A 48,609-nucleotide genomic window follows, 5' to 3' on the forward strand; every position below is an offset into this window, starting at 1 on the left:
ATCGAGGCCCTCGCATCGGTCGAACTTCCCGAGGAGGTCTTCGACTCACTAGCACAACGATCCGCAGCCAACTAGATCAAGCGCGGAATAAGCAACGCTTCCAGCTGTCCGGCTCGAGCAGATGCTCACCGCTGCTTCGAGTCTGACAGACCCAACACGGTTGGGACTGGGGCGCAGAGCATCCCAGTGCCAGGTGTTCCAGTACGTCTGAAGTGGTGGTCTCTAAGGTACCCAACATGAACCTCATGCGACGGCTGGATCGCCTTGATTCCGCGTGGATCCAGGGATCTTCAGCCACCGTGACGTCGCCGCCGCTCGTCTTCGACGTGGGATTCGACGTCGTCAAGAACCCTAGTAGACGTACTAGAACCGACCTCACGGAGAAGGAAGTAGAAGCTATTAGAACCGCTCGGGCGAGCGGCGAGAGCGTGATGTCGATAGCCAAGCGGTTCGGCATCCACCGAGCGACGGTGTGGGAGCACACGCGGCGTCTGCGGTGATAGTCCGCAGTCGATCTCGGATCGTCATGCGTCCTCGGGTGTGGCCTCTGACCGGTCGATGGTGTCGGCGATCATAGCGGCGATCTCCTCGAGCGAGTTCTCCTCGGTCGATAGCCCCGCGCGGGACGCAAGGAGCGGACTCTCATCATTCAGTTCATCAAATGAAAGACCGTGAAGGACCGGAATGACCCGGTTTGTGCGGAGTAGCGCGGCGAGTTCCTTGTCAGCGATTCCTTCGTTCCGCAGCGACTGGATCATGTTGGGCGTGACCAGCACCACCCCCAGTTTCGAGTCTCGTAGACCTTGGTCGATCCGGCGTGTGAGTGGTTCTCCAAGCCGGACATCCTTCTCGCTGAACCAGACAGAAGCGCCGAAACTCTCGAGGTGATCGTGAAGCTCCCTGGCAGAATCGTTCCGATCCGGCCATGCGTGGCAGAGGAACACGTCCCGCAGGTCGGGCTTTCGCTCATGAAGCTGGCGGAGGGCGTCGCTCGTAGGTTCGAGATGGCGAACCTGGTCAGGCGTGTAGTGGACGACCGGCCGCGACCGGGTTGCGTTGGACCGGAGCCGCGACTGCAATTGTCGAAGCTCGCGGTCGGAGCGCTTGGCCTGGCGATCGAGATCGTTCGCCGCGCTCTTGAGCTTGCGGCCGGCCTGCTCGAGCTTTCGCAGGTCGCTGCGCAACTTCGCCTGCGAAGGCATCCGGGGGACTCTCGGCACGACGCTTCCTTCCTACCGTGGCTGTCGCATCCAGTATCCCATCGACGCCCGACGACGATCCCTCCAGACAGCGCGAGTTCGTCGGTAGCGCGACGCGGCTTCTCGCCTATTGCGCAACCATGTGCCAAGACCAGTCATGCGAGCGCAGCGACATCAATCCCGGCGCCCGCGCACATGCGCTCAAAGTGCTCGCTGTCAACTGCGCGCAGGAGCTCCATGCATCGGCGGATCTGCCCGTGGACGGCCCGGGCGTCGAGCACGTCAATGCTCTCGTTTCCCTCGCCGTGTGAGAAGCGATTGCAGAAGTCGTACACGTCACGGTAGGGCTCGCCTTCCTGAGACTCCACCAAAGCTTCGAGTTGTTGAAGGAAGTCGGTGCGGTGAGGCGCCTTGTAGCTGGCGAAGACCTCCAGGACGCGGCGAGCGGCGTTCGGTAGCAGGAAGAGGCGTTCGTGGTCCTCGGAGTCAGCGATCCCGACCATCACCATCGAGAAGAGGTAGGCGTACTCCGATGTGTTGTTGAGCAGGACGCGTGGGAGTCTACCGACGCGAGAGCGACGCTCGCCGTCGATCGAGGCCGCGTACATCTCTAGGAACGAGACCTTCGGGAAGCGAATCTCGTCGACATCGTTCTTCTTGATCTGACTCATCGACTTGCCCCAGACGCTCTTGTGGGACTTGATGAATAGCCGCAGCAAGCTGAAATCATGGGTCAAGATGATGTACTGGCCGAAGCCCTTGAGCGTATCGATCAGCCACTGATGGGTCGCGAAGAGAGCTTCCCGGTCGAGCGAGCTGGACGGATCGTCGATTACTACGATTCGCTGCGACCGGTCACCGCCAGGAGTCTGCTCGTCTTCCAACTTCCGCAGGAAGTACAGCAACGACAGGGTCGTCCGCTCACCATCGCTGAGATCCGTACCCGGCTCGTTCCCGCGACGGCAGGCATACGACTTGCCATCCGACGTGACTGCAACACTGAGGTGATCCTTGCCGTAAACGCGGGCCAGGTCACGGGTCAGAGTGTCAGCCATGTCCTTCGTCGTGAACTGTGCCTGACGCACCTCATCCAGACGCCGTTCGGCCAGGTCTGCAGCATCCTTGGCGGTCTGACTCTTGGCTGCCAGCTCCTTTGCCTGCTTTTCAAGCGCTCGGAAGGCTTCGCTCTGGGATCCGACCAGATGATCCAGAACCGTCTGCTTGCGTTCCGCGGTGACCTCCGCGTGACGTCGGGCCCGGTCGTTGTGCTCCATGACAGCCTGGGCAAGCACTGTGGTGGATGGAGTCGTGTTGAGCGATGACCACTCTGGGACACTGGGGGTACCGCTGGGGTCCGCGATCTTGTCGTTGAGCGCCTCTTCAACGGCCACGAGCGCGACAACGCGATCATCCACATCGGCCTTGGCTCGCTCCACGGCGCCCTCGTAGACCGGCCGGAGTTCACTCGCCAAGCTCGCCACCGCCGGCAGAGCAGCATGCCAGGCGACGAGTTCTTTCTTCTCGCCCACGACGGCATCCAGCAGCCTCTTCGCCTGGCTGCGGATCTGGAGCCAGCTCTCATCGAAATGACGAGCCAACTGATCACGCCGATCGCCGCTGATCTCCCCGGCGCAGAACAGACAGTGGTTCAGGCCTTCGTGCAGTATGAGACCTTGCTCAACCCATGTCTGAGCCGCCGGGTTGCCTTCTAGCGCTTTGATGGCAACTCGGGTGGGCGTCTCGGCCAATGTCTCGGGAAGACTGACCAGCAGGCCGGCGATGCCAGTGGGCGGAGCGACGATCTCCGGCACGGGCGACGGCGCAGCCTCTCCAAGCCGTTTGAGTGCCTCAGCGTGCGCGTTGCTGTCTGGGAACTGGCCCTTGTACTTGCGCAGGTCGTCCTGGACCTTCGGCACGGAATAGCGGTTCTTCGTGAAGTGGCTGTAGTCAAACTCCTTGAGCTCAGACACGATGCGATCCTGGAGGCCGCGGGCCAGCTTTTCGACCTTGTCGTCGGCGGCCTTCTGCTGCTTGGTGGCCTCCGCGGCTTCGTCTCGAAGCTCGCCGATCTCCTCGACGAGTCGGTGTTCCTCCTCCTTCGCATCGATAGCCTCTTTGCCAAGGGTCACGATCGCCGTGGCACCGGCACCGTCGAGGAAAGCAGACAGGTTGGCCTCGACCCACTTGCGGGTGAACACCGCCATGGACGCCGAGGGACTTGCACCACCGACGCGGATGTTGTTGCGGTGCTTTTGTTCGTCCTCCCAGACCACGCCCGTGGCGCAGCCCCCCTCGGCGAGACTGAGGAGAAGCTCGGACAGTGTCGACTTGCCGCTTCCGTTGTGGCCGTACACAACTGTGCGGCCACCCAACGGAAGATCGTCCGGCCAGAAGCCCCGGGCGAGAGAGCGCCAGGAATCCTTCAAATCAAGTCGACGAAGCATACTCACACTGCCTCGGCTCACGCGAACACAACGTCACGAACCGCCTGCCGTCGATCGAGGTAACCGAGCTGGTCTATCAACGCTCGAACGACGGCTTTGCCGAGTTCTAGCGGGACAGCATTGCCGAGCTGACGTTGGACGTCGGAACGGGTGCCGTCGATCTTGAAGTCATCGGGGAAGGACATGAGTCGGAGCATCTCGTTGACGCGAAGCCTACGTGCTCTTTCTTCGCCAGAGGCGGTGAGGACGTTCTCCCAGTGGAACGGGCCGACCCACGGGCCGGGCTGGGCCTGGAGGGTCGTTGAGGGTCGGTTGGGATCCAGGCGGAGCAGGAAGGTCCAGTAGCGGCTGCGCCATTCGAAGTGGTTGCGGCCGTCGTAGCGTTCGGTGTGCCAGAGATAGTTCTGCCCGGGTGGAACCTCAGCGGCGAGTTCGCCGTACTGACCGTCGACGATCTCGTCGAGCGAGGCGGGCACGAGCCGGGGCAGGTTGGCGAAGGCCTGTGCCGCGGTGACGTGCGGGATCTTGGTCGTGTCGATCTTACGGTCGCGTTCACTCCACCCGGAGTGAGTCGGTTCGGGGAACTCGAACTTCTCGCCATCGCGTCGTCCGACGACGAACACGCGGCGCCGCAACTGAGGAACCCCGTAGTCAGCGGCGAGAAGCACCTTCCACTGCGGGTTGTAGCCCAGCTCGCCAAGCCCTTTGAGCAGGCGCTCGAACTGTGCTTTGTGGGTCTTGTAGGTCAGGCCCTGGACGTTCTCCAAGATGAACGCCTCTGGGCGGGACTCGCGCACGACCCGGACGTACTCGTCGAGCAGTGAGGCGTTGGGATCGCGGCTCTCGCGCTTCTGCTCCAGCCAGAACCCAGACTTGGAGAACGGAGTGCACGGCGGGCCGCCGACCACGAGGACCGGCTCCTTGGCGCGCAGGCCGGCCGTGTCGAGGATCTGCGCGGTGGGGACTTGTCGGATATCGCCGGTGAGGGTGGCAGCGTCGTGGAAGTTCGCCTTGAGAGTCTGCAGCGCCGGCTCGTTGTAGTCCGTCGCGACCGAGACTCGCAGCAGGCCGGTGCCCGGGTCGCTCGAGTCCAGGGGCTCGGCATCGGCGCGCTCGACAGCGAGGTCAAGCCCTCCTGCGCCGGAGAACAAGCTCACCACCGGGAGCTGCTCGCCCATATGCCACCTCGTTCCTATACGTGCACGCACGGCCCGGCGTCTGCGGGCGGTGCGTGCATCACCAGTATCGTCGAGAGGAGTCTGCCGGGAGCCACCGACATGCCCAGCTCGACCGGCGAACTCTGTGGACAAGTCGGGATGAGAGGATACCCGTGGAGGAGCAGACACTTGCCGGCCGCGCCTTCGGCGAGGTCTACCGGGTGCAGGGCCGCGCTGACTTGCACGCGTTCCTCATCGAGGCGGTCAAGGCCTCCGGTGGTCGGGTCCTGTACGCGAGCGACCCGCACCGGGCCCCGGTCTACCTGGGCGTACAGCTCGACTCCGACGAACGGATCGGGATGCTCGTCTATCCCTTCCGGATCACGCGAAACACGATCAAGAACCGCCCCGCCGATGAGATTCGCGGTCAGCTTCGCTACGGCTCGGAGGAGTCGTGGAAGCGAGAGCACCCAGTCGGACGCGACTTCGCGGGTGTGGACGTGAGCATGATCCTGGGGATCGACCTGGTCGATGGCGTGCTCCTTGGGCTGGACGCGAATCTGTGGGATCCACTGCCGATGGGCATCTCCTTCTACGCCAAGGACGCTGAGATCGAGCAGGCGAAAGCCTCCGGCTGGCACGTGTGGGAGAAGGTCAATCGGGCTGGCACAAAACGATCCGAGCCACGTTCCCCCACCAGCCTGGAAACCGTCGTCGCGTTCACCCCCGATCGTCTGATCGACTACGCCCGCCTGGAACGCCGCGCGACGTCGTTACGTCTGGACCCACCTCTGCGGTACGCCGCCGCCGTCACTCTTGCCGAAAAGTCCATCGTCGACGACCTGCCGCGCCGACACGTGCTGGAGGAGCAGTTCGCACTCACCAGCGAGCAGATCCTGGACATCATCGGTGGCCGCAACCGGCTCTCGGTCGCCGTCCGCGGCGGGGTGGCCGAGTATCACCTGGAGCAGCTGCTCGAGGACGCGCCGGGCGTCGCCACAGTAGAACGGCTTGACGTGGACGCGATGCACGACTTCAACGTCACTCTGACCGACGGCCGCCATCTCCGGGTGGAGTGCAAGAACGCGAGCCCAAAGACCTCCGCCAGTGGCGCGTTCAAGGTCGAGGTGCAGAAGACTCGCGCCTCCAAGGGCGACCCTGCCTCACGGTTCTACCCGGCCGACGGGTTCGATGTCGTCGCGGCGTGCTTGTTCTCTCCCACTGGTCGTTGGGAGTTCCGTTATGGACTGACATCACGCATGACCACGCACAAGGACTTCCCTGACCGTCTCGCTCCGATCCAGACCATCACCGACGACTGGACCAGCGCACTGGCCGACCTCAGCCAGTGACGTCTCGGCGCGATCGGATCGTCTCGGCGATGCTGTCCGCGACCGAGGCTGGTGCCTCGTGCTCCCAGAACCGCAAGACCGTCCAGCCGCGTTCTTCCAGCAACGCAGTCGTCTCGAGGTCACGGCGCCGGTTCCGACCGATCTTGCTTCCCAGTAGTCCAGATTCGTCGCCGGCATGGAGAAGTGATCCGGGCAGCCGTGCCAGTAGCAGCCGTCGATGAACACGGCGACCCGCACCCGCGTGAACAGCAGATCGGCAGTCCGACGCAGATCTTGCTCGGGTCGTGCGTTGACCCGGTAGCGCAGGCCACGCGCATGCACGAGGCGACGTACAGCCAGCTCGGCCTTGGTATCTCGGCCGCGGTTGCCCTGCATCGTCTTGCGCGCTGCCGCGCTCGACGCCCACGGGGTGTACATGGTTCAAGGCTATGGCGTTGATCCGCCAGCACGATCACAGCTGACCGCCCACGCCCCGAGAACGTTTGGGGTATGACTGCAACCGTCACCGAGAGCTCGTTGTCTCCGCTTCGGGCCGTGTCCTATGTCCGTGTCTCCACCCTCGATCAAGCCCGGCGCGGTTCTGAGCCGGAGGGATTGTCGATCCCAGCGCAGCGAGAGGCGAACCGGCGGCGGGCGCTGGAGATGGGCGCCCTCGTCGTGGCGGAGTTCGTCGAGCGTGGCCGCTCCGGCAGATCGCTGGAGCGGCCCGAGTTGCAGCGGATGCTGGAGTACATCCAGGACCGGCCGGTGGACTTCGTCATCGTGCACAAGATCGACCGCCTCGCCCGCAACCGCGCCGACGACGCGGCCATCACGAAGACGATCCAGGGCACGGGCGCGTACCTGGTCTCTACAACAGAGGCGATCAGCACGACACCGAGCGGGAGGCTGCTGCACGGGATCATGGCGTCCATCGCGGAGTTCTACTCCCAGAACCTCGCCACCGAGGTGATGAAGGGAATGCGACAGAAGGCCATCCACGGAGGAACACCCGGACGGGCACCGCTCGGTTACCTCAACCAGCGGCGCTTCGACGATGGCCGTGAGGTCCGCACCATCACGATCGACCCGGAACGGGCCGAGCACGTCATCTGGGCCTTCCACGCCTACGCCACCGGCGAATGGAGCGTCACCCGCCTGGCCACCGAGATGGAATCACGGGGCATGACGACCAGACCCGGACCGAACACCCCAGCGGGACCGTTGACTGTGAACGGGCTGCACCGCCTGCTCCGCCGCCCGTATTACAAGGGCGTCGTCGTCCACAACGGCATCGAACATCCCGGGCGGCACGATCCCCTGATCGACGCGGTGACCTGGGCGACCGTCCAGGACATCCTCACCAGTCGTCGTAACGGGGAACGTTCACGTCAGCACGACCACTACCTCAAAGGCACCGTTTTCTGCATCGAGTGCGGCAGGCGGCTGATCGTGCAGCACACGCGGACCAGGACCGGCCGGGTCTACGAGTACTTCGTCTGCCACCGACGCCGCGACACCATCTGCCAGCAACGCAAGGCCCTGCCGATCGCCCAGGTCGAGCAGCGGGTCGAGGACCTCTACCGCACGATCGAGCTGGACTCCGGCCAGCGTGAACGCATCGAACAGATTGTGCTCGCCAAGCTCCACCGGCAGCAGGCAGTCAACGACGAACGACTCACGCAGATCACGGTCGACGCCCGGACGGTCGAGACGAATCAGGCCAAGCTGCTCGAGGCATACTACGCCGACGCCATCCCTCGCGAGCTGTTCCGCACCCACCAGCGACGGCTCAACACTGAACAGGCGAGCCTCGTGCGCGAGAAGGCGAAGCTGGAGTCAGAGAACACCGAGATCCGGCAACGCGTCCGCGACGCCCTCGACCTGCTGCAAGACGTCCACGCCACCTACACCGATGCGCCGGCCACGGTGCGCAAGCAACTCAACCGCGCCATCTTCGCCGGGATCTTCCTCGGCCCCGAACCCGGCCAGATCCGCGCCGAGCTCAACGAGCCCTTCGCCAGCATCACCCAACCCAGATGAGACCCCGGCAAACCCAAGTCGCCGTAGTAGAACCCCTCCGGCGAGGAAGCAAGGAGAACCTACTCAAACCACATGCTGCCGCCAGCAGAACTCCCGACCAGCCCAGGGTTGACCGCGCGCCCGGAGACGACTAAGGCCGCCCTCGCGGACGGCCTCGCAAGCGTCGATCTGCACTTTTGATAAGAGCAACTGGGTGGAGCTAAGGGGATTCGAACCCCTGACCTTCTCATTGCGAACGAGACGCGCTACCAACTGCGCCATAGCCCCAGGTGCTCAACGAGCACGGACGACTCTAGCACTGAGTCGCCGTTGGTTCATCTTGGGGAGGGTCACTCCCCGACGGCGCGCCGCTCGTCGCCCTCGTCCGCGACTCGGTCGGGCAGCGGGTCGGCGGTCACCGGGACGGTGCTGGCCGGCCGGATCGGAGCGGAGAGGTCGATGGTGCGCACCGTCCGCGGCGCCAGCGGCTTCGACACGTAGGTGGGTGCGGTGATCGGGATCGGGTCCCACAGCGAACCGGGGCGGGACACCGGGGCGGTGAGCTCGATGGACGCCTCGGCGCCGCCGTCGTCCTCGGCCAGCACCGCGATCGCCACCGTCTGCTCGTCGCTGGCCGCACGGATCCGCCGGGCGCGGGCGTCCAGGTCGCGGCGCATGGCACGGACGCTGAACCGGGCGACCACGACGAACACCAGCAGCAGGCCGGCCGGGATGATCGGCGCCCACCAGGCCAGCCAGCCGAGGGCGGCCGGAACGCTCGCACCCAGCAGGGCCAGGGTGAGCACCAGCAGCACCCGGCGCCGGCGTGCGGCCGCCTGCTGATCGATCTGGTAAAGCTCGTACAACGCGGCGCGCCGGGTCAGCGGCGTCGACACCACCGCCGCGCCCTCCTCTGCGGTGGCCAGCGACACGCCCCGCCGAACGATGGTGACGGACGCCGAGAACGGCGCCGCGGGATCCACCTCGTCGGCATGCGGATCGGCATGATGCCGCAGAAAATAGGGCACGAGATAGACCAGCCACGCCGCGGCGATCACGCCGAAGATCACTCCCGTCAAACCCACACCCGCACGTTACGGGGTGCCCCCGGCGCGTCGCCGGAGAACCCGCGGAGTGTCGTCCGATCGTCCCCAACCCGCTGTGATCAGGGCAGATTCTCCAGCCGGGCGAGCAGCCCAGGCCCCACCTCGTCGGCGTGCAGGGCGAACATCTCGTGATCGCGCCAGTCCCCCGCGACATGCATGTAGCGAGGCCGGAAGCCCTCGTGCCGGAAGCCGAGCTTCTCCACCACCCGCAGGCTGCGGACGTTCTCCGGGCGAATGGCCACCTCCAACCGGTGCAGCCGCAGGGTGAAGAAGCAGTAGTCCGCGGCCAGCGCGAGCGCGGTCGGGATGATCCCGCGTCCGGCCCAGCGCTGGTCCACCCAGTACCCGGCCTGTGCCCAGCTGGCGGAGCCGTAGGTGATGCCCGAGATGGTCAGCTGCCCGGCGAGAGCGGGGCGCCGCTGCTCCGGCGGCAGGTAGTCCACCGCGAACGGCAGCATGCTGCCCTGCCGGGCTCGCTTGTTGAACTGCCGCACCATGCCGGCGAAAGTCAGCGGTGGCTCGATCGACTCCGGCGGCCTGGTCGAGTCCCAGGGGCCGGTCCAGCCGGCGTTGCGGCGCCGGACCTCGTCCCAGGCCCGGCGATCGGTCAATCGCCACGGACGCAGGGTGACCGGTCCGTGGCGCAATTCGACGGGCCAGCCGGGCACCGTACTCACGTCCGCGGTGGTGTCAGCACCCACACCTCGACGTCGGAGTTGGCCGGCACCAGGCGGGTGCGCGGCGGCAGCACGATCAGCGCATCGGCCCGGGCCACGTCGTAGGCCAGATCCGCACCCGCGACACCGCACGGCTCCACCCCGCGCTCGGTGATGATGGCCGGGATCAGCTCGGTGGCGTCGGCGTGTCCATGCAGCGCCACCCGGGCCGGCAGGGTCTCGCTGCGCGGCAGCTCGTTCGGCTCGCCCTGCAGCCGGTTCAGCGCCGGTCGGACGAACGCCTGGTAGCCGACGAAGGCCGAGGACGCCCCGCCCGGCAACGCGATCACCGGCGTCCGGTCGTCACCGATCAGCGCGAACGCCTGGGCGTTGCCCGGATGCAGGGCGACCTGGCGGACGGTGGTCTCGCCCAGCCCGGCCAGCACCTCGGGCAGGGTGCCGTCCAGGCCGCCGACCACCACGATCAGGTCGGCCCGGATGAGTTGCTCGGTGAGCGCCTCGCGGAGCACCGCCGGATCGTCGCCGAAGGTGCCCGCGGGGAAGACCCGGGCGCCATCCGCCCTTGCCGCAGCTGAGATCAGGGTGGTGGTGGCGTCGTAGCGGTGGGCTCGCGAGGCCAACGGAAGGCCCGGCGGCACCAGGTCGGAGCCGACGGTCAGCACGGCCACGCGGGGCGGCTGCCGCACCAGCACCTTGTCCAGCCCCACCTCGGCCAGCAGCCCGATGGCGCCGGCGTCCAGAATGCGGCCGCGCTCCAGCAGCAGGGTGCCGTCGGAGATGTCCGAGCCGGCCAGCCGCAGATGTTGCCCGGCGGCGATCGCAACCCGGACCTCCACCTCGAGCTCGCCGCCGCCGGTCTGCTCCAGCGGAACCACCGCGTCCGCCCCCTCGGGGATCGGTGCCCCCACCGCCACCCGGACGGCGGTGCGCTCCAACAGCGGCGCGCCGCGGTAGGCCGGCGAGTCCAGGGTGTCCAGGACGGGCAGCCGGACCGGGGCGTACGCCGAGGCGGCCGCCACGTCGGCGGCCCGGACCGCGTACCCGGCCACGGACGCGCTGGTGAAGGTGGGTAGGTCGATGTCGGCGACGATGTCCTCGCACAGCCGGCGGCCGAAAGCGTCCAGGACGCCCAGACCGATCGGCGACTGCGGCTCGATCACCGCGAGCAGCGCGGCGCGGTAGGCCTCCACGCTGACCGGACCGGACGGGGTCGCCGCCACCTCGTCGGGCACCGGCTCGTCGAGGTGCTCCACCGGGGGCTCAACCCGCTTCTTCCGTCCGAAAAGCGCCATGACTCTTACCATAGGACAATGCCTCCGGCCGACCCTGCGAACCCTCCGGGGAGCCCCCACACCGACCTTTCGCAACGCCTCGCCAAGGCCGAGTGGCGGGCCAGGATCGGCGCCGGCCGGCGGGTTCCCGAGAACGCCGCGGCCGGCCTCGCCCGCACCGAACGAGCCCTGCAGGCCTGCGCCGGGCACACCACGATCGCGGTCTACGCCTCCGCGGGCGGCGAGCCGGACACCTGGGCGCTGATCGAGGCCCTGTACGCCGACCGGCGCACGCTGCTGCTGCCGCTGCTGGGGCGGCGTCCGGACGGCTCGGTGCGGCGGGAGCCCGACTGGGCGCTCTACACCGGCCCCGAGCAGGTGCGTCCCGGCTTCGCCGGCATCCTGGAACCGGTGGGCCCCGCCCTCGGCCCGACCGGCCTCGCCCGGGCCTCGCTGATCTGGTGCGCCGGGCTGGCCGCCACCCCCGGGGGCGACCGGCTGGGCACCGGCGGCGGCTGGTACGACCGGGCGCTCGGCTTCGCCCACGCGGACGCCGTGGTCGGCGTGCTGCTGCGGGACGCCGAGGTGCTCCCCCAACTGCCGGTCGAGTCGTTCGACCGACGGGTGGATCTGATCGTCACCGAGAGCAGGATCCTGCGCGCCGGGCGGAATAGCCCGGCCGGTCGGGATCGTTGCTAACACTGCCGGGGTACAATCCTCCGGTTCACTCACCGTCGTCCCTGGAAGCCGCCGATGCCCACCTATCAGTACCGCTGCCTGGACTGCTCGTCGCAGCACGAGGTCGTGCAGAAGTTCACCGACGATCCGCTCACCGAATGCCCTGACTGCGAGGGTTCGCTGCGCAAGGTGTACAGCGCCGTCGGTGTGGTGTTCAAAGGCTCGGGCTTCTACGCCACCGACAACCGCGCGAAGAAGAAGGCCGGCGCCTCGGCCGGCGGCACCAGTTCGTCGAACGGGAGTTCCACGGCGTCCAGTTCCGGCTCCGGCGACAGCAAGCCCAGCGGCGGCGCCGACAAGCCGGCCGCGGCGAGCCCGGCCAGCAGCGGAGCCCCGGCGGCCTGATCCGGCGATTCTGAACACTTTTCGCCGGGCGGGCGTCTACTGAGGGCGTGAAAGCCCTCCAGTCCCGCGTCCGGCGCCTGCTGCGCCGCCATCGCCGGTTGTTCGCGGCCGTCCTGGCCGCCCTCGCGGTGTGGACGGCGTTGGGCGTACTGCGGCCGCCCGATCCTCCGTCGGTGAGCGTCCTGGTGGCCGAGCGCGCCCTGGTCGGCGGACGCACCGTCGCCGCCGGCGACGTGGCGGTCCGCCGGCTCCCGGCCTCGGCGCTGCCCACCGACTATCTGAACGACCCGGACCAGGCCCTGGGCCGCCCGCTGACCGTCTCGATTCCGGCAGGCACGGTGCTGCTGCCGACCTCGGTGGTCACCAAGAACGCCCTCGCCGCTCCCGGCCTGGCCATTCTTCCGGTCACCCTGACCCCGACCGCGGCCGCCCTGGTCGAGGTCGGCGACCGGATCGACCTGCTCGCCTCGGACGCCGGCGGCGACCCGGCACTGGTGGCCTCGGCCGCCCGGGTGGTCGCCGTCCTGGCCAGCGGATCGGACAGTTCACCGTTGTCGCCGAGGCAGAGCGCCGGACCGGTGGTGCTGGTGGAGCTGCGGCCCGATGCGCTGGCGAAAGTCTCCGGGGCAGCCGCCCGGGGACCGCTCGGGTTCGGGCTGCGGTGACGATCCACGGCCCGCCCGATCGGCCCCGCCCGCGGCCGCCGGCGTCCCGCAGGGCGACCCCTCACCGTCCACAGTGAGGGCGTCCGGCGACATCGCGCCAGGGCTTCGGTAGCTTTCAAGAAGGGCACGGCCACCCCGCCCCCGGCCCGTGGGGGCGCCCGTGCCCGGAGGGAAACGGACCAATGATCAAAGGCTTCAAAGACTTCCTCATGCGCGGCAACCTGATCGACATCGCGGTTGCCTTCGTCATCGGCGGCGCGTTCGCCACGGTGACCACCGCCTTCACCCAGATCGTCGTCGAACTCCTGGCCAAGCTCGGCGGCGCCCCCAACTTCGATGGCTGGAAGCCGTTCGGCATGGATTCGATCGGGCCCTTCCTGACCGCCCTGGTGGCGTTCCTCATCATGGCCTTCGTCGTCTACTTCGGCATCGTGGTGCCCTACGAGCGGCTGAAGAAGCTCACCGAGAAGCCGACCGAGACCGAGCCCGGCGCGCCCACCACCGAGGAACTGCTGACCGAGATCCGCGATCTGCTCAAGAAGAACTGAGAGCGCTCACACCGACCGCGAAGCACAGCGATCCCCCGCCACCCTCGGGTGGCGGGGGATCGCTGCGTGTCGAACGTCGCACGCTCGCCGCTCGACGAATCGGCTCAGACGCCGTGGTGCGGCGGCACCTCGTTCAGCAGTCGTCGTTCGTCGGCGGTCAGCGGACGGGGCGGGGCCGGCCGGGACGCGCGTCCGAACCGGCCGAGATCGAGCTGGATCCGCTGCAGCACGGCCAGCAACCGGGCGCTGCCCACCCGGGCGCGCAACTCCTCCGGCACCGGGTGGGGCCAGACACCCCCGGCGGCGAGCACCTCCGCGGCATGGGCCGCGATCCGGTCCTGGTCCCAGCCGGCGGCGGCCAGCGCGGCCAGCGGATCGGCGACCTCGCCGGCCGGGTCGAGCCGCTGCCCGGTGAGCGCGACGCCCACCGCTTCAGCCAGGTCGGCGTCGCTCACCGCGGCTCGTCGACACCGGCCACGGCCGGCCGTCCGAGGTCGGGGAACACCGCGGTGCCGCTGACCTCCAGCGGCGCGTTGAAGCTCCAGTCGCCCTCGACCACGAAGGATCGTGCGTTCTTCAACGACGGCGGAACCCGCACCCGCGACTCGAAGTCGTCGATCAACTGGTAGAACCGGCTGTCGAGCGCCACCCGCGGCAGATCGCTCACCGTCTGGGTGAGCCGTCCGTCGTCGCCGAGGTCGAACACGTCCGAACGCAGCAACAGCAACTCGTTGGTGGTCTTCACCGGCTGGAAGCGGGAGCGCGGCACAGCCACCGCGGTCGCTCCCGGGAACACCTCGATGGCGGCCCCCATCGCGGTCTCCAGCTGGATCACCTTCGGTGAGCTCGGATCGGCCGGGTCGACGGTCTTGACGTTGCGGATCAGGGGCAGGCCCAGCACCGCGCCGCGCTCCTGCAGCGCCGACTTGAGCTGTTCCAGGTCGACCCACAGGTTGTTGGTGTGGAAGTAGGGGTGCCGGTGCTCGTCGGTGAAGTAGTCCATATCCTCGGCCGGCGTCTGCGCGGTGTCGCGCAGGATCAGCTGGCCGTCGGACTTCCGGATCGCCAGATGCCCGCCCTTGCGGTCGTTGATGGTCCGCGGGCAGATCTCGGCGGCATAGGGTGCGCCGGTGCCGGCGAACCAGCCGGCCAGTTGGGCGTCCGGTGCGGCGCCCAGGTTGTCGCCGTTGGAGATGCTGGCGTACTTCATTCCCTGCGCCAGCAGGGCGTCCAGCACCCCGGAGCCGGCCAGCGCGGTGTAGACGTCGCCGTGACCGGGCGGGCACCATTCCAGGCTGGGATCGGCCGGCCATTCGACCGGTTCGAGGGTGTCTGCGAGGATCTTGGGCTCGGCGTTCTGCAGGAAGTCGACCGGCAGGCCGGCCACCGGCAGGTCCGGGTACCGCTCCAGGTGCTCCAAGGTGTCCTTCCTAGTCCGGAAGGAATTCATGAACAGAAGCGGGAGCGGGGCGCCGTAGGTCTCGCGGGCCGCGGTCACCTGGCGCACCAGCAGGTCGAGGAAGCTGAGCCCCTCCCGGACCGGCAGCAGGGTCTTGGCCTGGTCGAGCCCCATCGAGGTGCCCAGTCCCCCGTTGAGCTTGATGATCACGGTGCGTCCGATGGCGTCCCGGGCGGCCTGCTCGTCCACGGTGACGGCGCTGAGCTGCTGCGGGTCGGTCAGCGGGGCGATGGTGTCCTCGGGGATCAGCCCGGTGGCGCCGGAACTCGCCTGGCGGTAGTAGTGGGAGAAGACATCGATGGCCGGTTCGTTGGCGCCGGCGGAACGCATCTTTGCCACCGCAGCGGCGAGTCCTTGGTCACTCATGAGAACAAACCTAGTGGACCGGACCCCGTCCGCGACGACCTGCGGACATGACGAGAGCGACGCCTATCGAAGGGCCAAAAGCCGTCTACCCACCCCCAGGAGACATCAACGAGCTGGCGTCGCTCTCTGCTAGAGATCATAGACGATGCATCGCCGCAATGCACGTCTGATTGATCATCTTTTTCAGGATCGACAACTTTTCAACCATCTCAGCGCCCGGACGCCCACCCGGACGGGTGACCACGGGGGCCGAGCGGGCGAGGCCCGACCACGCTCCGAGCCCCTATGCTGGGATCCACCGCGGAGTCCGGGCCCCATAGCTCAGGGGATAGAGCAGAGGTTTCCTAAACCTTGTGTCGCAAGTTCGAATCTTGCTGGGGCCGCCCGATCGAGCCGCCGAACCACCCCGGAACGTAAGGGATCCCTGCCCGGGGGGATGGGACAGGGATCTCTCTGAGTATAGATCGCACTTCGCGATCTTGTCACCCGCGGGGGTGACAACGACGCGGCGTGTCAGCTCTCCGCGGAGTCGGTGGCGGAAGCTGCTTGCTCCTTCAACTTCTCGATGTCGAGATCCTTGACGGCCTGCACCAGCTGCTCGAACTGCGGAGCGCCCATCGCGCCGGCCTCGCGGTAGACCAGGTAGCCGCCGCGGAACGCCATCAGCGTCGGGATCGACTGAATGCCCAGCCCGCCGGCCAGGGCCCGCTGGTCCTCGGTGTCGACCTTGCCGAACACCACGTCCGGGTGCTTCTCGGAGACCTGGTCGAAGACGGGAGCGAATCGCTTGCAGGGGCCGCACCAGTCGGCCCAGAAGTCCACGATCACGGTGTCGTTGGACTGGATCGCCTCGGCGAAGGTCTGCTGATCAAGAGCTTGGGTAGCCATGCATAGTTCCTCTCTGGGTTCACCGGCTCCAACACCGGCGCCGAGGGCCCTATTCCATCGACCGGGTTCAGCTGTCGCTGGCCACGAACAAGTGGTCGGCGACCTGGCCCTCGAACCGACCCGGCTCGCAGCCGTCCGCCTTGAGCACCAGGGTGTGGCCCTCCATGCTGGCGGTGAGCACCGCCCTGGGCAGCACGCCGGCCGCCGCGAACATGGTCAGCAACTGCTGATCGGTCTGCAGGAACTCGCTCAGCCGGCGCACCGTGACGGTTGCCGGGTTGCGATGGACCAGCACCTCCGAGAGCGGCACGGCGCCGTCCAGGAACGCCTCCGGAGCCGGCGGCGCACCCAGTTCCGCCAGGGCGGGGATCGGGTTGCCGTAGGGCGACTCCACCGGCTCGTGCAGCAGATGCACCAGGCGGCGCTCCACGTCGGTGGAGATCACGTGCTCCCAGCGGCAGGCCTCGTCGTGGGTGTGCACCCAGTCCAGCCCGATCACGTCGACCAACAGCCGCTCCGCCAGCCGGTGCCGGCGCATCACCCGGGTGGCCAGCTTCAGTCCCGCCGGGCTGAGCCGCAGCTGCCGGTCGGTGTCCACGGTCAGCAGGCCGTCGCGCTCCATCCGGGCCACCGTCTGGGAGACCGTCGGGCCGCTTTGCTTGAGCCGCTCCGCGATCCGTGCCCGCAACGGCGGGACACCCTCTTCGCCGAGTTCGTAGATCGTGCGGAGGTACATCTCCGTCGTGTCAATGAGGTCGCTCACCGGACACCTCCGTTTCCGCTGCCAGACTAGGCCATTTCCTGCCGGTAGATGAGGGTACCGGCAACACTAGCGATCCTTGGCCACTACCCTGACCACCATGCCGGAGCTCGACCGCGTCCAGGTGCCCCCGGAGCGACTTGAGCGCTGGCTCAGCGGCTTCGCCACCCGTCATCCCGACCCTCGGGTCACGGTGACCGACGGGGTTGTGCTGCTGAGCAGTCCGGACGGCGCACAGGCCCGGATCGAGCCGCCGTGGGGCGAGGTCGGCGGCGCTGACCCGCTCGCCGACCTGGTCGGCCAGGTCACCCGTCGGCGCCGGCTGGGCGTGCTGCTGGTGCGGCGCAACGCGCACGCCGTCGGTGTTTTCGACGGGCCGGAACTGATCCGGCACCGGGTCGGACGGCACTACGTCCAGGGCAAGACCAAGGCCGGCGGCTGGTCGCAGCAGCGCTATGCCCGGCGCCGCGGCCACCAGGCGGAGCGAGCCTTCGCCAAGGCGACCCACGACGCCGCCGAACTGCTGCTGCCGGTGGCGTCCGAACTGGAGGCGATCCTGCTCGGCGGTGACGCGCAGGCCGTCCGGACGGTGCTCGGCGACCCGGCACTGGCCGCCCTGACGCCACTGACCCAACGCCATCGGACCCGGCTGCTCGGTGTCGCCGACCCCAACCTGCAGGTGTTGCGCGACTCGCTGCCGCGCTTCCTGGCGGTGTCGATCGGATTGAACGCCGAAGCCCGCGGGCTACCGGCGGCGCAGCGCGACGACCAGCCCGGCCAGCACTGACACCGCGGCCGCGCCGCCCACCGCCATCCAGGTTCCGCTCTGGTCTGGGGCCGGGGACGCGCTGTCGTCGTCGGCCGGATCGTCACCGGGGTCCACGTCCGCCTCGGAGGGGCTGGACGACGGCTTGGGCGACGAACTCGGCGTCGCCGTGGTGGCCTGTGGCAGCGGCACCGCCGCGTGCACCGTGGCCGGTGTGCCGAACCCGATGACCAGTACCAGCAACACGCCCGCGGCGGTCAACGCACGGCCGATCAAACCTCGCCCCGACATCTGACTCCTTCCGCGGACGCGACGCACAGCCTAGCCTCCCGGCCACCACTGCCCGGCCACGGCCCCGATCAGGGCGATCAGCACCAGGGCCACGAGTGTTCCGCTGACGATCAGTCGACGCGTCCGTGGGTTCACCAGGCCAATCTATGTCGCCGCGGCAGGGTGACGGGTACGTTGTGGCTATGGGCGAGTTGCGGCTCTACGCGATCGGGGTGGACGAGGTTCGCGACGTGTTCTGCGCCTCCCCCGAGTTGGCCACCGAGTTCCGCCGGATCGTGGCCGAGCAGTTCCCGCCGGCCGTGACCCCGAAGCCGCCCGGCATGCTGGGCAAGCTCGGCCCGCTGTTCCGCAAACCGCCCGAGGCGGTGGTGGTGCGTCCCGACACCCCGGTGGACGCCGACGTCGCCGACCTGCTGACCGGACGCTTCATCGCACCCGACCGGCAACCGGTCGCCTGGCGCCTGCTGGAGGCCTATCTGGCCGTCACGGCGTGGAACCGGCACCGCATCGAGTTGGATGTGTCCCGATTCAACGACCTCGAATTCGACCTGGCCCGAGCCGGCGTCGATCCGCGTTTCGGGCTGGCCAAACTGGTCAACCGCGAGCTGGGCATCCCACTGCCCAGCTATCCGGGGCTGTCCACCGGCTACACGCCGCACGGCATCGCCCTGGAGGCTGCCGCGGCCTGGCGCAACGCGCTGCCCCACCTGTCGCCGCAGAACCGCGCCATCGCCGAGCCGTACGCGGCCTGGCTGGCGCAGTTCCATCATTACGCCCAGGCGGCGCCGGCCAGCCAGCGTCCGGTGCCCGACGTGATCGTGGTGTACCGGGCGGTGGTCAGCCCAGCAGGCCCATGATCGCGCCCTGCGCGAAGTAGACCACGAACAGCGCCGAGACCAGGTACATCAGCGGGTGCACCTCACGCGCCTTGCCGTTGGCCAGCTTGATCAGCGTGAAGCTGATGAAGCCGGCGCCGATGCCCGCGGTGATCGAGTAGGTGAACGGCATCAGCGCCATGGTCAGGAACGCCGGAATGCCCTCCTCGGCGTCGTCCCAGTCGACGTGCACGACCTGCGACATCATCAGGAATCCGACGAAGAACAGCGCCGGGGCGGCCGCCTCGGACGGCACCATGTTGACCAGCGGCGCCAGGAACAGGGCGAGCAGGAAGGCCGCGCCGGTGACCACCGAGGCCAGACCGGTCCGGGCGCCCTCGCCGACGCCGGCCGCCGACTCGATGTAGGAGGTGTTCGACGACACCGAGCCGACACCGCCGGCCATCGCGGCGATCGAGTCGACCAGCAGGATCTCCTGGGTGCGCGGCGGATTGCCGGTGTCGTCCAGCAGGTCGCCCTCGGCGCCGACCGCGACCACGGTGCCCATGGTGTCGAAGAAGTCGGCCAGCAGCAGCGAGAACACCAGCAGCACCAGGCCGAGCGCCGCGCCGGCGCCACCGGCGGCCGCGAAGCCGCCGAACAGGTCGACCCGGCCGATCAGGCCCAGGTTGGGGGCGCTGAACTCGGTGAACTGCGGGACGTTCAGCATCCAGCCGGTGGGGTTCTCGCCCTGATTGTTGGAGCCGATGTGCAGCACCGCCTCGACGATCACCGCCAGCACCGTGCCGGACAGGATCGCGATCAGCATCGCGCCCTTCACCCGGCGGACGAAGAGCAGCACCAGGATGCCGAGCGTGATCAGGAAGATGGAGATCGGCCAGCCCTGCAGCGAGCCGCCGATCCCCAGCTCGACCGGGGTGCCGGACGCCTTGCGCACCACGCCGGCGTCGACCAGGCCGATGAAGGCGATGAACAGGCCGATGCCGACCGAGATGCCGGTGCGCAACGACCGCGGCACCGCCTTGAACACCGCCTGCCGGAAGCCGGTCAGCACCAGGATGGTGATGATCACGCCCTCCCAGACCACCAGGCCCATCGCCTGCGCCCAGGTCATCTGCGGAGCCAGCACGTAGGCCAGCACCGCGTTCAGACCGAGGCCGGCCGCCAGGCCCATCGGGAACCGTCCGTAGACGCCCATCAGGATCGTCATCAGACCCGCGACCAGCGCGGTCGCGGCGGCCACCATGGCGATCGAGGTGGCCACGTTGGCGCCGATCACCTGGCCGGCGGCGTCCAGCTTCGGCAGGCCGGACAGCAGCAGGCCCTGGGAGTCGGTCGCGGTGCCGATGATCAGCGGGTTGAGGGCGAGGATGTAGGCCATCGTGAAGAAGGTGACCAGTCCGCCGCGGACCTCGCGGCCGACGGTGGAGCCCCGCTTGGTGATCTCGAAGAAGGCGTCCAGACCGGACGGCGTCGGGGCCGTTGCCGGGGAAGTGTTGACCATGGCACGAACATATGGGCGCCGCGCAGGCCACCCGTGCGTGTCTCAGAACGTTGTCGGCGAGGTCGTAGGGTGGACGCCGTGAGTCACGACCACGAGCACCAGCTCCCCACCCTGCAGGCTCCGGTCAAGGCGCTGGATCCGCACGGCGTCCAGGTGGTCGGTCTGGGCACCGCGCTGTTCGTGATCGGCACCCTGATCTGCTGGTGGCAGCTGCCCGCGCTGGAAGGCATCGGACGCGGCTGGTGGCTGTCCAGCGCCGCGGTGGGCACCGGAATCGGCCTGCTCGCGCTGGTGGTGCTGCTGATCCTGCGCCGCCGCCGGTTGCGTTGAAGGTCAGCGCAACCGAGCGGGTCTCGACAAGCTCGACCAGCGGCAATCAGCGGTCGGTGCGCGGGTGCCAGTCGACGTCCTTGGGGCCCACGTAGATCTGCCGCGGACGGTAGATCCGGCCCTTCGGGTCGTCGTGGAGTTCCTTCCAGTTGGCGATCCAGCCCGGCATCCGGCCGATCGCGAACATCACCGTGAACATCTCCAGCGGAATGCCGATGGCCCGCAGCAGGATGCCGGAGTAGAAGTCGACGTTCGGGTACAGCTTGCGCTCGATGAAGTACTCGTCCTCCAACGCGGCCGATTCCAGCTCGCGGGCGATATCCAGCAGCGGATCGGTCTTCTCCAGCTGGCCCAGGACGTCGTCGACGGCCTTCTTCAGGATCTTGCTGCGCGGATCGAAATTCTTGTACACCCGGTGCCCGAAGCCCATCAGCTTCACCCCGGCGTCCTTGTTCTTCACCCGGGTGACGAACTCCGACACCGGCATCCCGGAATCGCGGATCTGCTCCAGCATCTGCACCGCGGCGACGTTGGCGCCACCGTGCAGCGGTCCCCACAGGGCGCACACCCCGGCGGCGCAGCTGGCGAACAGGTTCGCCTTCGAGGACGCCACCATCCGCACCGTCGAGGTGGAGCAGTTCTGCTCGTGATCGGCGTGCAGCATCAGGAACAGGTTGAGCGCGGCGGCCACCTCCGGCGTCGGCTCGTAGTTGCGGTAGGGCACCGAGAACATCATGTGCAGGAAGTTCTCGGCGTACTTCAGGTCGTAGCGCGGGTAGACCAGCGGCTCGCCCACCGACGCCTTGTAGGACGCCGCCGCGATGGTGCGCACCTTCGACATCAGCACGGCCGCGGCGCGCTCCATGTCGGCGTCGTCGTGGATGTCCATCACGCCGTGGTCGTGGGCGCTGAGGGTGTTGATCATCGCCGACAGGATGGCCATCGGCGGGGCGCTCTGCGGGAAGGCGTGGAAGTGCTTGCGCATCACCTCGTCGATCATCGCCGACTCGCCGAGCAGTGCCGCGAACCGGTCCCGCTGCTCCACGTTGGGCAGTTCGCCGAAGATCACCAGCCAGGCGGTCTCGACGAAGGACGAGCGTCCGGCCAGCTCCTCGATCGGGATGCCTCGGTAGCGCAGGATGCCGGCGTCGCCGTCGATGTAGGTGATCGCCGAGCGGCACGAGCCGGTGTTGCCGTAGCCGTCGTCCAGGGTGATGTACCCCGTGGTGTCACGCAGCTTCGAGATGTCGATGGCGCGTTCACCCTCGGAACCGACCACGGTGTCGAGTTCGTACACTGTGCCGTCGATGTCGAGCCGAACAGTTCCGGTCATGTGATCTCCTTCGCAGAGGGTCGCCGCTGCCACACGATAACGGGTACCGACCCCTCGGCGTCGAGCGCCGCGGACGCAAACGGCTCAGAAGATGCCCGGGTCGCCGCCCACGGTGTCCCAGGCCGGACGCGCCGGCTGCTCGCCGCGGCTCGGCTCGGTGATGTCGGAGTGCCCTCCGCAGCCGTGATCGCGGCTGACCACGTGCCCGTCGCTCGGCGAGTACTCGTTGGCGCAGGCGCCGAACACCCGGCCCAGCGACCCGGACAGCGCGACGAAATAGGCGCAGGTCTCGCAGACCGCCGGGGCCTGCGCGGTCATCGGGTTGTCCGGCCCGCCGTCACCGGCCAGCCACCGCTCGGCGGCCTCGTCCCGGCCCTCCGGCGACAGCACCCGCTCGCGGCCCAGCCCCAGTTCGGCGACCACCGCACGCATCGCCGACCACTCGGCCGGATCGGTGTCCGGCGGCAGGTCGGCGGCGGTGTAGCCGGGCTCCAGCCGGGGGTCGTTGTCGGCGGTCGGCATGATCACCCCGGGCGACAGGTCGCCGGCACCGATCCGCTCCGCCCAAGGCACCCAGGCCGGCGCGAGCAGCGCACCGTCGCCGGGCATCAGGGTCACCTCGCTGACCGTCACCACCTTGGCCCGGGACGCGCGCGCCACCGTCACCTGCCAGTTCCACCCGGGGTAGGCCGGGTGCGGGCAGGCGAACAGGTGGGTGGCCACCCGGACGTCCTCGGCGAACACCCCGAGGTGCTCGCCGACGCCCATCACGCCGGCCCGGTAGACCGCGGCCTCGCGGGCCAGCTCGACCGCCTCGGCGCAGGCGCGGTCGAGGGTATCGACGGGCATCTCTTACAGCTCCAACTCGTCGGCCACCGCGCGCAGCACGGTCGCCACCTTGCCGGCCACCTTGGGATCGGGGTGCCGACCCCGGCGGTAGCCGTTGCCGACGCCGTCCAGCATCTTGATCAGGTCCTCGACGATCACCGCCATCGCGTCCGGCGACTTCCGGGACGCCTTGGACAGCGACGGCGGCGCCTCCAGCAGGTGGACGCTGAGCGCCTGCTCGCCGCGCTTGCCCTCGATCACGCCGAATTCGACCTTCTGGCCGCGCTTCAGGCTGGTCACGCCGGCCGGCAGCGCGGACGCGCGGACGTACACGTCGTCACCGCCGCCGTCCTTGGCGAGGAAGCCGAAACCCTTCTCCGCGTCGTAGTACCGAACCTTGCCTGTTGGCATGACCTTCTCCTGTTCCCAACCTGACAGCGGACACACCGAAGACACGGTGTGCTGGACCGCCGTGACCAGCCTATCGAACCGCTTCGTCGAGGGTGGCATCGCACGGCGGCCGGGGACGCGCCGGTGACTATCATGAGCCCATGGCGAACTGGACGGACGGGCCCGAGTACGCCCCGCTGGACCGCCCGGCCGCCTTCCAGAGCCCGGCGGCCGCACCCTTGGAGGTGCCTGTCGCGGTGCCCAACCCGGCCGCGGGCGCGCCGTCCGAACATCCCGGCTGGCAGCCGCCGCAGGCCGCCGGAGTGCCCCTGGAGGCGCTGGTGCCGGCCGCCGGCGTCCCGCCCCGCGATCCGCGCACGGAGTTCACCACCGTCAGCTCGGTGATGTCCGCCGGCTCGGTCTGGGGCACGGCGTCCACCCCGTCCGGGCAGCCGGCCTGGACCCCCGACCAGCCGTTGACCGTGTCCACCCCGGTGGCCGCGACCCCGCCGGCGCCGATGGCCCCGATGCCGCCGGCGCTCGACTTCCCGCCGCCGCAGCAGCCGGCGCCGCCGTTCCCCCAGCCCGGGACGCCGGACTGGTTCGCTCCGCCCCCGCAGACCCATTGGAACCCGCCCAGCCAGACCGTGTCGGTGGCACAGATGTGGAACGCCGCCACCCCCGGCACGATCATCCCGCTGCTGATCGGGATGCTGATCAACCCGCTGTCGCTGGCCATGGTGATCGTCTCGGCGGTGCTCGCCGGACGGGTCCGCTACCGCCGCGACCAGGTCCGCCGAAGCTACCTGTGGGCCGGCGCCATGCTCGCCGTGATCGCGGCATTGAGCCTGATCAACTCCGATTTCGACCTGGAGACCGCCTGGGGCGTCGTGTCGGGCTGGGCCCAGCTCGCCTGCTGGATCCTGCCGGTGGTGGTGCTGCTCCAGGTGGGGGCCGGCATCCGCGCCAACGAACCGCCGCAGCGGCCCTACTGAGCAGGGAGCCCGATGAACTCCTCCTCCGGATTGGGCCGGCCGGGTCCCGGACAGCCGGACTTCGACGGACCCTCCGACGGACCCTGGCAGGCGAATGTGCCGCCGCCCCAGTTCGGCTCGCCGGGCCATCCGCAGCAGCCGGCAGCACCGTCCCCCGGCCCCTGGGGTCCACCGTCGCTGGCCCCGTCCGGGCCTCCGCCCGGCGGCCCGGCACAGCGTCGCCGCGGGGCGCGCGGGATGGTGCTGGGCGGCAGTCTGGTGGTGGCGGTGGCACTCGGCCTGCTCGCCTGGCAGTTGCTGCCCGCCACCCCGTCCGCCTCCCCCACCCCGAATGCCGAGCCTCCGCAGGCGACCCCGACCGCGGCGGCCACCGCCGAGCCGACGGTGCTGCGCACCCCGGAGACGCCGCGTCCCACCAGCAGCGCCGCGGTCACCGGCGGCGGCATCGGCAGCCCGGTCCGGTACCGCTCCGGCGACGGCGAGGCGCAGGTCACCGTCACCCGGGCCACCTGGACCGACAACGGACTGCTGGAGCCCGGCCCGGGGATGTCGTACCTGGTGCTCGACGTCACCTTCGAGGGCATCTCCGGGGACGTCGCCACCGGCCCGTTCTTCACCGCCGTCCGGGAGCCGGCCGGCGCCCGCCGGATGCTCACCGTCGGCGCCCAGCTGGACCGGCAGCTGGCGATGCGGACCCTCGGCCAGGGCCAGGACAACACCGGCCAGATCGCCTTCGAGGTGGCCCGCGGCCCGGTCGCCTTCGAAGTGCTCAGCGAGCTGCTGGAACCCGTCGCCAGCGTGGACGTGCCGGGCTGATGACCGAACCGTTCCGCTCCCGCCGTTTCGTCGCCGTCCCGCCCGGGGACCGCCCGGTGCGCAGCCGGCGCGCCGTCCGGGTGGTGGTCACCGACGGCGAACGCGTCCTGCTGCTGCGCGACAGCGACCCCGGCGTCCCCGGCCTGCACTGGTGGATCACCCCGGGCGGCGGGATGGATCCCGGTGAGCAGCCGCTGCAGACCGCGGTGCGGGAGCTGGCCGAGGAGACCGGGCTGCGGATCTCCCCGGACGCCCTGCGCGGGCCGCTGATCCGCCGCTTCGTGATCCACGGCTACAGCGACCAGGTGCTGGGCCAGGCCGAGTTGTTCTACCTGCTGCGGGTTCCGGAGCCGTTCGCGCTGGACACGTCCGGATTCACCGAGGACGAGAAGCTCACCATCGCGGCCTGGGACTGGTTGCCGATCGACGCTCTGGGCACCGCGTCCGAGGCGGTCTGGCCGGTCGATCTGGCCGAGCTGATCGCCCTGGACGAGCACCCGGACCGCTGGCCGCTGGACCACGGGGTGGTCGAGGAGTCCACGGTGGGAGCCGAGGAACTGGGACGCCGGGTCACCCTAGACTGGGCGGGTTCGCCGGACGACTGGGCCGGCCTGCCCGACCCGGAAAGATGATGTCCACCACTCCTGCCGCCGCGGCCGAACCGGCCGATCACCGCTTCCTGGAACGGTTCCTCTGGCTCTCCCTGGCCACCGCCGTCGCCACCGTGGTGCTGAAGGCGATCGCCGCAGTGGTGACCAACTCGGTCGGGCTGTGGTCGGACGCCCTGGAGTCGACGGTCAACCTGCTGGCCGCCGGGGTGGCGCTGTGGGCCATGCGGGTCTCCGCCAAACCCGCCGACCACAACCACGATTTCGGGCATGGCAAGGCCGAATACCTGTCCGCCGCGGTCGAGGGCACCCTCATCGTGGTGGCTGCGGTGGCGATCATCGCGGGGGCGGTCAACCGTTTCATCCATCCGGTGCCGTTGGAGAGCATCGGCATCGGCGCCGTGCTGGCCGCGGTCGCCTCGGTGGGCAACCTGGTCACCGGGCTGGTGCTGATCCGGGCCGGACGCCGGCACCGGTCGATCACCCTGGAGGCCGACGGCAAGCACCTGATGGCCGACGTGTGGACCTCGGTGGGCGTGCTCGCCGGGATCGCGGTGGTCAGCTTCACCCACCTGATCTGGCTCGATCCGCTGATCGCGCTGGCGGTGGGCGTGAACATCGTCTTCACCGGGGTCGGCCTGATCCGGCGGTCGGTGGTGGGGCTGCTGGACGCCACCCTGCCGCCGGAGGAGGTGGCGATCATTCAGCAGGCGCTGGTGCCGCTGACCGACGATCCGCGGGTGCATCTGACCGATCTGCGCACCCGGGAGTCGGGCCGGCAGCGCTTCGTCCAGGCCACCCTCACCGTGCCCGGGGAGTGGACGGTGAGCCGCAGCCACGCGCTGGCCGACCGGGTCGAGGAGGAGGTCGGCCGGGCGCTGCCCGGCACCGTCACCTTCGTCCACGTCGAACCCACCGACTGAGCTGACCGCGATCCCGGGTCAGCCAGACGCGTGCCGCACCTCGGTGTCGATCAGCCGGCGCCAGGATCGCACCAGGTCGACGTCCACGTAGGCCTTGTAGGAGCCCTGCGGACGGGCCGGCTTGCCGATGTGGAAGGCGCGCACCCCGGCCCGGGCCAGCCAGGGCACGTGGTCGGGATGCAGCCCGCCGCCGGCCATGATCACCCGTGCCCGCCAGGGATCGGACGCGGCCCGCTGCAGCACGTCGTCCAGACCGTGGGCCAGGTCACGCGCCGAGCCGGCGGTGAGCACCTGATCGAGCCGCGGCAGTTGCCGCAGCAGCGCCCAGCCACGGTCCGGGTACAGGGTGGAGTCGATGGCCCGGTGGAAGGTCCACGGCCAGTCGCCGTCGGCCACCAGTTCGCCGACCACCTGGACGTCCACCTCGCCCATCTGGTTGAGGAAACCGAGCACCATGCCGTCGGCGCCCGCGTCGGCGTAGCTGGCCATCAGGCCCTTGAGCCGGACGGCCTCGCCGCCGTCGGTGCCGTACCCGGCCCGCAACCGGACCATCACCCGCAACTGGACGCTGGTCGCCGCCCGCACCTTCTCGACCAGGGCCGGTTCGGGCGAGAGCCCGCCGTCGTCCAGGGTGCCGCACAGCTCGATTCGATCGGCGCCGCCCGCTTCCGCGCGCTCGGCGTCCGCCGCATGCAGCGTGATCACTTCGAGCAGCCCGCTCATAAGGCCAATCATGGCTGCCGGCGGCCGTCCGAGGGAACACCGCAACCCGGAAATGAGCGCATCGCGCGTCCCGATCGTGCGATCAGGACGCCGAATAGGCCGGCGCGTCCACCCCGCCGCGGGGCAGTCCGAGCCCGCTCAGCAGGGTGGCCACGGCGGTGACCGCGACCGCGACGAACACCCAGCTGGAGGCCGACACGATGGTGGCGTAGTCGTGCTCACCGCGTCCTGCCGCGATCACGTTGGTGGCGATCGCGCCGAACACGGCCACCCCCACCGCACTGCCGGCGGACCGGGCGAAGACGTTGATGCCGGTCACCACGCCGCGTTCGCTCCAGTCCACGGACGCCTGCGCGGCGATCAGCGAGGGCGCCGCGACCCAGCCCAGCCCGAACCCGGTGACGAAGCAGACCCCGGCCACCGTCCAGGGGTTCGGCCACGGGCCGCTGACCGCCAGGCCGATGGAGCCGGCCAGGGCGATCAGGCTGCCGCGCAGCACCGTCGTCCGGTAGCCGTGGGCCAGGTAGAGCCGTCCGGCCATCGAAGCCGCCAGCGGCCAGCCCAGGGTGAGCGCGGCGACCGCCGCCCCGGAGACCAGCGGCGCGACACCGAGCGCGTTCTCCAGGTAGGTCGGCACGAAGCTGGTGACGCCGATCAGCAGCGCGCCGACCCCCAACGACAGGCCGGTCGTGGTCAGGATCAGCGGACGCCGCAGGATCGCCAGATCGAGCACCGGCTCGGCCGCCCGGCGCTCCACGAGGCCGAAACCGACCAGTGCGGCCACCGCGATGCCGAAGCTGGCCAGGCTGGGCGGCGACAGCCACGCCCAGGCGTTGCCACCCTCCAGCAGAGCCAGGATGAACGCGGTCAGCCCGACGGTGAGCAGGATGGCGCCGGCGTAGTCGATCCGGTGCCGGCGGGGCTCCACCCGCTCCCGATAGAAGCGGATCAGCGCCCAGCCGGCCAGCAGGCAGAGCGGAATGTTGACCCCGAAGATCCAGCGCCAGGAGACGAACTGGGAGAAGATGCCGCCCAGCGCCGGCCCGACCACCGAGGCGATCGCCCAGACGCTGGCGATGTAGCCCTGCACGACGGCCCGTTCGGCGACGCTGTAGAGGTCGCCGACGATGGTCATCGCCATCGGCGCGGTGGCCCCGGCGCCCAGTCCCTGGACCACCCGGAAGGCGATCAGCGCGGTCATGTTCCAGGCCACCGCTGCCAGCACCGAACCGAGCAGGAACAGCCCGACGCCGACCAGGATGATCGGCTTGCGGCCGATGGTGTCGGCCAGCTTGGAATAGATCGGCACCGACACCGCCTGGGCCAGCAGATAGACCGAGAACAGCCACGGGAACTGCTCGAACTCGCCCAGCTCCTTCACCACCGACGGCACCGCGGTGGCCAGGATGGTCGAGTCGATGGCGATCAGGCCGGTGGTCAGCATCAACGCCAGCAGCACCCGGCCACGGTCGGACCGGAACCCGACGGTGCTCCGGCTGGCCGCGCCGTTCCCCGTTTCACTCACCCCTGTTCCAGCCCGATCCGCCCCGCCGATATTCCCCACCGAGCGCTCGCCTAACTATTTGGGGCTCGCTGAGTTCAGCGAGCCCCAAATAGTTAGGCGAGCGGTCGGTGGGGGTAGGGGCCCGGGGACGCCGAAGGGGCCGGACGCCGAAGCGTCCGACCCCTTCGTTGCTCGGGTGAGCGAGCGGGTGGAACTCAGAAGTCCATGCCGCCCATGCCGCCGTCGCCGCCGGCCGGCATGGCCGGAGCCTTCTCCGGCTTGTCGGCGATGACCGCTTCGGTGGTCAGGAACAGCGCCGCGATGGACGCCGCGTTCTGCAGCGCCGAGCGGGTCACCTTGGCCGGGTCGATGATGCCCGCAGCGAGCATGTCGACGTAGTCGCCGGTGGCCGCGTTCAGGCCCTGGCCGGCCGGCAGGTTGCCGACCTTCTCGACCACGACGCCGCCCTCGAGGCCGGCGTTGCTGGCGATCTGCCGCAGCGGAGCGGAGCAGGCGCCGAGCACGATCTGCGCACCGACCGCCTCGTCACCGACGAGATCGCTCAGCGCGACCTGCTTGGCGGCCTGCAGCAGGGCCACGCCGCCACCGGCGACGATGCCCTCCTCGACGGCCGCCTTGGCGTTGCGGACGGCGTCCTCGATGCGGTGCTTGCGCTCCTTCAACTCGACCTCGGTGGCCGCGCCGACCTTGATCACGGCGACGCCGCCGGCCAGCTTGGCCAGCCGCTCCTGCAGCTTCTCGCGGTCGTAGTCGGAGTCGGAGTTCTCGATCTCCTTGCGGATCTGGTTGACCCGGCCGGCGATCTGCTCGGAGTCGCCGGCGCCCTCGATGATCGTCGTCTCGTCCTTGGTGACCAGCACGGAACGAGCCCGGCCCAGCAGCTCCAGGGTGACGGCGTCCAGCTTGAGGCCGACCTCCTCGGAGATGACCTGGCCGCCGGTCAGGATGGCGATGTCGGTCAGCATGGCCTTGCGGCGGTCGCCGAAGCCGGGGGCCTTGACGGCGACCGACTTGAAGGTGCCGCGGATCTTGTTGACGATCAGGCCGGCCAGGGCCTCGCCGTCGGTGTCCTCGGCGATGACCAGCAGCGGCTTGCCCGACTGCATGACCTTCTCCAGCACCGGCAGCAGGTCCTTCAGCGAGGACACCTTGCTGTTCGCGATCAGCACGTAGGGGTCGTCCAGGACGGCCTCCATGCGCTCGGGATCGGTGACGAAGTACGGCGAGATGTAGCCCTTGTCGAAGCGCATGCCCTCGGTCAGCTCGAGGTCCAGCCCGAAGGTGTTGGACTCCTCGACCGTGATCACGCCCTCCTTGCCGACCTTGTCCATCGCCTCGGCGATGATCTCGCCGACGGTCGGGTCGGCGGCCGAGATGGACGCGGTGGCAGCGATCTGCTCCTTGGTCTCGATCTCGGTGGCCTGCGCGGCCAGCTGCTCGACGATCGCGGCAACCGCCTTCTCGATGCCCTTCTTCAGGCCCATCGGGTTGGCGCCGGCGGTCACGTTGCGCAGGCCCTCACGGACCATGGCCTGAGCCAGCACGGTCGCGGTGGTGGTGCCGTCACCGGCGACGTCGTCGGTCTTCTTGGCGACCTCCTTGACCAGCTCGGCGCCGATCTTCTCGTAGGGATCCTCCAGCTCGATCTCCTTGGCGATGGAGACGCCGTCATTGGTGATCGTGGGGGCGCCCCACTTCTTCTCCAGGACGACGTTGCGGCCCTTGGGGCCGAGCGTCACCTTCACCGCGTCGGCGAGGGTGTTCATGCCCCGCTCGAGGCCGCGGCGCGCCTCAACGTTGAATTCGATCAGTTTTGCCATGGGTGCAGGCAATCCTTCTGCATCGGTGGGGAGCTTCGACCCCACGGTTAGTCAGGGTGGTCGGTCAGTGTCGATGCCCGCGACGGACGGCCCTGGTGGCCTCACCGATCTGACCTGGTGGCACTCTCATGGTGAGAGTGCTAACACCATGTTTAGCACTCGGGGGTGCCGAGTGCAAAGAACTCGGCGGGATCTCGTCGCCTCCGCCGGGTCTACAGCGCGATCACGGCGCCTGGTCGCCTCCGCCGTCGGCGCGGGGGTCCGACCGCGGGGCAGCCCAGAGCCGGATGCATCCGATCAACGCCACGAACCCGGCCACCACAGCCAGGCAGACCGACAGGCCGAACCAGATGGCGGCGGTGTCGGAGCCGGGGACGCCCTCGTCCACCACGCCTCCGCCGTGGGTGAACGCGTAACCGCCGGCGACGGCCGCGACGACCACCGACGCACCCGTCACCACCCACCAGGTCGTCGTGATCCGCGCCTGCCGATCCGCCCATTGCTGCTCGGTGTAGTGCGACTTCTGCTCCTTGAACAGCAGTGCGCGCGCCTCGATCGGAGTTGACGTCGGATCGTAATCCGTACGGCCGGCGGTCAGCCGTCACCGGGCGGCAGTGGCGGCGGCTGGCGAGCCGGGGCACACTGCCCTCATGCCGACGCAGCCGCTCAGCCCTGCCCAGCAGATCCGGCGAGCGGGCAACCTGGTCAACCTGTCCACCCCGCTCGGCCTGCTGGTCGCGGCCGCCGGACGGGCGCGCCGGCGTCCGGGACCGAACGGGTTGACGCTGGCCGAGGGCTACCGGCTCCGCTTCCCGCCGGCCGGCGCGTTCACCGTCGGCAACGTGGTGATCTGCCCGCGCGACTTCGCCACGCTCACCGCGCGGCAGCCCGAGGTGATGGACCACGAGGAGGTCCACGCCTGGCAGTACTTCTGCTGCGGGGGGCTGCCGTTCCTGCCGCTGTATCTGCTGGCCAGCGCGTGGTCGTGGCTGCGGACCGGCGACGTGGCGTCCGGGAACGTCTTCGAGCGCGCTGCCGGGCTGCGGCGCGGCGGCTACATCGAGGCGCCGGCCAGCAATGCCGGGTTGCGGGCGGTGGCGCGGTGGGCTCAGACCTTGACCGTGAAACCGAGCCGCTTGGCCGAGCGCTCCCGCTGACGAGCGGCGCGCTGCCGGCGCAGCCGCTTGACCAGCAGCGGGTCGTGGGCCAACGCCTCTTCGGTGTCGATCAGGTCGTTGAGCAACTGGTAGTACCGCGGGGCGGACAGGTCGAACCGCTCGCGGATCTCGGCCTCTTTGGTGCCGGAGAACGACCACCACTGCTTCTCGAAGTCGAGGATGGCGGCCGAGCGCTCACTGAGCTGGGCTACCGGTCGGGCGACGGGGTCGGACATGTCGCCGATTCTAGGTCGTAATCACACCCGTGTCATTCCCTTGCCGCCGAGGTTCGGGGGCGACGGCCCGGGGCCGGCCCGAGCGGGTCGGCTAGAGTTGCTACTCGGTCTCCATGACGGCGACCGCAGGACGCCCCCACCCTAGAGGACTACAGATGCAGCCACTCAGCGGAACCGTGCAGCGGTACGCCTGGGGCACCCATGACGCCATTCCCGCCATTCTCGGACGCCCGGCCGACGACGCGCCGATCGCCGAGTACTGGCTGGGCGCGCACACCTCCTCCCCCTCGCTGGTCGAGGGCGGCACCCTGGTCGAGCACATCGCGTCCGGCCCCCGGGTGCTCGGCAAACGCACCCGCGAGGCCTTCGGCGGGCAGCTGCCCTACCTGATGAAGCTGCTCTCGGCGCGGCACGCGCTGTCCATCCAGGCGCACCCGTCGCGCGAGCAGGCGATCGACGGATTCTCCCGGGAGACCCGGGCCGGCATCCCGCTGGACTCCCCCGAACGCACCTACAAGGACAGCTGGCCCAAGCCCGAGATCCTGATCGCGCTGGACGAGTTCCACAGCCTGGCCGGCTTCCGCGATCCGCACGAGACCGCCGCCCTGTTCGCCGCGCTCGGCGTGGCCGAACAGCTGGAGTCGGTGATCGGGCCGCTCACCGAACGCAAGGGCGCGCCGGCCATGGCCGAGGTGTTCCTGGACGTGCTGAGCCTGGGCGAGGACCGCCTGCACCTGGTGAACGAGACCGTGGCGGCAGCCATGCATCACCGTGACGACGACGGCGAGGTCGGCGAGTTCGCCCGCACCGCGCTGGAGCTGGACGCCGTCTTCCCCGCCGATCCGGGGATCCTGGCCGCGCTGCTGATGAACCGGTTGCTGCTGCAGCCCGGCGAGGCGTTGTTCGTGCCGGCCGGCATGATGCACGCCCACCTGCGCGGCACCGGCGTGGAGATCATGGCCAACTCCGACAACGTGATCCGCGGCGGGCTGACCAATAAGCACATCGACGTCTCCGAGCTGGTCGCCGTGGTCGACTTCAACCCGTGGCTGCCCGAGGTGCTGCTGCCCCGGCGGACCCGTCCGGGCGTCTTCAAGTACGAGACGCCGTGCAGCGAGTTCGAAGCCTGGCGGATGTCGATCGACGACACCACCGGCCCGGTCCGGGTGCCCGGCCGCGGCTCGGCCCGGATCCTGCTGACCACCGAGGGCAACTGCCAGTTGGACGACGGGCACACCCGGCTGGCGCTGCCGCAGGGCCGGGCGGCGTTCCTGTCCGCCGAGGAGCGGGATGTGTACGTCAGCGGCAGCGCCGAGGTCTACGGCACCTCCTCCGGCATCCGCTGAGCCTGTCCGAGCGGTCGAGACCGCAGGCGCGGTACGGCAGAATGGTTCCCGGCCGGCGCCGGTGCGGCGTCCGGTCGAATGCCTCCGTAGCTCAGTTGGTAGAGCTCCCGCCTTGTAAGCGGATGGTCGCGGGTTCGAATCCTGTCGGAGGCTCGTGTTTCCCCGCAGCCAGTGGGTCGAGATCATCGCCCGCGACCCCGGCCATTCCCAGCGCTACATCAACCGGTTCGCGATGCTCGCGGCCCAGGGCCACGATCTGGTCGGCGAGGCCCGGCTGATCGACGCCATGGTCGGACGGGGCGCCGCCGTCCTGGACGCCGGTTGCGGGCCCGGCCGGCACTGCGGCTATCTGCATCGCGCCGGCCACCGGGTGGTCGGCGTCGACCTCGACCCCGCCCTGATCGCCGAGGCGGAGCGGGCCGAGCCCGGACCCGTCTACCTCGTGGGCGATCTGGCCTCCTACGAGCTGCCGGCGGACGCCCCGCAGCGCTTCGACGCCATCCTGTGCGCCGGCAACGTGCTCGGCTTCCTGCATCCCGAGACCCGGCGTCCGGTGCTGGCCGGTTTCGCCGGACGGCTCGCCGACTCCGGACGCGCGGTGGTCGGCTTCGGCGCCGGCCGCGGCTACGACTTCGCCGACTTCTTCGCCGACGTCGAGGCGTCCGGACTGGTGCGCGAGCAGACCTTCTCGACCTGGGATCTGCGTCCGTTCGCCCCGGAGTCGGGATTCGTCGTGGCGGTGCTCGGCCGGGCCTGACGTCCGCGGACCGGCCCGGCGTGTCGCGACCTGAAACCCCTTCTGGTCAGCGGATTCCGGGACACACCGGCGGCGCTCCCCCGGGAGCTGGCACCCGGGTCACGTAGGGTCGCTGGCAACCCCGACCAGGAGTTTCACGTCATGACCAGCACATCCGATCAGTCCTCGACTCCGGCCACCGCAGGCCCCACCTCCGCCCCGCAGGCACCCGCTCCGGCGGCCCCGCCGGCGCCTTTCTTCGTCCCGCAACCACCCCGCGAGCGGCCCTTCCGTCGTGGCTTCGGCCTCGGCGCCGGTGCCGGCCTGGGCGCCGGGATGGTGGTCCTGGTGCTCGCCGTTGTCGGCTCGCTGATCACCGCCCTGATCTACGGGGCCGCGGTGGCGGCAGCGTCCGGTGCGGCGTCCGGACCCCGGGTGACCAGCCTGGAGACGGTCTGGGGCGCCGACACCGCCGCCCCGGCGCAGACCGTGTTGGCGATCCCGATCGAGGGCGCGATCCAGGCCGAGGGCAGCGACGGGTTCGGGCTCTCCGCGTCCACCTACGGCTATGAGATCGCCCGCACCCTGGATGCGCTCACCGCGCAGGACGCCGCCGGCGTGGTGCTGCTGATGAACACCCCGGGCGGCACCATCAACGGCTCCCGCGCCATCGCGGACGCCATCGAGCGCTACCAGAGCCGCACCGGCAAGAAGGTGGTGGCCTACGTCCAGGGCATGTCGGCCTCGGGCGGCATGTACGCGATGGCCGGCGCCGACAAGATCATCGCCGATCACGGCACGCTGATCGGCAGCATCGGCGTCATCTTCGGCCCGTTCGTCCGGTACCGGGACGTGACGGGAACCTCGGGCAGCATCCTGGAATCCGGCGTGACCACCCGGGGTGGCATCACCCAGGAGTACCTCACCCAGGGCAAGGGCAAGGATTTCGGCAACCCGTTCCGGGACATGACCTCCCAGGAGCGCAAGGTGATCAGCGACGGCATGGCCATCGAGTACGCGGCGTTCGTCAATTGGGTGGCGAAACACCGCAGCATTCCGGCCAAGGACATCATCGACAACCTGGGCGCCTACATCTACGACCCGCAGACGGCGATCGCCAATAAGCTGATCGACGCCCAACTGGGCCGGGACGAGGCGTTCCGCGACACCGTGCAGTCGATGGGCCTGGACGCCGGCACCGCCCGGATCGCCAAGCGCAAGGCAGCCAGCACGCTGGAGCAACTGCTCGGCGCGTCCGCCCGGATCTACGGCTACCAGCAGACCGCCCCGACCGGCACCAAGGCGTCCAGCATCATCTGCACCGGCGCCCCGCAACCCCTGGTCTGGCACGGTCCGGTCACCGCCTTCTGCGGCTGAGCCGGCTGTACTGCCCTGCCCTGCCCGACCCGACCCGAGCCGACCGATCTCGCGATCGGTGACTGGTTTCACCTTCGGCGGCTGCTTTCGTGAAATAACCCGAAAGTGGTCACACAAGCTGAAAGCAGTTGTCGATGCCGAGATCGGTTCGCGCTTATCGGGTAGGCGCGAGGTGAGAGAGAGCACGCTTCCACAACCGGACGATCGTGAGCGCGCCCGCGCCAGGAGCCATCTCCGCCCGGGAGTCGGGCAGACACTTGTGCCACCAGTGAGCGTGACGATTCGCCACGACGGGGTCCTTGTTCCCGTACAGCAGCAGCGTCTTGGCCATGACCTCCGTCGGCTCGAAGCCCCAGGGCCGGAGGTGGAAACCCGCCACCTCGGCGGCGAAGCCACCCGCACCCTGCCTCAATGCGGCGCGCGACATGGCCGCGATTCGACCGTCCGGCCTCAGGTCTGCGGCAACCGCTTCCTGATCGATGGCCACGCCCCCGAAGAAGTCGAGAGGGGCGAACTGGTTCACCACGTCGGTATAGGGCTCCAATGGCCGAGTCAGTGCACGAGCAGCTTCAAGCGGATCGGCGGCTTCAAGCCCGCCGAGCGCGGCGCGTACCGAGTCGGGGAGGTGAGACAAGTCCGTCCCGCCCATCGGTGCGCCGAAGATACACAACCGCTCGACGAGCTCCGGTCGGCGAGCGGCGAGTGCACATGCGACCCAGCCGCCCAGGCCCCACCCCGCAACGCCAACCCGGCTGAGGTTGTGATGGTCGAGAAGGTGCGCGAGGTCGTCCGCAGCGGTGTCAACGCGTGCCCAGGAGTTCTCGGGACGTGGCTCGGAGAATCCGTAGCCTGCGCGGTCCGGCGAAATCAAGGTGACACCCCGCTCGGCCGTGAGCCTCGGGGATGGATCGAAGCCCCCTGCGCACGGAGTCGGATGACAGAGCAGGATGACACGCCCTGTGCCTGAGCTCGCCGTATGCACCGCCATGCGCCTGCCGTCTGGCAGCAGGTGTTGGTTCGGGTTCCTCATGGACTCTCCTTTGTGACTGCTCCAGTTGCGCGGCGGCAGGTGGGAGGTCGTCTCGGTGGAGCTGCCCGATACGTTGACCGCGACCGCGCGGCATCCGCGCCGTCAACCAGCCAGGCTGTGTCACACGCCTCGATACATCCGGCCATGGTCAGGCCAAATCCTTCCGCATGACGACTCTTCTCTCCGACGGGCGGCTCACGATTCGGAACCCGCACTGATCGAAGAGGCTCTGGCTGCCAACCATCGCATCGGGTCCTGCGGATTTCGCCTTTGAATCGGCGAATGGGAAGCCTTCTATCGCGACGGCTCCATGCGCTGTGGCGCAGTCGATGGCCACCGAGAGCAACGCTGCAGCAACACCGCATTTACGGAACTCGTGACGGATATAGAAGCACGGCACGAGCCACACCTCATCGTCGCTCCCTTCGCGCTGCGCGAGGGTCGGCACCCTGACAGCTCGAACGAACCTCGATCGCTCACCGATGGCGCACCAGCCAACCGGTTCGGAGGCGATGAATGCGATCAGGCCGATCGGATTCGAATGTTGCTGCATCGTGTCGATGAACAACTCGCGGTTTCCATCCCGGCCGACGACGTGGAACTCTTTGACGGGGCGGCAGAACCAGGCGCACCAGCATCGGTCGGCAACAGCGTCGGTCGCGAACAAGCGATCAAGGTCCGCGAGGTGATCATTGCGTACGATCTCGACGCGAACATCTGCAAGGTTCTGGCTTGCGGTCGTCACGGCAAGCGCTCGCGCTCGACGTTTGCGCCGACCAGGAGCGCCCGACATTCTCCCGTTGATGACCAGACGCCCATAGCCGCACCGAGCAGTAGACCGAAGCCGTGTTCGTCGAGCAGGGCGGTCATCGCGACACCGCATGCCAGGATGCCGACGGCGACGATGCGAGGTCGCCCGCTTCGGTGCACTGCGTAAGCGGCCACCGCGCCGAGGTTGCCGATCAGCGGGGCGACAGTCGCGAACGGGGTGGCGGCGGCCAAGAGGTATGTCGCGAAGAACCCCGAGTAGGTCGATGCGAAGCGGGCGCGCAGGTCGCGGGTCGCGTTGCGAGTCAGGCAGCAGGCCCACGCCCCGACGAGCGCGGCAACCGCGCCCGAAGAGCCGCCGCCGGTCTGAGCTGGGAAGAGCCAGCTCGATATTGCGAGCGCACCCACGGCGCCAACGACCATCGCCGCGGCCGCAGTCCGGTTGCCGGTCTGGCGGGCGACGACGGGGATGAGCACGACGAAGCCGATCAGGAGGAACGCGAGGGCGAGGGCGCCACTGGGTTGCACAAGGGTCGGCGTCACGATGCGCCACCATTCGCCACGCTGAACCGCCATGGTGTCGCGCGTCATCGCGGCCATGACGCCTGTCTGCACGAACGCGACGACGCTGGTCGTGAGCACCACCGCCGACGCGACCACTGTCAAGGCTGATGACGGGCTCGGCCTGCGTGCCGGGCGGTTCATCGCACCAGGCCGTTGACGAGGATGTCGGCCATCGATCGCGCGTGCGCCAGCGGGTCAAGCTCTGGGTCCGCGACAACCGCCATTGCGAGGCCTTCTATGCAACGCATCATCATGAATGCCACATGGGCAGGATCGACGGGCCCGATGTCTCCGACGTCGATCGCGAGTTGCACCAGCGACGCCACGGCGGACTGGGTCTGCTGCGAGGCCGGGCCGGCCGCCGCACCGCCGCCGGCCATGAACGCCGACACAAGTGCGACGACGTGGCCGCGATTCGCCGCCATGAAGCTCGCATTGGCCTCGAAGAAGGCACGCAACTGCGCGACACCAGGCCGGGTCGAGCCAAGCCGACCGCCGACCCACGCACCCATGTCGCGCAGTACCCGTTCGGTGACCGCGTTCAACAGCCCGGCCCGGTCGGTGAAGTGGTAGGTGATCAGCCGTGAGCTGCTCAGGTTCGCCGCTGCGCAGACGCGTGCGAAGGTCAGACCGTTGGCGCCCTGGTCGGCGAGCACATCAAGTGCAGCCGAGACGATCAGCTCGCGACGCCGAGTGGCGCTCGCGGCACGCTTTATCTGCATGGATAACAATGGTACCGTGTTATCTATGCAGATAACACTCCTTCGGCCACAGGGGCTCATCCACAGCCCGGCCTTCAGTCACGTGGCCGTCGTTCCGGCGGGGGCGATCACGATCTATGTGGGCGGGCAGAACGCTGTTGATGCCGACGGTGTGCTCGTCGGCGAAGCGGATGCTGTGGCCCAAGCTGAGTACGCGATGCAGAACGTCAAGACCGCGTTGGCGGCAGCGGGCGCCGGCGTCGCAGATGTGGTGCAGTGGACGGTGCTGCTCGTCGAAGGCACCGATGTCGGGGCCGTCTACGGTGCGATCGCCGCCGATGTGGCGTCCGAGGAGCCGGGGCTCGTCACCGCCGCACTGGTCTCGGCGCTCGGTCTCCCCGGAGCGCTTGTCGAGATCGCCGCGATCGCCGCCCTCGTCCAGGAAGAAGGCTCTGACCGATGAAACCGCTGCGCTACTCGATCAACCTGACCCTCGACGGCTGCTGCCATCACGAGGCCGGCATCGCACCGGACGACGACTCGATGCAGTTCTGGGCCGCCGAGATGCGCAGTGCAGACGCCCTGCTCTTCGGACGCGTCACGTACGAGATGATGCAATCGGCATGGCGTAAACCTGCCGACGGGGTATGGCCGGAGTGGATGGAACCGTGGCAAATGCCGTTCGCCGAAGCCATCGACGAGCGCCGGAAGTACGTCGTGTCGAGCACGCTTGGCGCGGTGGACTGGAACACAGAGCTACTGCAGGGCGACCTGGAGGAGAGCGTGCGGGCACTGAAGCAACAGTCGGGATCGGGCCTCTGGGTCGGCGGCGTCACGCTTCCGCTCGCGCTCGCCGATCTCGGACTCATCGATGAGTACGTGTTTGTCGTCCAGCCCGTCATCGCCGGGCACGGGCCGCGGCTGCTCGACGGCCTTCGCCAGCGCATCGAGCTCGAACTCGTCACGCGCGAGGAGTTCACCTCCGGCGTCATCGTGCTGCACTACCGCCCCAAGCGCTGAACGTACCCGCGGCTCCTTGGACGTCACAGCGCTGTCAGCTCCGATCCGCCCACCAGGACGTCAGCCGCGGCAGCGGGTGACTTCGTAGAGCGCGATGCTCGCCGCCACCGAGGCGTTCAGGGATTCGATCTCGGAGCTGATCGGGATGGAGACCAGCACGTCGCAGTTCTCCCGGACCAGTCGGGCCAGTCCCTCGCCCTCGGAGCCGACCACCAGCAGCACCGGGCCGTCCACGCCGGGGATGCCGGCGACGTCCAGATCGGCCTCGCCGGCGAGCCCGGCCACCACGAAGCCGGCGTCGGCGTACTGCCGCAGAGTCCGGTTCAGGTTGGTCGCCCGAGCGACCGGGACGCGGGCCGCGGCGCCGGCGGACGTCTTCCAGGCGGCGGCGGTGAGCTGCGCGGAGCGCCGCTCGGGGATGATCACGCCGTTGGCGCCGAAGGCTGCGGCCGAGCGGATGATGGCGCCCAGGTTGCGGGGGTCGGTGATCGAGTCGCAGGCGATCACCAGGGCCGGATCGGGGGCGTTCAGCGCCTCGGCGAGCAGGTCGTCGGGGTGCAGGTACTCGTACGGCGGCAGCTGCAGCGCCACACCCTGGTGCGCGGCACCGTTGGTCAGCCGGTCCAGTTCGGAGCGGGTGGCCTGCAGCAGCGCGATGCCGTGGTCGGCGGCGTAGCGCAGGATGTCCCGCAGCCGGTCGTCGCGCTCCACGCCGTCGGCGACGTAGGCGCGCCGCACCGGCAGTCCGGCCTGCAGGGCCTCCAGCACCGGGTTGCGTCCGATCACCCAGTCGTCGCCGGAGCGCTTCACCTCGGTGCGCGGACGTCCGCCGCGGCCGGAACCGGCGCCGCCCTGGGTCTTGCCCGGGTCGTTCGGCCCGCGCTTGCGATAGGCCTTGTGGTAGGGCCGATCCTCGGCTTTCGGGGTCGGACCCTTGCCTTCCAGGCCACGGCGGACGCGGCCGCCGGAGCCGGCGGTGTTGCCGCTGCCGATGCCCTTGCCGCGTTTGCGGACGGCACCCTTGCGGGACGAATTTCCGGGCATCAGTTCTCCAAGCTCCAGCGCGGGCCGGCGGGGGTGTCCTCCACCTTGAGACCCAGGTTCTTCAGGGTGTCGCGGACGGCGTCGGCAGCCGGCCAGTCCTTGCGGGCCCGGGCCTGCGCGCGCTGCTCCAGCAGGGCACCGACCAGGCCGTCCACCACCGGCTTCAGGTCGTCGCCGGCGGAGGCGTCCGCCCATTCGGAAGCCCGGGGATCGAGCCCGAACACCCGCAGCATCTGCCAGACCGCGATCTGCGCGGCCCGGATGGCCTCCAGGTCGCCCGATTCGAGGGCGAGATTGCCCTCCTTGACGGTGCGGAACAGCACCGCCAGCGCGGTGGGGGTGCCGAGGTCGTCGTTCATCGCGACGGAGAACTCCTCCGGCACCCGTACCGCATAGGCGAACCACTGCTCCGGCCCGGCCGCCGCGGCCCGTTCCAGGAAGCTGTCGATCCGGGCCAACTGAGCGGCCGCCTCGGCCAGCGAAGCGTCGCTCAGCTCGATCGCGGACCGGTAGTGCGGGCCGGCCAGCCAGAGCCGGACGGCGCGTCCGCCGTATTTCGCGACGGCCGCCGCGACGTCGGCGGTGTTGCCCAGCGATTTGGACATCTTCTCGCCGGCCATGGTGACCCAGGCGTTGTGCATCCAGTACCGGGCGAAGCCGCGTCCGGCGGCCCGGGACTGGGCCAGCTCGTTCTCGTGGTGCGGGAAGCGCAGGTCGAGCCCGCCGCCGTGGATGTCGAAGGTCTCGCCCAGGTACTTGCCGGCCATCGCCGAGCATTCGATGTGCCAGCCCGGACGCCCCCGCCCCCACGGGCTGGGCCAGGACGCCGTCACCGGCTCGCCCGGCTTGTGCCCCTTCCACAGCGCGAAGTCGCGCGGATCGCGCTTGCCGCGCGGATCGGCGTCCTCGGCGGGTGCCATGTCGGCCACCCGCTGACCGGTCAGCGCACCGTATTCCGGCCAGGACTGCACGTCGAAGTAGACGTCGCCGGACTCGTCGGCCGGCGCGTAGGCGTGACCGCGTTCGATCAGCTCGGCGATCAGCTCGATCATCTCGGGGATGTGCCCGGTGGCCCGCGGCTCGTAGGTCGGCGGCTGGACGCCGAGCGCCTGGAAGGCGTCCCGGAAGGCCGCCTCGAACAGGTAGGCGTGCGCCCACCAGGGCCGTCCGGCCTCGGCGGCCTTGGCCAGGATCTTGTCGTCGATGTCGGTGACGTTCACCACCAGCGACACTTGGTGGCCGGAGAACTCCAGCCAGCGGCGCAGCACGTCGAAGTTGACCCGGCTGCGCAGGTGGCCCAGGTGCGGCGCCGACTGCACGGTCGGCCCACACAGGTAGATCGACACCTGTCCCGGCTCCAGCGGCTGGAACTCGACGATCTCGCGGCGGGCGCTGTCGTACAGGTGCAAAGTCACCGGCCGATTCTATCGGGGTCGGGACGGCCAGGCTCAGTCCAGCGCCAGGCGCCGCCGCAGCTCGAAGATGTCGAGCGTGCCGGTCGGCTCCGGGTCCTCCTCGGCGGCGGTCTCCCACGGATCCTCGGGCATCTCGCCCTCCTCGTCGACGAATCCCTGCGACGGGTCGTACGGGTTGGCCAGTTGGCGCGAGCCCTCGGCCAGCGGACGGCTGTCCATGGCCTCGTCGGGCAGCCCTTCGAGGACATCGTGGATGTAGCCCCAGGCGGCGTCCAGCAGCGGGACGTCGCGATGCTCGCGCTGGGAGGCGTACCAGCGGTAGTCGAGCACCTCGTGGAAGATCTGGGCGGCGTCCCGCTTGCCGCGCAGGTGCTGCGGCACCGCCTGGGTCACCGGCTCGAAGCTCTGGGTGAGCCACTGGTGGGCGACCAGCGCCTCGTCCACGTTCTGCTGGTTGGTGCGGAAGCGGAAGGTGTCCAGGTCGTTGAGCAGCCGGCGGGCCTGGTTCTCCTCGACGTCCAGCCCGGTCAGTCGCAGCAGCCGGCGGGTGTGGTGGCCGGCGTCCACCACCTTGGGCTGGATCCGCACCTGGGAGCCGTCGTGCGAGGTGGTGATGTCGAGTTCGGCGACGTCGAAGCCGAGCGCGTTGAGCCGGCGCACCCGGCTCTCGATCCGGTCGAGCTCGGTGCCCGGGAACTCCTCGACGCCGGTCAGCTCGGCCCACAGTTCGCGGTAGCGGGTGGTGATCGTCTCGACCAGCTCGATCGGGTCGAGCGACTCGTCGAGCAGCTGGCCGGCCTCCAGGTCGCTGAACTCGCCGAACAGGTTGGTGGTGGCGATCTGCAGGTCGTGCTCACGCTGGCCGTCGCTGAGGGTGTCGTGCAGTTCGGCGGTCTCGGCGTCCACCAGATAGGCGGCGAACTCGCCGGCGTCGCGCCGGAACAGGATGTTGGACAGCGACACGTCCAGCCACAGGAAGCCGATCAGGTGCAGCCTGGCCAGCAGCACCACCATGGCGTCCAGCAGCCGGTTCACCGTGTCGGGCCGGACGCCCTGGGAGAACAGCGACCGGTACGGCAGGGAGAACTCCAGGTGCCGGGTGACCAGCACCGGCATCAGCTTCTCGCCCTCGGGGGTGCGGCGTCCGGTGATCACCGCGAGCGGCTCGACGGCCGGGGTGTCCTCGCGGGTGAGTTCCTGCAGCATCCGGTACTCGTGCACCGCGGCGGCCTCGATCACTTCCTTGGCCGCATAGACGTCGTTGCCGACTTTGATGAAGCGGACGACGTGCCGGGAAATGCCGCGGGGCAGGGCCACCAAATGTTCGGTCGGCCAGTCGGCCAGCGGCAGCCCCCAGGGCAGCGGAATCAACCGTGAATCCGGCTTGGCCGACAAGATGCGTGGCATGTCGCACATTGTGCCAGCCGACACCAGAGTCCGGTTAGGGCGAATTGCGTTGCCGGACGACATCCGGAAACACAACACTGCCCCGGGCCGCGGCCCGGGGCAGTGTTTGACGTCAACCGGTCAGGACAGACGCTCGCCGGTCTTGTTGCTGAACACGTGCAGGGTGTGACCCTCGCCCGCGATGAACCGGACGGTGGTGCCGCGCTGCGGCGGCGTCCGGCCGCTCAGCCGGGCCACGATCTGCGGCGCCGACAGCTTCTCGTCGTCGCTCAGGCCGGCCAGCACACCGTAGGTGTAGGCGTCGGCGCCCAGCTCCTCGACGACCGCCACCTCGATCGCGATGCCGTGGTCGCCCAGCTCGAAGTCCTCGGGCCGGATGCCGATGGTCAGGGTGTCCTCACCCTTGGCCTTGGCCAGGATCTCGCGGGCCACCGGCACCACGTAGTCGCCGACCTGGACGCCGCTCTCGGAGACCTTGCCGCTGATCAGGTTCATCGCCGGCGAGCCGATGAAGCCCGCGACGAAGATGTTGTTCGGCTTGTCGTAGAGGGTGAGCGGGCTGTCGCACTGCTGCAGCAGGCCGTCCTTCATGACCGCCACGCGGTCACCCATGGTCATGGCCTCGACCTGGTCGTGGGTGACGTAGACGGTGGTGACGCCGAGCCGGGTCTGCAGCGCGGCGATCTGGGTGCGGGTGGACACCCGCAGCTTCGCGTCGAGGTTCGACAGCGGCTCGTCCATCAGGAACACCTGCGGCTGACGAACGATCGCGCGGCCCATCGCGACGCGCTGACGCTGACCACCGGAGAGCGCCTTCGGCTTGCGGGCCAGGAAGCTCTCCAGACCCAGCAGGTGGGCCGCCTCCATCACCCGGGCGTCGCGCTCGGCCTTGGGGACGCCGGCCATCTTCAGGGCGAAGCCCATGTTGTCGCCGACGGTCATGTGCGGGTACAGCGCGTAGTTCTGGAACACCATCGCGATGTCACGGTCCTTCGGCGGGAGGTCGGTGACGTTGCGGTCGCCGATCCAGATCGCGCCCGCGTTGACCTCCTCCAGGCCGGCCAGCATGCGCAGCGAGGTGGACTTGCCACAACCCGACGGGCCGACCAGAACCATGAACTCACCGTCGCCGATCTCGAGGTTGAGCTTGTCAACCGCCGGATGATCGGCGCCGGGGTAGACGCGAGTGGCGTCCTTGAAACTAACTGTGGCCATGCCAACATTCCTTTCCACGGGCAGGTACGTGCCCGACGATCCGTAGTGGAAGTAACGCCGCGGCTGTGCGGCTCGCGCCATCGTCGCACGGAATGCACTCGGTACTCAAACGTTCTGGAGAATTTTCTCACGCGGGTCGCGCGATCGGTCGCCGGGACGCGATGACGGCGGCCCGGGCCGCCCCGGGTAGGCTCCCGAAGGTGACCAGCCCCGAGCAGCCGCAGCCGGCCCCCGACGAGGACGGTGAGACGCCTCGCGAATGGTGGGAGGATCCCGGGCTGCCCTGGAAGCACAAGCCCACCCGTGCCGACATCGCCTGCCTGAGCTGGATGGGTGTGGCCTCGCTGTACGCGCTGATCCTGCTGCCGCTGCGCCCGGTGATCCTGGGGCTCGCGCCGCACGTGCTGGGGTCGCTGGGCTACCGCACCGGCCTGGTGATGTCCGGTGCGCTGGGCTCGATCGGCGACCCGTGGTGGCCGCTGGTCGGCGTGCTCGGCAGCCTGGCGGCGATGAAATTCGACTGGATCTACTGGTGGGCCGGAAAGCTCTGGGGGCATGGGCTGATCGAGGTCTGGTCGGGTCGCTCGGAGCGGGCCCGGCGGCGCAATCAGCGGGCCATCGCCTTCACCCAGCGATTCGCGACCTGGGCGATCTTCATCACCTACCTACCCATTCCCGTTCCGGCGGCCGTGGTGTACGCCGCGCTGGGCGCGGCCGGGACCGGGATCAAGAAATTCCTGGCGGTCAGCTTCGCCGCCTCACTGGTCAGCTCCGCGCTCTATATCTACCTGGGCTGGACGATCGGCGAACCCGCCGTGGAGTTGCTCAACAACTACGGCAACCTGCTCTGGTACGTGTCGCTGGCCATGCTGGCCGGCATCATCGTCGTCGCGATCTGGCGCGGACGCAAGGGCAAGCAGTCCTCGGTGCCCGGACCGTCGGTCTGAGCATGCCCTAAGGAACCGCTTCCCTACGTGCGGACGATCAGGTCGGCGCGGTCCCGGGTCTGGTCGGCGGTGAACACCGCGCGTTCCTGCGCCGCCCAACGCTCCCAGTGCGGCCGGTAGGACTCGCCGTCGCGGGCGATGCCGCGAGCCATCCGGACGCCGGTGTCGGCCTCCACCCAGACCCGGACGGCGACGAAGCCGTCCGCGGGACGCACCGTGCTGGCGCAGCCCTCGACGATCAGCGACGGCGTCGCCGGCACCGCGACCCGCTCGGCCCAGCGCGAGGCCTCCCAGTCCCAGCGGCGATAGCCGGCCGGCTCCCCGGCGGCGAGCGGACGCAGCACCTGCTCGGTGAGCAGCCCGGCGGCCTGGGTCAACCCGTCCCAGCCGGGAAACAGGTCGTCCATGTGCAGCACCGGACAGCCGAGGCGGCGCCCGACCGCCTCGGCGAGCGTGGTCTTGCCGGATCCGCTGGGGCCGTCGATGCCGATCACCACGGTCTCACCGCAGCGTGGCGCGGCGGCGCGGGCCAGTGCGGTGACGGTCTCGACGGCGTCCGGCTGCATCCCGGGGACTCTACCGGCGTCCCTGCGCCGGCGGCCGCGGCACTAGAGTGACTCCCTCAGCCACACGAAGGAGTCCCTCGGTGAGTGATCTCGGAGCCACCGCGTCCGACGTCTACCGCAACGTCTTGTCCGTCATCGAAACCGTCGAGCCGCGGATCGCGGACGCCACCCGCGCCGAACTGGCCGACCAGCGGGCGTCGCTGAAGCTGATCGCCAGCGAGAACTACGCCTCGCTGCCGGTGCTGATGACGATGGGCAGCTGGTTCTCCGACAAGTACGCCGAAGGTACCGTCGGGCACCGTTTCTACGCCGGTTGCCAGAATGTCGACACCGTCGAGACGGTGGCCGCCGAGCACGCCCGCGAGCTGTTCGGCGCCGAGTACGCCTACGTGCAGCCGCACTCCGGCATCGACGCCAACCTGGTCGCCTACTGGTCGATCCTGGCCCACCGGGTGGAGTCGCCGGCGCTGCAGCGGCTGGGCGCCAAGAACGTCAACGAGCTCTCCGAGGACGACTGGGAGACGCTGCGGAAGTCCTTCGCCGAGCAGCGCGTGATGGGCATGAGCCTCGATGTCGGAGGCCACCTGACCCACGGCTTCCGGCCCAACATCTCGGGCAAGATGTTCCACCAGCGCTCCTACGGGACGCACCCCGACACCCAGCTGATCGACTACGACAAGCTGCTGGCCGACGCCCGGGAGTTCAAGCCGCTGATCCTGGTGGCCGGCTATTCCGCCTACCCGCGCCGGGTGAACTTCGCGAAGATGCGCGAGATCGCCGACGAGGTGGGCGCCACCCTGTTCGTCGACATGGCGCATTTCGCCGGCCTGGTGGCCGGCAAGGTGTTCACCGGCGAGGAGGACCCGGTTCCCTACGCGCATGTGGTGGCTTCGACCACACACAAATCGCTGCGCGGCCCGCGCGGCGGCTTCGTGCTCTCGACCCCCGAGTACGCGCCCAGCGTCGACCGGGGCTGCCCGATGGTGCTGGGCGGACCGCTCTCGCACATCATGGCGGCCAAGGCGATCGCCTTCGCCGAGGCCCGCACGGACGCCTTCCGCAGCTACGCGCAGAACGTCGCCGACAACGCCCAGGTGCTGGCCGAGGGGCTGCTGAAGCGCGGCGCCACCCTGGTCACCGGCGGCACCGACAACCACCTGGTGCTGATCGACACCCGCTCGTTCGGGATCACCGGACGTCAGGCCGAGTCGGCGCTGCTGGACGCCGGCATCGTCACCAACCGCAACTCGGTGCCGAACGACCCCAACGGCGCCTGGTACACCACCGGCGTCCGGATCGGCACCCCGGCGCTCACCTCGCGTGGCTTCGGCGCGGCCGAGTTCGACCGGGTCGCCGAACTGATCGTGAACGTGCTGGCCAACACCACCGCGGTGGCCACCGCCGTCGGCACGCCCGGCAAGGCGAAGTACACCCTCGCCGACGGGGTGGCCGAGGCCACCAAGGCGGCGTCGGCGGAACTGCTGGACGCCAACCCGCTCTATCCCGGCCTGCAGCTCTGAGCCGCCCGACCCACGCTCGTCCGATGGATCGTGTCGCAGTAGTCACCGGCGCCTCGTCCGGGATCGGGGCCGCCACCGCCCGGCGGCTGGCTCGCGCTGGCTTCACGGTGTACGGCGCCGCCCGGCGGGTCGACCGTCTTGAGCAACTGGCGGCGGACGGCGTCCGCCCGCTCGCTCTCGACGTCACGTCGGACGACTCGATGGTCACCGCGGTCGACCAGGTACTGGCCGAGGCCGGACGGATCGACGTCCTGGTCAACAACGCCGGCTACGGCAATTACGGCGCCGTCGAGGACGTGCCGATGGACGAGGCCAGGCGGCAGATCGAGGTGAACCTGTTCGGGCTAGCCCGGATGATCCAGCTGGTGGTCCCCGGCATGCGCGTCCGGGGCAGCGGCACGATCGTCAACGTGACGTCCATGGGCGGCAAGATCACCACCCCGTTCGGCGGCTGGTACCACGCCTCCAAATTCGCCGTCGAGGGCCTCTCGGACGCCCTCCGCGTCGAGTTGGCACCGTTCGGCGTCGACGTGGTGGTGATCGAACCCGGAGGGATAGCCACCGAATGGGGCGGCATCGCGATGGACACCGCGAAGGCGGCGTCCGGACGGGGCGCCTACGCCGAACGGGTCCACGCGATGGCCGAGGCGATGGGCGGCGCGGTCGCCCGGTTCTCCTCCAAGCCGGACGTGGTCGCCCGCGCCATCGAGCGCGCGGTCACCGCGACGCGGCCACGCACCCGCTACGCGATCGGGTTCATGGCCAAGCCGACACTGCTGGCCCGCCGGATACTGCCCGATCGCGCCATGGACTGGATCCAGACCCGGATGCTCGCCTAGGAACCGCTCGCCTAACTATTTTGCGCTCGCTGAATTCAGCGAGCGCAAAATAGTTAG

Annotated in this window: 52 protein-coding genes, 3 tRNA genes and 1 pseudogene; 24 read left to right on the forward strand and 32 right to left on the reverse strand. The window is 69.2% G+C overall.

The window, feature by feature from the left end:
• Window positions 1-524 precede the first annotated feature (524 nt).
• The 3 genes from QM582_RS00500 to QM582_RS00510 form a co-directional block, all read right to left on the reverse strand.
• Window positions 525-1,202 (reverse strand): toll/interleukin-1 receptor domain-containing protein, encoded by a 678-nt coding sequence (locus QM582_RS00500; RefSeq protein WP_415080769.1) that lies wholly within the window; start codon window positions 1,200-1,202, stop codon window positions 525-527.
• A 152-nt stretch (window positions 1,203-1,354) separates the two neighbouring features.
• The gene (locus QM582_RS00505; protein ID WP_415080771.1) at window positions 1,355-3,625 is read right to left on the reverse strand and encodes an AAA family ATPase; all 2,271 of its coding nucleotides are present in this window, start codon (window positions 3,623-3,625) and stop codon (window positions 1,355-1,357) included.
• Window positions 3,626-3,660: 35 nt separating this feature from the next.
• Window positions 3,661-4,821 carry a DNA cytosine methyltransferase gene (locus QM582_RS00510; RefSeq protein ID WP_415080773.1) on the reverse strand — a complete coding sequence of 387 codons (1,161 nt, stop codon included), beginning with the start codon at window positions 4,819-4,821 and terminating at the stop codon, window positions 3,661-3,663.
• Window positions 4,822-4,973: 152 nt separating this feature from the next.
• Here QM582_RS00510 and QM582_RS00515 point away from each other — a divergent pair, with 152 nt between their 5' ends.
• Window positions 4,974-6,152: a hypothetical protein gene (locus tag QM582_RS00515; RefSeq protein ID WP_415080775.1), complete on the forward strand. Its 1,179-nt coding sequence runs from the start codon at window positions 4,974-4,976 to the stop codon at window positions 6,150-6,152.
• Here QM582_RS00515 and QM582_RS00520 read toward each other — a convergent pair.
• The gene (locus tag QM582_RS00520; RefSeq protein ID WP_415080777.1) at window positions 6,142-6,255 is read right to left on the reverse strand and encodes a hypothetical protein; all 114 of its coding nucleotides are present in this window, start codon (window positions 6,253-6,255) and stop codon (window positions 6,142-6,144) included. The genes QM582_RS00515 and QM582_RS00520 overlap by 11 nt on opposite strands.
• Window positions 6,256-6,407: 152 nt before the next feature.
• Window positions 6,408-6,569: pseudogene (locus tag QM582_RS00525) on the reverse strand (very short patch repair endonuclease); the annotation flags it as partial.
• Window positions 6,570-6,641: 72 nt separating this feature from the next.
• Between QM582_RS00525 and QM582_RS00530 the strand changes: the two are divergent.
• Complete coding sequence (locus QM582_RS00530; protein WP_415080779.1) at window positions 6,642-8,174, forward strand: recombinase family protein; 1,533 nt, start codon at window positions 6,642-6,644, stop codon at window positions 8,172-8,174.
• Between the two features lie 194 nt (window positions 8,175-8,368).
• Here QM582_RS00530 and QM582_RS00535 read toward each other — a convergent pair.
• From QM582_RS00535 to glp, 4 genes are all read right to left on the reverse strand, one after another.
• Window positions 8,369-8,441, reverse strand: a tRNA-Ala gene (locus QM582_RS00535).
• A 62-nt stretch (window positions 8,442-8,503) separates the two neighbouring features.
• Entirely contained in the window at window positions 8,504-9,238 is a 735-nt protein-coding gene (locus QM582_RS00540; RefSeq protein ID WP_415080781.1) for a hypothetical protein, read from the reverse strand.
• Between the two features lie 80 nt (window positions 9,239-9,318).
• On the reverse strand, window positions 9,319-9,936 hold the full coding sequence (locus QM582_RS00545) for a GNAT family N-acetyltransferase (protein WP_415080783.1): 618 nt from the start codon (window positions 9,934-9,936) through the stop codon (window positions 9,319-9,321).
• The gene (gene glp, locus QM582_RS00550; RefSeq protein WP_415080784.1) at window positions 9,933-11,228 is read right to left on the reverse strand and encodes a gephyrin-like molybdotransferase Glp; all 1,296 of its coding nucleotides are present in this window, start codon (window positions 11,226-11,228) and stop codon (window positions 9,933-9,935) included. The genes QM582_RS00545 and glp overlap by 4 nt, the downstream gene beginning before the upstream one ends.
• 18 nt (window positions 11,229-11,246) lie before the next feature.
• Here glp and QM582_RS00555 point away from each other — a divergent pair, with 18 nt between their 5' ends.
• From QM582_RS00555 to mscL, 4 genes are all read left to right on the forward strand, one after another.
• Window positions 11,247-11,906 (forward strand): 5-formyltetrahydrofolate cyclo-ligase, encoded by a 660-nt coding sequence (locus QM582_RS00555; RefSeq protein ID WP_415080786.1) that lies wholly within the window; start codon window positions 11,247-11,249, stop codon window positions 11,904-11,906.
• Between the two features lie 54 nt (window positions 11,907-11,960).
• Window positions 11,961-12,290 carry an FmdB family zinc ribbon protein gene (locus tag QM582_RS00560; RefSeq protein ID WP_415080788.1) on the forward strand — a complete coding sequence of 110 codons (330 nt, stop codon included), beginning with the start codon at window positions 11,961-11,963 and terminating at the stop codon, window positions 12,288-12,290.
• Between the two features lie 47 nt (window positions 12,291-12,337).
• Window positions 12,338-12,955, forward strand: coding sequence for an SAF domain-containing protein (locus tag QM582_RS00565; protein WP_415080790.1), 618 nt, complete (start codon window positions 12,338-12,340; stop codon window positions 12,953-12,955).
• A gap of 185 nt (window positions 12,956-13,140) precedes the next feature.
• Window positions 13,141-13,503, forward strand: a complete 363-nt coding sequence (gene mscL / locus QM582_RS00570) for a large conductance mechanosensitive channel protein MscL (protein ID WP_415080860.1) — start codon at window positions 13,141-13,143, stop codon at window positions 13,501-13,503.
• Window positions 13,504-13,607: 104 nt separating this feature from the next.
• Here the strand turns inward: mscL and QM582_RS00575 are convergent, their stop codons facing one another.
• Entirely contained in the window at window positions 13,608-13,958 is a 351-nt protein-coding gene (locus QM582_RS00575) for a hypothetical protein (protein WP_415080792.1), read from the reverse strand.
• Window positions 13,955-15,328, reverse strand: coding sequence for a UTP--glucose-1-phosphate uridylyltransferase (locus QM582_RS00580; protein ID WP_415080794.1), 1,374 nt, complete (start codon window positions 15,326-15,328; stop codon window positions 13,955-13,957). The genes QM582_RS00575 and QM582_RS00580 overlap by 4 nt, the downstream gene beginning before the upstream one ends.
• A 310-nt stretch (window positions 15,329-15,638) precedes the next feature.
• On the opposite strand from QM582_RS00580, the gene QM582_RS00585 reads away from it, so the two are divergent.
• Window positions 15,639-15,711: transfer RNA gene (locus QM582_RS00585), tRNA-Arg, on the forward strand.
• A gap of 130 nt (window positions 15,712-15,841) precedes the next feature.
• Here the strand turns inward: QM582_RS00585 and trxA are convergent.
• Together trxA and QM582_RS00595 are read right to left on the reverse strand one after the other, a co-directional pair.
• A complete protein-coding gene (trxA, locus tag QM582_RS00590) occupies window positions 15,842-16,216 on the reverse strand; it encodes a thioredoxin (protein ID WP_415080795.1) in 375 nt (124 codons plus the stop codon).
• A 67-nt stretch (window positions 16,217-16,283) separates the two neighbouring features.
• On the reverse strand, window positions 16,284-16,979 hold the full coding sequence (locus QM582_RS00595; protein WP_415080797.1) for a metal-dependent transcriptional regulator: 696 nt from the start codon (window positions 16,977-16,979) through the stop codon (window positions 16,284-16,286).
• 97 nt (window positions 16,980-17,076) lie between these two features.
• Between QM582_RS00595 and QM582_RS00600 the strand changes: the two genes are divergently transcribed.
• The gene (locus QM582_RS00600; RefSeq protein WP_415080798.1) at window positions 17,077-17,763 is read left to right on the forward strand and encodes an acVLRF1 family peptidyl-tRNA hydrolase; all 687 of its coding nucleotides are present in this window, start codon (window positions 17,077-17,079) and stop codon (window positions 17,761-17,763) included.
• Here QM582_RS00600 and QM582_RS00605 read toward each other — a convergent pair.
• Window positions 17,722-18,033 carry a hypothetical protein gene (locus QM582_RS00605; RefSeq protein WP_415080800.1) on the reverse strand — a complete coding sequence of 104 codons (312 nt, stop codon included), beginning with the start codon at window positions 18,031-18,033 and terminating at the stop codon, window positions 17,722-17,724. The two genes, QM582_RS00600 and QM582_RS00605, sit on opposite strands and share 42 nt — an antisense overlap.
• 182 nt (window positions 18,034-18,215) lie before the next feature.
• On the opposite strand from QM582_RS00605, the gene QM582_RS00610 reads away from it, so the two are divergent.
• The gene (locus tag QM582_RS00610; RefSeq protein WP_415080801.1) at window positions 18,216-18,890 is read left to right on the forward strand and encodes a hypothetical protein; all 675 of its coding nucleotides are present in this window, start codon (window positions 18,216-18,218) and stop codon (window positions 18,888-18,890) included.
• On the opposite strand, the gene QM582_RS00615 is transcribed toward QM582_RS00610, so the two are convergent.
• Window positions 18,871-20,373 (reverse strand): NCS2 family permease, encoded by a 1,503-nt coding sequence (locus tag QM582_RS00615; RefSeq protein ID WP_415080803.1) that lies wholly within the window; start codon window positions 20,371-20,373, stop codon window positions 18,871-18,873. The two genes, QM582_RS00610 and QM582_RS00615, sit on opposite strands and share 20 nt — an antisense overlap.
• 78 nt (window positions 20,374-20,451) lie before the next feature.
• On the opposite strand from QM582_RS00615, the gene QM582_RS00620 reads away from it, so the two are divergent.
• Window positions 20,452-20,703, forward strand: a complete 252-nt coding sequence (locus QM582_RS00620) for a DUF2530 domain-containing protein (protein WP_415080805.1) — start codon at window positions 20,452-20,454, stop codon at window positions 20,701-20,703.
• A gap of 46 nt (window positions 20,704-20,749) precedes the next feature.
• On the opposite strand, the gene QM582_RS00625 is transcribed toward QM582_RS00620, so the two are convergent.
• The 3 genes from QM582_RS00625 to QM582_RS00635 all read right to left on the reverse strand — a co-directional run bounded on the left by QM582_RS00625 (window position 20,750) and on the right by QM582_RS00635 (window position 23,275).
• On the reverse strand, window positions 20,750-22,036 hold the full coding sequence (locus tag QM582_RS00625) for a citrate synthase (protein WP_415080807.1): 1,287 nt from the start codon (window positions 22,034-22,036) through the stop codon (window positions 20,750-20,752).
• 84 nt (window positions 22,037-22,120) lie between these two features.
• Window positions 22,121-22,885, reverse strand: coding sequence for a DUF3027 domain-containing protein (locus tag QM582_RS00630; RefSeq protein ID WP_415080808.1), 765 nt, complete (start codon window positions 22,883-22,885; stop codon window positions 22,121-22,123).
• A 3-nt stretch (window positions 22,886-22,888) separates the two neighbouring features.
• Complete coding sequence (locus QM582_RS00635; protein WP_415080810.1) at window positions 22,889-23,275, reverse strand: cold-shock protein; 387 nt, start codon at window positions 23,273-23,275, stop codon at window positions 22,889-22,891.
• Window positions 23,276-23,415: 140 nt separating this feature from the next.
• Here QM582_RS00635 and QM582_RS00640 point away from each other — a divergent pair, with 140 nt between their 5' ends.
• From QM582_RS00640 to QM582_RS00655, 4 genes are read left to right on the forward strand one after another with little or no spacing between them, the layout of a single operon-like run.
• Window positions 23,416-24,249, forward strand: a complete 834-nt coding sequence (locus QM582_RS00640) for a hypothetical protein (protein WP_415080811.1) — start codon at window positions 23,416-23,418, stop codon at window positions 24,247-24,249.
• A gap of 12 nt (window positions 24,250-24,261) precedes the next feature.
• Window positions 24,262-25,065 (forward strand): hypothetical protein, encoded by an 804-nt coding sequence (locus tag QM582_RS00645; protein ID WP_415080813.1) that lies wholly within the window; start codon window positions 24,262-24,264, stop codon window positions 25,063-25,065.
• Window positions 25,065-25,697 carry an NUDIX hydrolase gene (locus tag QM582_RS00650; protein ID WP_415080814.1) on the forward strand — a complete coding sequence of 211 codons (633 nt, stop codon included), beginning with the start codon at window positions 25,065-25,067 and terminating at the stop codon, window positions 25,695-25,697. Before QM582_RS00645 ends, QM582_RS00650 begins: the two co-directional genes overlap by 1 nt.
• A complete protein-coding gene (locus tag QM582_RS00655) occupies window positions 25,697-26,596 on the forward strand; it encodes a cation diffusion facilitator family transporter (RefSeq protein ID WP_415080816.1) in 900 nt (299 codons plus the stop codon). The genes QM582_RS00650 and QM582_RS00655 overlap by 1 nt, the downstream gene beginning before the upstream one ends.
• A gap of 18 nt (window positions 26,597-26,614) precedes the next feature.
• On the opposite strand, the gene QM582_RS00660 is transcribed toward QM582_RS00655, so the two are convergent.
• The 4 genes from QM582_RS00660 to QM582_RS00675 all read right to left on the reverse strand — a co-directional run bounded on the left by QM582_RS00660 (window position 26,615) and on the right by QM582_RS00675 (window position 31,121).
• Window positions 26,615-27,319, reverse strand: coding sequence for a copper homeostasis protein CutC (locus tag QM582_RS00660; protein ID WP_415080818.1), 705 nt, complete (start codon window positions 27,317-27,319; stop codon window positions 26,615-26,617).
• Window positions 27,320-27,401: 82 nt separating this feature from the next.
• A complete protein-coding gene (locus tag QM582_RS00665) occupies window positions 27,402-28,844 on the reverse strand; it encodes an MFS transporter (protein ID WP_415080820.1) in 1,443 nt (480 codons plus the stop codon).
• Between the two features lie 194 nt (window positions 28,845-29,038).
• Window positions 29,039-30,664, reverse strand: a complete 1,626-nt coding sequence (groL, locus tag QM582_RS00670; RefSeq protein ID WP_415080821.1) for a chaperonin GroEL — start codon at window positions 30,662-30,664, stop codon at window positions 29,039-29,041.
• Between the two features lie 223 nt (window positions 30,665-30,887).
• Window positions 30,888-31,121 carry a hypothetical protein gene (locus QM582_RS00675; protein ID WP_415080823.1) on the reverse strand — a complete coding sequence of 78 codons (234 nt, stop codon included), beginning with the start codon at window positions 31,119-31,121 and terminating at the stop codon, window positions 30,888-30,890.
• Between the two features lie 193 nt (window positions 31,122-31,314).
• Here QM582_RS00675 and QM582_RS00680 point away from each other — a divergent pair, with 193 nt between their 5' ends.
• Window positions 31,315-31,821, forward strand: a complete 507-nt coding sequence (locus QM582_RS00680; RefSeq protein ID WP_415080825.1) for a hypothetical protein — start codon at window positions 31,315-31,317, stop codon at window positions 31,819-31,821.
• Here QM582_RS00680 and QM582_RS00685 read toward each other — a convergent pair.
• The gene (locus QM582_RS00685; protein WP_415080827.1) at window positions 31,773-32,057 is read right to left on the reverse strand and encodes a DUF3263 domain-containing protein; all 285 of its coding nucleotides are present in this window, start codon (window positions 32,055-32,057) and stop codon (window positions 31,773-31,775) included. The genes QM582_RS00680 and QM582_RS00685 overlap by 49 nt on opposite strands.
• A gap of 155 nt (window positions 32,058-32,212) precedes the next feature.
• Between QM582_RS00685 and manA the strand changes: the two genes are divergently transcribed.
• The 4 genes from manA to QM582_RS00705 all read left to right on the forward strand — a co-directional run bounded on the left by manA (window position 32,213) and on the right by QM582_RS00705 (window position 35,516).
• Window positions 32,213-33,403, forward strand: a complete 1,191-nt coding sequence (gene manA / locus QM582_RS00690) for a mannose-6-phosphate isomerase, class I (RefSeq protein ID WP_415080829.1) — start codon at window positions 32,213-32,215, stop codon at window positions 33,401-33,403.
• Between the two features lie 80 nt (window positions 33,404-33,483).
• Window positions 33,484-33,556: transfer RNA gene (locus tag QM582_RS00695), tRNA-Thr, on the forward strand.
• 1 nt (window position 33,557) lies between these two features.
• Complete coding sequence (locus tag QM582_RS00700; protein WP_415080830.1) at window positions 33,558-34,160, forward strand: class I SAM-dependent methyltransferase; 603 nt, start codon at window positions 33,558-33,560, stop codon at window positions 34,158-34,160.
• A 141-nt stretch (window positions 34,161-34,301) separates the two neighbouring features.
• The gene (locus QM582_RS00705; RefSeq protein WP_415080832.1) at window positions 34,302-35,516 is read left to right on the forward strand and encodes a S49 family peptidase; all 1,215 of its coding nucleotides are present in this window, start codon (window positions 34,302-34,304) and stop codon (window positions 35,514-35,516) included.
• Window positions 35,517-35,670: 154 nt separating this feature from the next.
• Here QM582_RS00705 and QM582_RS00710 read toward each other — a convergent pair whose 3' ends face one another.
• The 4 genes from QM582_RS00710 to QM582_RS00725 all read right to left on the reverse strand — a co-directional run bounded on the left by QM582_RS00710 (window position 35,671) and on the right by QM582_RS00725 (window position 38,600).
• Window positions 35,671-36,546: an alpha/beta fold hydrolase gene (locus QM582_RS00710; protein ID WP_415080834.1), complete on the reverse strand. Its 876-nt coding sequence runs from the start codon at window positions 36,544-36,546 to the stop codon at window positions 35,671-35,673.
• Window positions 36,547-36,694: 148 nt separating this feature from the next.
• Window positions 36,695-37,291, reverse strand: coding sequence for a GNAT family N-acetyltransferase (locus tag QM582_RS00715; RefSeq protein WP_415080836.1), 597 nt, complete (start codon window positions 37,289-37,291; stop codon window positions 36,695-36,697).
• Window positions 37,288-37,959 carry a hypothetical protein gene (locus QM582_RS00720; protein ID WP_415080838.1) on the reverse strand — a complete coding sequence of 224 codons (672 nt, stop codon included), beginning with the start codon at window positions 37,957-37,959 and terminating at the stop codon, window positions 37,288-37,290. Before QM582_RS00720 ends, QM582_RS00715 begins: the two co-directional genes overlap by 4 nt.
• A 56-nt stretch (window positions 37,960-38,015) precedes the next feature.
• The gene (locus tag QM582_RS00725) at window positions 38,016-38,600 is read right to left on the reverse strand and encodes a TetR/AcrR family transcriptional regulator (protein ID WP_415080840.1); all 585 of its coding nucleotides are present in this window, start codon (window positions 38,598-38,600) and stop codon (window positions 38,016-38,018) included.
• A 25-nt stretch (window positions 38,601-38,625) separates the two neighbouring features.
• Between QM582_RS00725 and QM582_RS00730 the strand changes: the two genes are divergently transcribed.
• Together QM582_RS00730 and QM582_RS00735 are read left to right on the forward strand one after the other, a co-directional pair.
• Window positions 38,626-39,042, forward strand: a complete 417-nt coding sequence (locus tag QM582_RS00730; protein WP_415080842.1) for a RidA family protein — start codon at window positions 38,626-38,628, stop codon at window positions 39,040-39,042.
• The gene (locus QM582_RS00735; RefSeq protein WP_415080844.1) at window positions 39,039-39,599 is read left to right on the forward strand and encodes a dihydrofolate reductase family protein; all 561 of its coding nucleotides are present in this window, start codon (window positions 39,039-39,041) and stop codon (window positions 39,597-39,599) included. Before QM582_RS00730 ends, QM582_RS00735 begins: the two co-directional genes overlap by 4 nt.
• 60 nt (window positions 39,600-39,659) lie before the next feature.
• Here QM582_RS00735 and rlmB read toward each other — a convergent pair whose 3' ends face one another.
• From rlmB to QM582_RS00755, 4 genes are all read right to left on the reverse strand, one after another.
• Window positions 39,660-40,643 carry a 23S rRNA (guanosine(2251)-2'-O)-methyltransferase RlmB gene (gene rlmB / locus QM582_RS00740; protein WP_415080845.1) on the reverse strand — a complete coding sequence of 328 codons (984 nt, stop codon included), beginning with the start codon at window positions 40,641-40,643 and terminating at the stop codon, window positions 39,660-39,662.
• Window positions 40,643-42,058 carry a cysteine--tRNA ligase gene (gene cysS, locus QM582_RS00745; protein WP_415080847.1) on the reverse strand — a complete coding sequence of 472 codons (1,416 nt, stop codon included), beginning with the start codon at window positions 42,056-42,058 and terminating at the stop codon, window positions 40,643-40,645. The genes rlmB and cysS overlap by 1 nt, the downstream gene beginning before the upstream one ends.
• A 33-nt stretch (window positions 42,059-42,091) precedes the next feature.
• Entirely contained in the window at window positions 42,092-43,465 is a 1,374-nt protein-coding gene (locus QM582_RS00750; RefSeq protein ID WP_415080849.1) for a DUF4032 domain-containing protein, read from the reverse strand.
• Between the two features lie 120 nt (window positions 43,466-43,585).
• A complete protein-coding gene (locus tag QM582_RS00755) occupies window positions 43,586-44,680 on the reverse strand; it encodes an ABC transporter ATP-binding protein (protein ID WP_415080851.1) in 1,095 nt (364 codons plus the stop codon).
• Window positions 44,681-44,880: 200 nt separating this feature from the next.
• On the opposite strand from QM582_RS00755, the gene QM582_RS00760 reads away from it, so the two are divergent.
• Window positions 44,881-45,627 (forward strand): DedA family protein, encoded by a 747-nt coding sequence (locus tag QM582_RS00760; RefSeq protein ID WP_415080853.1) that lies wholly within the window; start codon window positions 44,881-44,883, stop codon window positions 45,625-45,627.
• A 23-nt stretch (window positions 45,628-45,650) separates the two neighbouring features.
• Here the strand turns inward: QM582_RS00760 and QM582_RS00765 are convergent, their stop codons facing one another.
• Entirely contained in the window at window positions 45,651-46,193 is a 543-nt protein-coding gene (locus QM582_RS00765) for a 4-amino-4-deoxy-L-arabinose transferase (RefSeq protein WP_415080854.1), read from the reverse strand.
• 80 nt (window positions 46,194-46,273) lie between these two features.
• Between QM582_RS00765 and QM582_RS00770 the strand changes: the two genes are divergently transcribed.
• Complete coding sequence (locus QM582_RS00770; RefSeq protein WP_415080856.1) at window positions 46,274-47,713, forward strand: glycine hydroxymethyltransferase; 1,440 nt, start codon at window positions 46,274-46,276, stop codon at window positions 47,711-47,713.
• A 23-nt stretch (window positions 47,714-47,736) separates the two neighbouring features.
• A complete protein-coding gene (locus tag QM582_RS00775; RefSeq protein WP_415080858.1) occupies window positions 47,737-48,552 on the forward strand; it encodes an oxidoreductase in 816 nt (271 codons plus the stop codon).
• The last annotated feature ends 57 nt before the right edge of the window (window positions 48,553-48,609 follow it).

The sequence above is a fragment of the Micropruina sp. genome (genome assembly GCF_047607385.1).
GTDB lineage: Bacteria > Actinomycetota > Actinomycetes > Propionibacteriales > Propionibacteriaceae > Micropruina.

Coding starts and splice junctions, on each gene's coding strand:
- QM582_RS00510 (WP_415080773.1), bottom strand. CDS start 4,821: ATGGGCGAGCAGCTCCCGGTGGTGAGCTTGTTCTCCGGCGCAGGAGGG.
- QM582_RS00640 (WP_415080811.1), top strand. CDS start 23,416: ATGGCGAACTGGACGGACGGGCCCGAGTACGCCCCGCTGGACCGCCCG.
- QM582_RS00735 (WP_415080844.1), top strand. CDS start 39,039: ATGAAACCGCTGCGCTACTCGATCAACCTGACCCTCGACGGCTGCTGC.
- QM582_RS00685 (WP_415080827.1), bottom strand. CDS start 32,057: ATGTCCGACCCCGTCGCCCGACCGGTAGCCCAGCTCAGTGAGCGCTCG.
- manA (WP_415080829.1), top strand. CDS start 32,213: ATGCAGCCACTCAGCGGAACCGTGCAGCGGTACGCCTGGGGCACCCAT.
- QM582_RS00600 (WP_415080798.1), top strand. CDS start 17,077: ATGCCGGAGCTCGACCGCGTCCAGGTGCCCCCGGAGCGACTTGAGCGC.
- QM582_RS00680 (WP_415080825.1), top strand. CDS start 31,315: ATGCCGACGCAGCCGCTCAGCCCTGCCCAGCAGATCCGGCGAGCGGGC.
- QM582_RS00615 (WP_415080803.1), bottom strand. CDS start 20,373: ATGGTCAACACTTCCCCGGCAACGGCCCCGACGCCGTCCGGTCTGGAC.
- QM582_RS00705 (WP_415080832.1), top strand. CDS start 34,302: ATGACCAGCACATCCGATCAGTCCTCGACTCCGGCCACCGCAGGCCCC.
- QM582_RS00725 (WP_415080840.1), bottom strand. CDS start 38,600: ATGCAGATAAAGCGTGCCGCGAGCGCCACTCGGCGTCGCGAGCTGATC.
- QM582_RS00730 (WP_415080842.1), top strand. CDS start 38,626: ATGCAGATAACACTCCTTCGGCCACAGGGGCTCATCCACAGCCCGGCC.
- QM582_RS00560 (WP_415080788.1), top strand. CDS start 11,961: ATGCCCACCTATCAGTACCGCTGCCTGGACTGCTCGTCGCAGCACGAG.
- QM582_RS00645 (WP_415080813.1), top strand. CDS start 24,262: ATGAACTCCTCCTCCGGATTGGGCCGGCCGGGTCCCGGACAGCCGGAC.
- QM582_RS00635 (WP_415080810.1), bottom strand. CDS start 23,275: ATGCCAACAGGCAAGGTTCGGTACTACGACGCGGAGAAGGGTTTCGGC.
- trxA (WP_415080795.1), bottom strand. CDS start 16,216: ATGGCTACCCAAGCTCTTGATCAGCAGACCTTCGCCGAGGCGATCCAG.
- QM582_RS00605 (WP_415080800.1), bottom strand. CDS start 18,033: ATGTCGGGGCGAGGTTTGATCGGCCGTGCGTTGACCGCCGCGGGCGTG.
- QM582_RS00630 (WP_415080808.1), bottom strand. CDS start 22,885: ATGCCCGTCGATACCCTCGACCGCGCCTGCGCCGAGGCGGTCGAGCTG.
- QM582_RS00660 (WP_415080818.1), bottom strand. CDS start 27,319: ATGAGCGGGCTGCTCGAAGTGATCACGCTGCATGCGGCGGACGCCGAG.
- QM582_RS00755 (WP_415080851.1), bottom strand. CDS start 44,680: ATGGCCACAGTTAGTTTCAAGGACGCCACTCGCGTCTACCCCGGCGCC.
- QM582_RS00530 (WP_415080779.1), top strand. CDS start 6,642: ATGACTGCAACCGTCACCGAGAGCTCGTTGTCTCCGCTTCGGGCCGTG.
- QM582_RS00710 (WP_415080834.1), bottom strand. CDS start 36,546: ATGAGGAACCCGAACCAACACCTGCTGCCAGACGGCAGGCGCATGGCG.
- QM582_RS00625 (WP_415080807.1), bottom strand. CDS start 22,036: ATGACCGGAACTGTTCGGCTCGACATCGACGGCACAGTGTACGAACTC.
- QM582_RS00655 (WP_415080816.1), top strand. CDS start 25,697: ATGTCCACCACTCCTGCCGCCGCGGCCGAACCGGCCGATCACCGCTTC.
- groL (WP_415080821.1), bottom strand. CDS start 30,664: ATGGCAAAACTGATCGAATTCAACGTTGAGGCGCGCCGCGGCCTCGAG.
- QM582_RS00750 (WP_415080849.1), bottom strand. CDS start 43,465: ATGCCACGCATCTTGTCGGCCAAGCCGGATTCACGGTTGATTCCGCTG.
- glp (WP_415080784.1), bottom strand. CDS start 11,228: ATGGCGCTTTTCGGACGGAAGAAGCGGGTTGAGCCCCCGGTGGAGCAC.
- QM582_RS00650 (WP_415080814.1), top strand. CDS start 25,065: ATGACCGAACCGTTCCGCTCCCGCCGTTTCGTCGCCGTCCCGCCCGGG.
- QM582_RS00500 (WP_415080769.1), bottom strand. CDS start 1,202: ATGCCTTCGCAGGCGAAGTTGCGCAGCGACCTGCGAAAGCTCGAGCAG.
- QM582_RS00775 (WP_415080858.1), top strand. CDS start 47,737: ATGGATCGTGTCGCAGTAGTCACCGGCGCCTCGTCCGGGATCGGGGCC.
- QM582_RS00610 (WP_415080801.1), top strand. CDS start 18,216: ATGGGCGAGTTGCGGCTCTACGCGATCGGGGTGGACGAGGTTCGCGAC.
- QM582_RS00765 (WP_415080854.1), bottom strand. CDS start 46,193: ATGCAGCCGGACGCCGTCGAGACCGTCACCGCACTGGCCCGCGCCGCC.
- QM582_RS00555 (WP_415080786.1), top strand. CDS start 11,247: ATGCCTCCGGCCGACCCTGCGAACCCTCCGGGGAGCCCCCACACCGAC.
- rlmB (WP_415080845.1), bottom strand. CDS start 40,643: ATGCCCGGAAATTCGTCCCGCAAGGGTGCCGTCCGCAAACGCGGCAAG.
- QM582_RS00580 (WP_415080794.1), bottom strand. CDS start 15,328: ATGAGTGACCAAGGACTCGCCGCTGCGGTGGCAAAGATGCGTTCCGCC.